The organism is Nocardia sp. NPDC059154 (genome assembly GCF_042755705.1).
GTDB lineage: Bacteria > Actinomycetota > Actinomycetes > Mycobacteriales > Mycobacteriaceae > Nocardia.
In genome coordinates this window covers 35261-81975 of record NZ_JBHZCS010000002.1, presented here as the reverse complement: position 1 = coordinate 81975, position 46715 = coordinate 35261, and the positions used below count along the sequence as shown (strand labels likewise).

45 protein-coding genes are annotated in these 46715 nt (G+C 68.9%); 12 read left to right on the top strand and 33 right to left on the bottom strand.

From position 1 onward, the window contains the following. The 9 genes from ACFXN1_RS02070 to uvrC form a co-directional block, all read right to left on the bottom strand. Positions 1 to 677, bottom strand: a 677-nt coding sequence (locus tag ACFXN1_RS02070; RefSeq protein ID WP_379463477.1) for a TetR/AcrR family transcriptional regulator, incomplete at its 3' end; no start/stop codon positions are given. Positions 678 to 1095: 418 nt separating this feature from the next. Next, positions 1096 to 1524 (bottom strand): nitroreductase/quinone reductase family protein, encoded by a 429-nt coding sequence (locus tag ACFXN1_RS02065; RefSeq protein ID WP_379440105.1) that lies wholly within the window; start codon positions 1522 to 1524, stop codon positions 1096 to 1098. Positions 1525 to 1660: 136 nt separating this feature from the next. Then, positions 1661 to 2446 carry a triose-phosphate isomerase gene (tpiA, locus tag ACFXN1_RS02060; protein ID WP_354837480.1) on the bottom strand — a complete coding sequence of 262 codons (786 nt, stop codon included), beginning with the start codon at positions 2444 to 2446 and terminating at the stop codon, positions 1661 to 1663. A 3-nt stretch (positions 2447 to 2449) separates the two neighbouring features. After that, positions 2450 to 3697: a phosphoglycerate kinase gene (locus ACFXN1_RS02055; protein ID WP_379440104.1), complete on the bottom strand. Its 1248-nt coding sequence runs from the start codon at positions 3695 to 3697 to the stop codon at positions 2450 to 2452. Positions 3698 to 3703: 6 nt separating this feature from the next. Continuing rightward, positions 3704 to 4723 carry a type I glyceraldehyde-3-phosphate dehydrogenase gene (gene gap, locus ACFXN1_RS02050; RefSeq protein WP_354837476.1) on the bottom strand — a complete coding sequence of 340 codons (1020 nt, stop codon included), beginning with the start codon at positions 4721 to 4723 and terminating at the stop codon, positions 3704 to 3706. Positions 4724 to 4936: 213 nt separating this feature from the next. After that, positions 4937 to 5920 (bottom strand): DNA-binding protein WhiA, encoded by a 984-nt coding sequence (gene whiA, locus ACFXN1_RS02045; RefSeq protein ID WP_040858457.1) that lies wholly within the window; start codon positions 5918 to 5920, stop codon positions 4937 to 4939. Then, the gene (gene yvcK, locus ACFXN1_RS02040; RefSeq protein ID WP_379440102.1) at positions 5911 to 6969 is read right to left on the bottom strand and encodes a uridine diphosphate-N-acetylglucosamine-binding protein YvcK; all 1059 of its coding nucleotides are present in this window, start codon (positions 6967 to 6969) and stop codon (positions 5911 to 5913) included. Before yvcK ends, whiA begins: the two co-directional genes overlap by 10 nt. Beyond that, positions 6966 to 7970, bottom strand: a complete 1005-nt coding sequence (gene rapZ / locus ACFXN1_RS02035) for an RNase adapter RapZ (RefSeq protein WP_379400435.1) — start codon at positions 7968 to 7970, stop codon at positions 6966 to 6968. Before rapZ ends, yvcK begins: the two co-directional genes overlap by 4 nt. Before the next feature lie 216 nt (positions 7971 to 8186). Next, on the bottom strand, positions 8187 to 10259 hold the full coding sequence (gene uvrC, locus ACFXN1_RS02030; protein ID WP_379400436.1) for an excinuclease ABC subunit UvrC: 2073 nt from the start codon (positions 10257 to 10259) through the stop codon (positions 8187 to 8189). A 130-nt stretch (positions 10260 to 10389) separates the two neighbouring features. On the opposite strand from uvrC, the gene ACFXN1_RS02025 reads away from it, so the two are divergent. After that, positions 10390 to 10746: a hypothetical protein gene (locus ACFXN1_RS02025; RefSeq protein ID WP_379440100.1), complete on the top strand. Its 357-nt coding sequence runs from the start codon at positions 10390 to 10392 to the stop codon at positions 10744 to 10746. Positions 10747 to 10749: 3 nt separating this feature from the next. Continuing rightward, a complete protein-coding gene (locus ACFXN1_RS02020) occupies positions 10750 to 11097 on the top strand; it encodes a hypothetical protein (protein WP_379400439.1) in 348 nt (115 codons plus the stop codon). A 52-nt stretch (positions 11098 to 11149) separates the two neighbouring features. Here ACFXN1_RS02020 and ACFXN1_RS02015 read toward each other — a convergent pair whose 3' ends face one another. Beyond that, a complete protein-coding gene (locus tag ACFXN1_RS02015) occupies positions 11150 to 12385 on the bottom strand; it encodes a winged helix-turn-helix domain-containing protein (protein ID WP_379440099.1) in 1236 nt (411 codons plus the stop codon). Positions 12386 to 12510: 125 nt separating this feature from the next. On the opposite strand from ACFXN1_RS02015, the gene ACFXN1_RS02010 reads away from it, so the two are divergent. Beyond that, complete coding sequence (locus ACFXN1_RS02010; protein WP_379440097.1) at positions 12511 to 14181, top strand: FAD-binding dehydrogenase; 1671 nt, start codon at positions 12511 to 12513, stop codon at positions 14179 to 14181. Between the two features lie 155 nt (positions 14182 to 14336). Here the strand turns inward: ACFXN1_RS02010 and ACFXN1_RS02005 are convergent, their stop codons facing one another. Beyond that, a complete protein-coding gene (locus ACFXN1_RS02005) occupies positions 14337 to 14837 on the bottom strand; it encodes a hypothetical protein (protein WP_379440096.1) in 501 nt (166 codons plus the stop codon). Positions 14838 to 15078: 241 nt separating this feature from the next. Next, entirely contained in the window at positions 15079 to 16548 is a 1470-nt protein-coding gene (locus tag ACFXN1_RS02000; protein ID WP_379440094.1) for an amino acid permease, read from the bottom strand. A 263-nt stretch (positions 16549 to 16811) separates the two neighbouring features. Between ACFXN1_RS02000 and ACFXN1_RS01995 the strand changes: the two genes are divergently transcribed. Continuing rightward, positions 16812 to 18767 (top strand): gamma-glutamyltransferase family protein, encoded by a 1956-nt coding sequence (locus tag ACFXN1_RS01995; RefSeq protein WP_379440093.1) that lies wholly within the window; start codon positions 16812 to 16814, stop codon positions 18765 to 18767. Here ACFXN1_RS01995 and ACFXN1_RS01990 read toward each other — a convergent pair. The 4 genes from ACFXN1_RS01990 to ACFXN1_RS01975 form a co-directional block, all read right to left on the bottom strand. After that, positions 18764 to 19399: a PH domain-containing protein gene (locus tag ACFXN1_RS01990; protein ID WP_379440091.1), complete on the bottom strand. Its 636-nt coding sequence runs from the start codon at positions 19397 to 19399 to the stop codon at positions 18764 to 18766. The genes ACFXN1_RS01995 and ACFXN1_RS01990 overlap by 4 nt on opposite strands. Positions 19400 to 19401: 2 nt before the next feature. Beyond that, positions 19402 to 19881, bottom strand: coding sequence for a 6,7-dimethyl-8-ribityllumazine synthase (ribH, locus tag ACFXN1_RS01985; protein WP_357003218.1), 480 nt, complete (start codon positions 19879 to 19881; stop codon positions 19402 to 19404). Positions 19882 to 19917: 36 nt separating this feature from the next. Further along, on the bottom strand, positions 19918 to 21162 hold the full coding sequence (locus ACFXN1_RS01980) for a bifunctional 3,4-dihydroxy-2-butanone-4-phosphate synthase/GTP cyclohydrolase II (protein ID WP_364612549.1): 1245 nt from the start codon (positions 21160 to 21162) through the stop codon (positions 19918 to 19920). Positions 21163 to 21327: 165 nt separating this feature from the next. After that, the gene (locus tag ACFXN1_RS01975) at positions 21328 to 21954 is read right to left on the bottom strand and encodes a riboflavin synthase (protein WP_379440089.1); all 627 of its coding nucleotides are present in this window, start codon (positions 21952 to 21954) and stop codon (positions 21328 to 21330) included. 627 nt (positions 21955 to 22581) lie between these two features. Here ACFXN1_RS01975 and ACFXN1_RS01970 point away from each other — a divergent pair. Then, on the top strand, positions 22582 to 22926 hold the full coding sequence (locus ACFXN1_RS01970) for a hypothetical protein (RefSeq protein ID WP_379400447.1): 345 nt from the start codon (positions 22582 to 22584) through the stop codon (positions 22924 to 22926). 7 nt (positions 22927 to 22933) lie between these two features. Here ACFXN1_RS01970 and rpe read toward each other — a convergent pair whose 3' ends face one another. Continuing rightward, complete coding sequence (rpe, locus tag ACFXN1_RS01965) at positions 22934 to 23599, bottom strand: ribulose-phosphate 3-epimerase (protein WP_379440108.1); 666 nt, start codon at positions 23597 to 23599, stop codon at positions 22934 to 22936. 127 nt (positions 23600 to 23726) lie between these two features. On the opposite strand from rpe, the gene ACFXN1_RS01960 reads away from it, so the two are divergent. The 3 genes from ACFXN1_RS01960 (at position 23727) to ACFXN1_RS01950 (ending at position 27200) form a co-directional block, all read left to right on the top strand. Beyond that, positions 23727 to 24149: an ATP-binding protein gene (locus tag ACFXN1_RS01960; protein WP_379440088.1), complete on the top strand. Its 423-nt coding sequence runs from the start codon at positions 23727 to 23729 to the stop codon at positions 24147 to 24149. Continuing rightward, entirely contained in the window at positions 24149 to 25054 is a 906-nt protein-coding gene (locus tag ACFXN1_RS01955) for an RNA polymerase sigma factor SigF (RefSeq protein WP_379440087.1), read from the top strand. Before ACFXN1_RS01960 ends, ACFXN1_RS01955 begins: the two co-directional genes overlap by 1 nt. Before the next feature lie 91 nt (positions 25055 to 25145). Beyond that, the gene (locus tag ACFXN1_RS01950; protein ID WP_379440085.1) at positions 25146 to 27200 is read left to right on the top strand and encodes an NAD(+) synthase; all 2055 of its coding nucleotides are present in this window, start codon (positions 25146 to 25148) and stop codon (positions 27198 to 27200) included. Positions 27201 to 27468: 268 nt separating this feature from the next. On the opposite strand, the gene ACFXN1_RS01945 is transcribed toward ACFXN1_RS01950, so the two are convergent. The 6 genes from ACFXN1_RS01945 to ACFXN1_RS01920 form a co-directional block, all read right to left on the bottom strand. Beyond that, positions 27469 to 28845, bottom strand: coding sequence for an RsmB/NOP family class I SAM-dependent RNA methyltransferase (locus ACFXN1_RS01945; RefSeq protein ID WP_379440083.1), 1377 nt, complete (start codon positions 28843 to 28845; stop codon positions 27469 to 27471). 707 nt (positions 28846 to 29552) lie between these two features. Beyond that, positions 29553 to 30476 (bottom strand): methionyl-tRNA formyltransferase, encoded by a 924-nt coding sequence (gene fmt, locus ACFXN1_RS01940; protein ID WP_364612524.1) that lies wholly within the window; start codon positions 30474 to 30476, stop codon positions 29553 to 29555. Position 30477: 1 nt separating this feature from the next. Further along, complete coding sequence (gene def, locus ACFXN1_RS01935) at positions 30478 to 31050, bottom strand: peptide deformylase (protein WP_379440082.1); 573 nt, start codon at positions 31048 to 31050, stop codon at positions 30478 to 30480. A gap of 64 nt (positions 31051 to 31114) precedes the next feature. Further along, positions 31115 to 32134 carry an esterase/lipase family protein gene (locus ACFXN1_RS01930; protein ID WP_379440080.1) on the bottom strand — a complete coding sequence of 340 codons (1020 nt, stop codon included), beginning with the start codon at positions 32132 to 32134 and terminating at the stop codon, positions 31115 to 31117. A 93-nt stretch (positions 32135 to 32227) separates the two neighbouring features. Beyond that, the gene (locus ACFXN1_RS01925) at positions 32228 to 32824 is read right to left on the bottom strand and encodes a PadR family transcriptional regulator (RefSeq protein ID WP_379400497.1); all 597 of its coding nucleotides are present in this window, start codon (positions 32822 to 32824) and stop codon (positions 32228 to 32230) included. Positions 32825 to 33018: 194 nt separating this feature from the next. Next, a complete protein-coding gene (locus ACFXN1_RS01920; RefSeq protein WP_379440079.1) occupies positions 33019 to 33708 on the bottom strand; it encodes an HAD family hydrolase in 690 nt (229 codons plus the stop codon). A gap of 237 nt (positions 33709 to 33945) precedes the next feature. Between ACFXN1_RS01920 and ACFXN1_RS01915 the strand changes: the two genes are divergently transcribed. Next, complete coding sequence (locus tag ACFXN1_RS01915; RefSeq protein WP_379440077.1) at positions 33946 to 34743, top strand: ABC transporter ATP-binding protein; 798 nt, start codon at positions 33946 to 33948, stop codon at positions 34741 to 34743. Positions 34744 to 34907: 164 nt separating this feature from the next. Here ACFXN1_RS01915 and ACFXN1_RS01910 read toward each other — a convergent pair whose 3' ends face one another. Continuing rightward, complete coding sequence (locus ACFXN1_RS01910) at positions 34908 to 35501, bottom strand: TetR/AcrR family transcriptional regulator (RefSeq protein ID WP_379440076.1); 594 nt, start codon at positions 35499 to 35501, stop codon at positions 34908 to 34910. A 77-nt stretch (positions 35502 to 35578) separates the two neighbouring features. Between ACFXN1_RS01910 and ACFXN1_RS01905 the strand changes: the two genes are divergently transcribed. Genes ACFXN1_RS01905 through ACFXN1_RS01895 form a run of 3 tightly spaced genes read left to right on the top strand, consistent with a single transcriptional unit; the run spans position 35579 to position 37343 of the window. After that, positions 35579 to 36424 (top strand): SDR family oxidoreductase, encoded by an 846-nt coding sequence (locus tag ACFXN1_RS01905; RefSeq protein WP_379440074.1) that lies wholly within the window; start codon positions 35579 to 35581, stop codon positions 36422 to 36424. 45 nt (positions 36425 to 36469) lie between these two features. Next, positions 36470 to 36895: a hypothetical protein gene (locus tag ACFXN1_RS01900; protein ID WP_379400455.1), complete on the top strand. Its 426-nt coding sequence runs from the start codon at positions 36470 to 36472 to the stop codon at positions 36893 to 36895. A 10-nt stretch (positions 36896 to 36905) separates the two neighbouring features. Further along, positions 36906 to 37343 (top strand): MarR family winged helix-turn-helix transcriptional regulator, encoded by a 438-nt coding sequence (locus ACFXN1_RS01895; RefSeq protein ID WP_357003188.1) that lies wholly within the window; start codon positions 36906 to 36908, stop codon positions 37341 to 37343. A 6-nt stretch (positions 37344 to 37349) separates the two neighbouring features. Here the strand turns inward: ACFXN1_RS01895 and ACFXN1_RS01890 are convergent, their stop codons facing one another. From ACFXN1_RS01890 to ACFXN1_RS01850, 9 genes are all read right to left on the bottom strand, one after another. Beyond that, a complete protein-coding gene (locus ACFXN1_RS01890; RefSeq protein WP_379440073.1) occupies positions 37350 to 39875 on the bottom strand; it encodes a primosomal protein N' in 2526 nt (841 codons plus the stop codon). Positions 39876 to 39959: 84 nt separating this feature from the next. Further along, on the bottom strand, positions 39960 to 41174 hold the full coding sequence (gene metK, locus ACFXN1_RS01885) for a methionine adenosyltransferase (RefSeq protein ID WP_379400457.1): 1215 nt from the start codon (positions 41172 to 41174) through the stop codon (positions 39960 to 39962). A gap of 216 nt (positions 41175 to 41390) precedes the next feature. Beyond that, entirely contained in the window at positions 41391 to 42611 is a 1221-nt protein-coding gene (gene coaBC, locus ACFXN1_RS01880) for a bifunctional phosphopantothenoylcysteine decarboxylase/phosphopantothenate--cysteine ligase CoaBC (protein WP_354837421.1), read from the bottom strand. A gap of 7 nt (positions 42612 to 42618) precedes the next feature. Further along, the gene (gene rpoZ / locus ACFXN1_RS01875) at positions 42619 to 42897 is read right to left on the bottom strand and encodes a DNA-directed RNA polymerase subunit omega (protein ID WP_067713345.1); all 279 of its coding nucleotides are present in this window, start codon (positions 42895 to 42897) and stop codon (positions 42619 to 42621) included. 74 nt (positions 42898 to 42971) lie between these two features. Further along, positions 42972 to 43556 carry a guanylate kinase gene (gene gmk, locus ACFXN1_RS01870; protein ID WP_379440071.1) on the bottom strand — a complete coding sequence of 195 codons (585 nt, stop codon included), beginning with the start codon at positions 43554 to 43556 and terminating at the stop codon, positions 42972 to 42974. 7 nt (positions 43557 to 43563) lie between these two features. After that, a complete protein-coding gene (mihF, locus tag ACFXN1_RS01865) occupies positions 43564 to 43887 on the bottom strand; it encodes an integration host factor, actinobacterial type (RefSeq protein ID WP_033086940.1) in 324 nt (107 codons plus the stop codon). Positions 43888 to 44487: 600 nt separating this feature from the next. Continuing rightward, entirely contained in the window at positions 44488 to 44916 is a 429-nt protein-coding gene (locus tag ACFXN1_RS01860; RefSeq protein ID WP_379400459.1) for a VOC family protein, read from the bottom strand. A gap of 183 nt (positions 44917 to 45099) precedes the next feature. Next, positions 45100 to 45948 (bottom strand): patatin-like phospholipase family protein, encoded by an 849-nt coding sequence (locus ACFXN1_RS01855; protein WP_379400460.1) that lies wholly within the window; start codon positions 45946 to 45948, stop codon positions 45100 to 45102. A gap of 58 nt (positions 45949 to 46006) precedes the next feature. After that, complete coding sequence (locus tag ACFXN1_RS01850; protein ID WP_379440069.1) at positions 46007 to 46555, bottom strand: nuclear transport factor 2 family protein; 549 nt, start codon at positions 46553 to 46555, stop codon at positions 46007 to 46009. Between the last annotated feature and the right edge of the window lie 160 nt (positions 46556 to 46715).

Genomic DNA, 46715 nt, shown 5'->3' with positions numbered 1-46715 from the left:
GAACCCCCCCCCCCCCCCCCCCCCCCCCCCCCCCCTCCCCCCCCCCCCCCCCCCCCCCCCCCCCCCCCCCCCCCCCCCCCCCCCCCCCCCCACCCACGGGCTGTGGGACCCCACCCTTCTCCCCCCTCCCCCCCCCCCCACACCGCCAGCGACATCTCCGGCTGCGCCGAATTACGCAGCCACTGCAGGTAGCCGAACTCCGCCGCCGCCAGCATGAGATGCACCAGCAAACCCGGAGTGCTGTCCCGCTGCGAGTCTCGGCCCATCCGCTGCGCGACCAGCTCGACCAGGCGCGCCCGATGCTCCGGGGTGATCAGAGCCACCCGCTCCAGGAGATGCGGCGCGGTGCGGAACGCGGCCCGCCACTGCTCCAGCTCCGCCGAGGCCAGCGCGGTGGACCGCGCCAGAAGCGACTGCGCCAGCGCCACATCCGCGGGCTCGTGGCCGTCGCGCTCCTCGAGCAGCGCGACGATTCCCGACCCGCCCTCGCGGACCGGATCCAGCAGCAGATCCTCCTTGCTCCGCACATGCCGGAAGTAGGTACTGGCCGACACACCCGCCGCGGCGGCGATCTGCTCGGTCGTCACCTCCCCGAAGCCCTTCTCCGCGAACAACTCGTACGCCGCCCGCTGAATCTCGCCGCGCACCTGCCGGCGCTGCCGCTCCCGCAATGACATCCGTCGCCCTCCTTCGTCAGAGCGAGTATCTGCCGATATGACAGTTACTGTCAAGAAGGGACTTCCTGTCAGCAACGCGGACAGCATTCGACAAGGTTCTGACCAGCAAGATTCGGCGATCCACTCGCCCTCGAAACACCCGCCCCTACACTTGGGCGGCCGTCACCCCCCGCCGACTCCCCTACCGCCGCAAATGAATTCATGGACACGGTGGCCCACCCGCTCCCGGCCTCCCCACCGACGAACGAGGCCGCCACTACCCACGACCCCACCTCGAACCCCGGCCGTCGCCTACGGGGGATCGATCTCCGCGCCCACCATCCCCGCAAACACCCCGACCGCCCACACGTCGAACGCACCCCCGCGCCGACGCCTGCCAGGACGCGGGGCCGAGCACCCGCGCCCTGCGGCCGCGAGCCTAAGCCCGGCGCAGCGCCAGCACCGGAATGGTGCGGATACCGGCGGTCTTCACGGCGTATTCGCCGAAACCCGGGTATCGCCGCGCCTGTTCGTCGTAGATCCGGTCGCGATCCGCGCCGGTCACCTCGGTGACCTCGACCTGGAAGGTCTCGGTCCCGACCTCGACCTCGGCCTTCCCCGCCTTGGTCAGGTTGTAGTACCAGTCCGGATTGGTGGGCCCGCCCGCCTTGGACCCGAAAACGTACACGGTCGCCGGATCCTGCTCATCGGCCAGGTACATCATGGGCGTCACCAGCTCCCGCCCGGTCCTGCGGCCCCGATGGTGCACCAGAATTATCGGCGCCCCCTCGAACGGCCCGCCGACCCGTCCCTCATTGGCCCGAAACTCGTTGATGATGTTCGTATTCCAGTCGCTCATACCGATCATTCTTCTGTACGAGCACTGGGGCCGACGGGAACGCCCCGGGCGCGGCGTCCTCCGCCCGCGATCACCCACTCGCGCCCGGAGACGGCGAAGGGCCGGGCATCCTGCGGATGCCCGGCCCTGTGTGCAGCGGAAACCGTTACGGCAGCGGGCCGCCGGCGGCGATGGCGGAGAGGGTGGCGAACTCGTCACCCTTCAGGGACGCGCCGCCCACGAGAGCGCCGTCGATGTCGGTCTGGCCGACCAGTTCGCCGACGTTCTTGGCGTTGACCGAGCCGCCGTAGAGGACCCGGACACCGGCCGCCACTTCGGGATTCGCCAGTTCGGCGAGTTCCTTGCGGATGGCGCCGCAGACTTCCTGCGCGTCGGCCGGGGTGGCCACCTTGCCGGTGCCGATGGCCCAGACCGGCTCGTAGGCGATGACGATCTTCGAGATCTCCTCGGGCGTCAGGCCCTTGAGGGAGCCGCGGAGCTGCTCGAGGTTGTACTCGACGTGGGTCTTGGTCTCGCGGACGCCCAGGCCCTCACCGATGCAGACGATCGGGGTGATGCCGTACTTGAGCGCCTGCTTGGCCTTGGCCAGCACGGTGGCGTCGTCCTCGTTGTGGTACTGACGCCGCTCCGAGTGACCCACCACGACGAAACTGCAGCCCAGCTTGGCCAGCATGGAGCCGCTGATCTCGCCGGTGTAGGCGCCCTCGTCGTGGGTGGACACGTCCTGGGCACCGTAGGTGATCAGGAGACGGTCACCCTCGACCAGCGTCTGCACGCTGCGCAGGTCCACGAACGGCGGGATCACCGTCACGTCGACCTTGTCGAAGTACTTCTCCGGCAACGCGAATGCGATCTTCTGCACCAGAGCGATGGCCTCGAGGTGATTGAGGTTCATCTTCCAGTTGCCGGCGATCAAAGGCTTACGTGCCATGGTTCAGTCCTCCAGGACAGCGAGGCCGGGAAGTTCCTTGCCCTCCAGGTATTCCAGCGACGCGCCGCCACCGGTGGAGATGTGCGAGAAACCGTCGTCGGGCAGACCCAGGGTGCGCACGGCCGCGGCCGAGTCACCGCCGCCGACCACCGTGAACGCGCCCTTCGAGGTCGCCGTGGCGATCGCCTCGGCGACACCGCGGGTGCCGGCCGAGAACTTCTCGAACTCGAACACACCCATCGGGCCGTTCCAGAACACGGTCTTGGCCTCGGTCAGCAGCGCCGAGAAGCGGGCGACCGAGTCGGGACCGATGTCCAGACCCATCCAGCCGTCGGGAATCTCGTGGGCGGGCACGGTCTTCGAGTCCGCGTCGGCTGCGAACTTGTCGGCCACCACGATGTCCACCGGCAGATGGATGACGTCGCCGTACTTGGCCAGCAGCTCCTGGCAGGTGTCGATCATCTCCTGCTGCAGCAGCGAGGTGCCCACCGGAAGTCCCTGCGCCGCAAGGAAGGTGAAGCACATACCGCCGCCGATGACCAGCGTGTCGACCTTCGGCGCGAGCGCCTCGATGACCGCCAGCTTGTCGGAGACCTTCGAGCCGCCGAGCACGACCGCGTACGGACGCTCCGGGTTCTCGGTGAGCTTCTTCAGCACCTCGGTCTCGGCCGCGACCAGGTTGCCCGCGTAGTGCGGCAGCAGCTCGGCCACGTCGTACACCGACGCCTGCTTACGGTGCACCACACCGAAACCGTCGGACACGAACGCGCCGTCGTCGCCGACCAGCTCGACCAGGGCACGGGCGAGCCTGGTGCGCTCGGCGTCGTCCTTGCTGGTCTCACGCGCGTCGAAGCGAATGTTCTCCAGCAGCAGCACATCACCGTCGGTGAGGCCCTCGGAGCGGGCGAGCGCGTCCTGGCCCACCACGTCGCCGGCGAGCTGGACATTGCGGCCCAGCTCCTCCGACAGCCGCGCCGCGACCGGCGCGAGGGAGAACTTCGGATCCGGCTCGCCCTTGGGGCGGCCGAGGTGCGCGGTCACGACGACCTTGGCGCCGGCCTCGGCCAGCGCCTTGATGGTCGGCGCGGACGCGATGATGCGGCCCGGGTCGGTGATGACGCCGCCGCTAGCGATCGCTTGCGGGTCGCTCGAAACAGGGAAGTCGAGTGGAACATTCAGGTCGGAGCGCACCAGCACGCCCCGGCCCTCGACACCCTCGGTCAGCAGATCCTGCAGAGTCTTGATCGTCATCGGCGCTTAGAGGGACTTGCCGACGAGGCCGACGAGGTCGGCGAGACGGTTGGAGTAGCCCCACTCGTTGTCGTACCACGAGGCGACCTTGACCTGGTTGTCGATGACCTGGGTCAGCGGCGCGTCGTAGATGGAGGAGTGCGGGTCGGTCACGATGTCGGAGGAGACGATCGGGTCGACGTTGTACTTCAGGATGCCCTTCATCGGGCCGTCCGCGGCGGCCTTCATGGCGGCGTTGATCTCGTCGATCGAGGCGGTCTTGGCCAGGTCCACGGTCAGGTCGGTGAGCGAACCGGTCGGGACCGGCACGCGCAGCGCGTAACCGTTCAGCTTGCCGAGCAGTTCGGGCAGCACCAGGCCGATGGCCTTGGCGGCGCCGGTGCCGGTGGGCACGATGTTCAGCGCGGCGGCGCGGGCGCGACGCAGATCCGAGTGCGGGCCGTCCTGCAGGTTCTGGTCCTGGGTGTAGGCGTGCACGGTGGTCATCAGACCACGCTCGATGCCGAAGGAGTCGTTGAGCACCTTGGCAATCGGGCCCAGGCAGTTGGTGGTGCAGGACGCGTTCGAGATGATGTTCTGCGAACCGTCGTACTTGTCGTCGTTGACGCCCATCACGATGGTGATGTCCTCGCCCTTGGCGGGCGCGGAGATGATGACCTTCTTGGCGCCGGCGGCCAGGTGGCCCTTCGCCTTGGTGGCGTCGGTGAAGATACCGGTGGACTCGACGACCACGTCGACACCCAGGTCACCCCACGGCAGCGCGGCCGGGCCCTCCTTGATGGCCAGCGCGGTGATGCGCTGGTCGCCGACGACGATGGTCTCGTCGCCGTCCAGGGAAACGTCCTGCGGCAGGCGGCCGAGGATCGAGTCGTACTTCAGCAGGGTCGCCAGCGACTTGTTGTCGGTGAGATCGTTGACCGCCACGATCTCGATGTCGGTGGTGCCGAGGGCCTTCTGCGCCTCGACGGCTCGGAAGAAGTTTCGCCCGATGCGGCCGAAGCCGTTGATCCCTACCCGGACAGTCACGTTTTCGCTCCTCAGCTTTGCGGATCGTTTCCGTTGCGGTGCTAACCCTAGACCTGTAACAGAAACATCACGGACACACCCCCGCCACGGTGAACAACGAAACGTTCACTTTCGTCACAGACGACCGGAAGCGCCGCGACCCCTTGGGGTTGCGGCGCTTCCGGACGGAATCACCGTGCGGTATTCACCAGTTTATGCGGCGGAGTGGGTGTTTCACGCCTCTTCGAGCAGCTCTGCGGTGACAGCGCTTTCGGTGTCGGGCACGCCGAGTTCCTTGGCGCGCCGGTCCGCCATCGACAGCAGCCGCCGGATCCGGCCCGCCACAGCGTCTTTCGTCATGGGCGGATCGGCCAGCTGGCCCAGCTCCTCCAGAGACGCCTGCCGGTGCAGCACGCGCAGCTTGCCCGCCGCGGCCAGATGGTCCGGCACATCCTCGCTCAGTATTTCGAGCGCACGCTCCACGCGGGCCGCGGCGGCCACAGCCGCGCGGGCCGAACGACGCAGGTTGGCGTCGTCGAAATTGGCCAGCCGGTTGGCGGTCGCCCGGACCTCGCGACGCATGCGCCGCTCCTCCCAGGTGAGCCGGGTGTCCTGCGCACCCATGCGGGTGAGCAGGGCGCCGATAGCCTCACCGTCGCGCACCACGACGCGATCGGTGCCGCGCACCTCGCGCGCCTTGGCCGAGATGCCCATCCGCCGCGCGGCGCCGACCAGGGCGAGCGCCGCCTCCGGCCCGGGGCAGCTCACCTCCAGGGCGGAGGAGCGGCCCGGCTCGGTGAGCGAGCCGTGCGCGAGAAACGCTCCACGCCAAGCGGCTTCGGCATCGCCGATGCTGCCGCCCACCACCTGGGCGGGCAGCCCGCGCACCGGTCGGCCGCGCACATCGAGTAATCCGGTCTGGCGCGCCAGCGCCTCGCCCTCCTTGGAAACCCGCACCACGTACCGGGAGGTTTTCCGGAGCCCGCCGGCGCCGAGGACATGCACGTCCGAGCCGTATCCGTACAGCTCGAAGATCTCTCGGCGCAGCCGACGTGCAATGGAACCCATGTCCACCTCGGCTTCGACGATCACTCGACCGCCGACGATGTGCAATCCACCGGCGAACCGCAGTAGCGCGGACAATTCCGCTTTGCGCGAGCTCACCTGTGATACAGAGAGCCGGCTCAGCTCGTCCTTCACTTCCGCTGTCATCGCCACGAGACGCGCTCCTTTCCACCCAACCCGGACCGCACACGTTGGCCCATATGCCGTCCTTCGACTCGAAGCCCTGCCATTTCCGGCCGAGGTTGCCGGATCACCTGATCCAGTGCGGCGGCAAGCTTTCCGGGGTGGTGCCGGTCCGTCCCCGCCTCGGCGACATCAGCGAAGGTTACTCGCGCACGCAGCTGTTCGGCAGCTCTTGCCAGATGTTCGCGTTCCCTACCCTCGGGTACGGAACCGGAGTCCACCAGAACATGGTCGACTGTGAAATCCGGTGCGTGCTGGGACAATACATGCAGGTGCCGTTCGGCGCTGAATCCGGCCGTTTCGCCCGGTTCGGCAGCGAGGTTGAGCACCAGCACTTTCCGTGCGCGCGTATACAGCAGCGCTTCGTGCAATTCGGGCACCAGCACATGCGGGATGACGCTCGTGAACCAGCTTCCGGGGCCCAGCACCACCACGTCGGCGTGCTCGATCGCCGAGGTCGCCTCGGGGCAGGCGGGCGGATCCGAGGGGATCAGGCGCACTCGGCGCACCTTGCCCGGCGTGGTCGCCACGGCCACCTGACCGCGGATGCAGCGGCTCACGCGCGGATCGCCTTCCAGCCCAGACACATCCGCCTCGATGGTGAGCGCGATGGGCGACATGGGTAGCACGCGGCCGGTCATCCGCAGGATCTTTCCGGCCTCGTCCAGGGCCGCGACCGGATCGCCCAGCTCCTCGGTGAGACCCGCCAGAATCAGATTGCCCACCGAATGCCCGGCCAGCGCGCCGGTGCCGCCGAAGCGGTGTTGCAAAGTTCGCGCCCAGATACCGTCGGCCTCTTCGGCCAAGGCCGCCAAGGCCATTCGCAGATCGCCCGGGGGCAGCATGCCCAGCTCGGACCGCAGCCGTCCCGAGGAGCCGCCGTCGTCGGCGACCGTGACCACCGCGGTGATCTTGCGGGTGAGCCGCCGGATGGCGGTCAGCGTCGAATACAGGCCGTGCCCACCACCGAGGGCGACGATGGCCGGATTGGTGGTGCGGACTGAGTCGTTCTCACTCATTCCCGCCCCAGATCCCGATGAACCACACGCACCACGTCACCCGAGTCGTTGTTGCCGGCCGGGGCCGATTCGTTGCCCGCCAGCGCCTCGCCCAGCGCCTCCGCTATCGCCACACTGCGGTGTTTGCCGCCGGTACAACCCACTGCCACGGTCATGTATCGCTTCCCCTCTTGGCGGTAGCCCTCGGTCGTCAGGTCGACGAGATGCCGCGCGGTGCCCAGATAGTCCTGCGCGCCCGGCTGCGACAACACATACTCGCTGACCGGGGCGTCCTGTCCGGTCTTTTCGCGGAGTTCGGGAATCCAATGTGGATTCGGCAGAAACCGCAAATCGAACACCATGTCGGCGTCGAGCGGGACTCCGTATTTGAAACCGAACGATTGAATGGTCAGCTGCAGCACGGTGGCGGCGTCGCCGCCGTAGACCTCCTCGAGCTTGCGGTGCAGCTGGTGGATGGACAGCGCGGTGGTGTCGATGACCACGTCGGCGGCGGTTTTCACCGGGTCCAGGCGCCGCCGCTCGGCGGCGATGCCGGCGGTCAGGGTGCCGTCGGCGCTCTCGCTCTGCAGCGGATGGCGGCGGCGCGCGAACCCGAAGCGGCGGATCAGCACGTCGTCGGAGGCCTCCAGGAACAGGATGCGGGTGCGCACACCCGCGGCCCGTAGCTGCTCGCCGACCGCGGCGAGGTTCCCGGTGAAGAAGCGGTTGCGCACGTCCATGACGAGCGCCAGTTTGCGGATGGGCGGTTCGGCGCCGCGGCCGAGATCGACCATGCGGCCGATCAATTCGGGCGGGAGGTTGTCGGCCACGTAGTAGCCGAGATCCTCGAGCACCTTGGCGGCGGTGCCGCGCCCGGCACCGGACAGGCCCGTCACGATGACGACCTCGACCGGTGCGGATTCGGGTGCCGACCGCCCGCGGCGAGCGGTCGGCTGGGACTCACCTGTATCGGTTGCCTTGCTGTTTTCGGCCGTATCAGTACTGGCTTCGACGCGCGTCATGTCCTACCGGTTCGTGTCTGGAGTTCCCTCGATCATCCTGCACCGACGCCCGGAAACGCGGCAGGCACACGACGGGAGCGAGACACAGCTGTGATTTCTGCTCCCGACCTGCACACACGGCGTGTCGCAGTTTTTCTATTCGGCGTGTCGCACTCTACCCGGTGCGTCCCGATTCGACGCGCCATCGCGGCAAACCGATGGGTCCGTGCACGATCGCTACGGCTGCTGCAGGGCGGCCAGGACCGCCTTGGCCGTCGCCACGCCGATGCCCGGGACCTCGGTGATCTGCTCCACCGTAGCCTGCTTGAGCTTGGCGACCGATCCGAAGTGCGTGACCAGCGCGGTCTTGCGCGCCGAGCCCAGCCCGGGCACCGAGTCCAGCACCGACTCGGTCATCCGCCGCGAGCGTTTGGAGCGGTGGAAGGTGATGGCGAAGCGGTGCGCCTCGTCGCGGACCCGCTGCAGCAGATACAGCGCCTCGCTGGTGCGCGGCATGATCACCGGGTCGGCCTCGTTCGGCACCCACACCTCCTCCAGGCGCTTGGCCAGCCCGATGACCGCGACATCGGTGATGCCGAGTTCGTCGAGCACCTCGGCGGCGGCATTCACCTGCGGCGCACCGCCGTCCACCACGTACAGGTTGGGCGGGTAGGCGAAGCGGCGCGGCTTACCGGTCTTCGGATCGATGCCGGGCAGGCTGGATTCGACCGGGTCCGAACCGGATTCGAGCTCGGCGGCCTCGGCGGCGTCCAGGTCGCGGCGGAGCTTGCCGAAGCGCCGCCGGGTCACCTCGGCGATGCTGCCGACGTCGTCGGAGCGGCCCTCGCCGGCGGCCTCCTTGATGGCGTAGTGCCGGTACTCGGACTTGCGGGCCAGGCCGTCCTCGAACACGACCAGCGAGGCCACCACATCGGTGCCCTGCACATGCGAGATGTCCACGCATTCGATGCGCAGCGGCGCGCTGTCCAGATCCAGGGCGTCCTGTAGTTCCTGCAACGCGGCCGAGCGGGCGGTCAGGTCGCCGGCGCGCTTGAGCTTGTGCTGGGCCAGGGCCTCCTGGGCATTGCGCTGCACGGTCTCGGCCAGCGCCTTCTTGTCGCCGCGCTGCGGCACCCGCAGCTGCACGGCCGACCCGCGCAGGTCCGAGAGCCACTGCTGAACCTGCTCATGATCATTTGGCAGGGCCGGGACCAGCACCTCGCGCGGGACCACGGCCCCGGGCTGCGCGTCCCCGCTCTGCTGGGCGACCGCGGTCTGCTCGCCGTAGAACTGGGTGAGGAACTGCTCGACCAGGGCCGCCAGCTCCCCACCGGACTCCGCCACGTCGGGCTCGATCGGACCTGGGCCGGGGCCCTCCGTGGTTACGCCGGCTGCCGCCTCCGGGCCTGACCGCCCCAGGTCCAGGGCGTCGCCGGACTTGTCGACCACCCAGCCGCGCTGCCCGCGCACCCGGCCGTCGCGCACGTGGAAGATCTGGACCGCGACCTCGAGCTCGTCCACCGCGAAGTCGATGACATCGGCGTCGGTGCCGGTGCCCAGCACGACGGCCTGCTTCTCCAGGGCGCGCTTGAGCGCCTGCACGTCGTCGCGCAGGCGGGCGGCCAGTTCGAAGTCGAGTTCGTCGGAGGCCTCGTGCATGCGGCGCTCGAGCTGCTTGACCAGGCGATCGGTCTTGCCGGAGAGGAAGTCGCAGAAGTCGTCCACGATCTGCCGGTGCTCGGCCGCGCTCACCCGGCCGATGCACGGCGCGGAGCACTTGTCGATGTAGCCGAGCAGGCACGGCCGCCCGATCTGACTGTGCCGCTTGAAGACCCCGGCCGAGCAGGTGCGCACCGGGAACACCCGCAGCAGCAGATCCAGGGTCTCGCGAATGGCCCAGGCGTGGGCGTACGGGCCGAAGTACCGCACGCCCTTCTTGCGCGCGCCGCGGTAGACGAACACCCGCGGGTACTCCTCGTCGAGGCTGACCGCCAGCACCGGATACGACTTGTCGTCGCGGTAGCGGACATTGAAGCGCGGATCGAATTCCTTGATCCAGTTGTATTCCAGCTGCAGCGCTTCCACCTCGGTGGACACCACGGTCCACTCGACCCCGGCCGCCGTGGTCACCATCTGCCGGGTGCGCGGGTGAAGCCCGGCCACGTCGGCGAAATACGAGTTCAGCCGCTGGCGCAGGCTTTTCGCCTTGCCGACATAGATGACCTGTCCGAACTTGTCCCGGAACTTGTAGACACCTGGTTCGACGGGAATGGTGCCCGGTGCGGGCCGGTAGGTCGCGGGATCTGCCACGACTCCAGGTTAGTCAGTGCCCCCGACAGGCGGCCAAGGCCTCCGACACACCCGCCGGGCCCCCAGGCGACCATCCGCGCCGGTCACGGTGACGAAGTATCCGCAAGATCATTCACCTGGAGGGACCGCCATGATCCGACTGCGTTTGCGCCGCCGCTCGCTCGCCATCGCGGGGGCGGTCTGCCTGGCCGCCGCCGCGCTGGTGGCGGTCTCGGTGCCGGCCGAGGCCGCCGCCGGGCCGATCTTCGTCCACGGCCACCACCGCGAGCACACGACGCCGCTGCCGATCCGCGCTGGGGCCGTGGCGAATTCGGCGCCGGAGCTGCTGGTCGCCCAGCACGGGCGCGGCCCGACAGCACCCGCGCACCCGGGAGGACTCGCCACGCCGGAACTCCGATCTCCGCGAGGTTCGGCCGTCCAGCGGGGTCTCGCGGTCAGTATGGGACGAACTGTTTCGCTTGATCTGTCCGTACACGAGGGAGCTTGATCGATGACGAACCATCACCATCTCCACCCGCGCCGCCGGTCGCTCGCGATCGGTTCCGCACTCGGCATCGGCGCGGCGGGCCTGATCGCGGTATCGGCGCCGGCCGCCGGCGCCGACTCGGTCTGCCGCATCGACCGGACGCTCGACACCGCCACCTTCACCTGCCCCGCGGACACCTGGTACGCCGCGGTAGTGCAGTGCCTGGGCACCCGGCAGGTGGGCAGCGGCTACCAGGCCCCCACCTACATCGTGGGCGATTCGCCGCGGCCGCTCATCCCGATGACGATCGAATGCAACGGCGAGGGCAAGAAGGGCATCGTGCTGAATGCCTGGACCGACGGGCCGTTCTGACCCGACCTTCACCGTTCCCGACCTTCACCGTTCCGATCCGCGTTGCGTGGAGCTAGGCGATCTCACGCCGCAAAGCCGGTGCGAGATCGCCCTTTTCGCCCACCTCGACGGTGTCGAGTTCGAGCCAGCCGGCCATGTCCCGCAGCGCCGCGGCCAGTGCGGCCGCCACCCGCGGATGGTCCCGGCCCGGCTCGGCGAACGCGCCCGGCACCAGCAGCCGCCCGGTCCCGCGCTCGGCGCGCAGGTCCACCCGCGCCACCAGTTCGCCGTCGAGCAGGAACGGGAAGACGTAATACCCGTGCACGCGTTTGTGTTCCGGCGTGTAGATCTCGATGCGGTAGTGGAAGTCGAAGAGCCGCTCGGTGCGGTCGCGGAAGAAGATGAGCGGATCGAAGGGGCACAGCAGGGCCGCGCCCATGACCCGGCGCGGAGTGCGGGCCTCGGCATGCAGGTAGGCGGGCTTGTCCCAGCCCGCGACGGTGACCTGCTCCAGCTCTCCGACGTCGAGGAGGTCGGCGATGGCGGGCTCGGTCTGGCGGCGGTTGAGCCGGTAGTAGTCCCGCAGATCGGCTTCGGTGCCGATGCCGTGCGCCCGCGCCGCACGCCGCACCAGTTCCCGCACCGCGTCGGCTTCGTCCGGTTCGCGCGAGAGGACCTCGGGCGGAAGGACATTCGCGGCCAGGTCGTAATGCCGCTGGAAGCCCACCCGTTTCGGCACCGTCAGCTCCCCCGCTGCGAACAGTGCCTCGCAGACCACCTTGGTGTCGCTGTAGTTCCAGCCCCAATTGTCCTTGGCCCGTGGCCGATCCAGTTCCAGATGCCGCTCGATCTCGCCTGCTGTGCTGGACCCGAACTCCTTGACCACGCCGAGCACATCGTCGGCCAGGGCCGGATTGCGTTCGAGCACCTGCCGCATCCCGTTCCAGCGTCCGTGCCGGTACTGCACCATGCGCCAGCGCAGGAGCGACCAGTCCTCGACCGGAATCAGCGCCGCCTCGTGCGCCCAGTACTCGATGAGCTGCCGGGGCCGCCGGGCGGTGTGCCCCCACGCGGCCTCGTCCAGCAGCGCCCGGTCGTAGGCCCCGATCCGGCTGAACACCGGGGCATAGTGCGCGCGCACCACCGCCGACACCGAGTCCAGCTGCAGCAGCCGGGTGCTGTCGAGCACCTTCAGAACCGTCCGCCGGGTGGGCGTCCCGCTCGGCGGCGCCGAGGCGAAGCCCTGTGCCGCGAGTGCAGTGCGGCGCGCCGCCGCGAGTGACAGGGATCCGGACGAAGAAGTCGGCACACTCGAACCATGCCATGTCCCACCGACAACCTCGTTCGATACAGCGTTGTATCGAGCGTCTGTACAGCAGCGACCTCGTTCGATACATTCGTGTATCGAACTTCGACACCAAGGAAATCATGGGCATGATCGAGAATCCCGATGTCATCGTGGTCGGGGCCGGGCTGGCCGGTCTCGTCGCCACGCACGAGCTGGTCAAGGCGGGACGCCGCGTACTCGTGCTGGATCAGGAGAACCGCGCCAACCTGGGCGGCCAGGCGTTCTGGTCGCTGGGCGGGCTGTTCTTCGTGGACAGTCCCGAACAGCGGCGGCTCGGCGTCAAGGACAGCCTCGCGCTCGCCATGCAGGACTGGTTCGGCTCGGCCGGCTTCGACCGCGAGGACGAGGACCACTGGGCGCGGCAGTGGGCGCGCGCGTACGTGGAGTTCGCCGCCACCGAGAAGCGGCAGTACCTCTACGATCTCGGGCTGCGGGTGACGCCCGTGGTCGGCTGGGCCGAGCGCGGCGGCGTGACCGCCGACGGGCACGGCAACTCGGTACCGCGCTTCCATCTCACCTGGGGCACCGGCCCCGAGGTGGTGCGGGTGTTCCTCGAACCGGCGCTCGAGGCCGAACAGCGGGGACAGGTCGGCTTCGCCTTCCGGCACCGGGTCGACGAACTGATCGTCGAGGACGATGCGGTGACCGGCGTGCGCGGCAGCGTGCTGGAGCCCGCCACCGAGGCCCGCGGGGTCGCGTCCTCACGGAATGTCGTGAGCGAGTTCGAGTTCCGTGCGCCGGCGGTCATCGTGTCCTCCGGCGGCATCGGCCACAATCACGACCTCATCCGCCGCAACTGGCCGACCGACCGGCTCGGCCCCTGCCCGGAGCACCTGATCTCCGGCGTGCCCGCGCACGTGGACGGCCGCATGCTGGGCATCACCGAGGCCGCGGGCGGGCGCATCGTGAACCGGGATCGCATGTGGCACTACACCGAGGGCATCCACAACTGGGATCCGATCTGGCCCGATCACGCCATCCGCATCATTCCCGGCCCGTCCTCGCTGTGGTTCGACGCCAATGGAAAGCGCATGACCGCGCCGGCTTTCCCGGGTTTCGACACCAATGCCACCATGAAGCAGATCCTGGCGACCGGCTACGACTACTCGTGGTTCATCCTCGATCAGTCGATCATCGAGAAGGAGTTCGCGCTCTCGGGCTCGGAGCAGAATCCCGATATCACCGGCAAGGATCTGAAGCTGGCCCTCAAGAGCCGGGTGGCGAAGGGCGCGCCGGGTCCGGTGGAGGCGTTCAAGCAGCACGGGGTGGACTTCGTGGTCGCCGACACCCTCGCCGAGCTGATCGCGGGCATGAACAAGATCTCGCGCGGCCCGCACCTCGACCTCGCCGATATCGAGCGCCAGATCGTGGCCCGCGACCGGGATGTCGAGAACAAGTACAGCAAGGACGCCCAGCTGATGGCCGTCAACAACGCGCGCCGCTTCCTGGGCGACAAGGTCCGGGTGGCGAGCCCGCACAAGATCCTGGATCCCGCGCACGGCCCGCTGATCGGCGTGCGCCTGAACATCCTGACCCGCAAGACGCTGGGCGGCCTGCAGACCAATCTGGACTCGCAGGTCATCCGCGCCGACGGCACCCCGTTCCCGGGCCTGTACGCCGCGGGCGAGGTCGCCGGGTTCGGCGGTGGCGGCGTGCACGGCTACAACGCGCTGGAGGGCACGTTCCTCGGCGGCTGCATCTTCTCCGGTCGCGCCGCCGGCCGAGCGCTGGGCAATACCGCCTCCCCGGAACTTTAGCGGGCAGCTGAGTGCCGTTGGCCGCCACGCACCCGTGCCGGCGGTTGGCTGCCGAACCAATTCAGGACGTACCCGGCGAGTTACCCAGAAGGGCACGAAATCAGTTGTCGCCCACCGCCCGGACATTGGTCCGGGCGGCAGGCCGCTCGATCACTTCAGGGTGCAACCGCGAACCAGTGGTAGAGGTCGCGGCGCAGCAGCAGCGCCAGCACCACGCCGGACACCATCACGCCGAAGAGCACGGTGAACGGTCCCACGCCCGTGGGCATTTCGGCCGACACCAGCGTGAAGATGCCCAGGAACGACTGCAGGCTGGCCAATCCGAGTGCGGTCACCCAGATCCAGCGCGAGCGCAGCCCGAACAGCAGTGCGACACCGCCGGTCACCCAGGCGGCGAAGAAGTGGCCGATACTGCCGACCACGCACGAGACGCCGCCGGTGATGGACAGCAGGCTGTGCAGCACCGCCAGTCCCATCGCGCCGAGCGCGGCGTATTGCGTTTCCCGCACCTGGGCGGGCATGTCGATCTCGGAACCATCACGGCGCAACCCCCGCACCCCGTCGAGCACCCGCTCGAAAAATGTGGCTGGAATGCCGTTTTCCGTGGCGACGGATGTCATATTCGCCCCGTCGGCAACGGCCATTTGCGAACTCACAGCACTCCTCATCGAGTAACCCCTGGTCGCGCGCCCCCTGCGAACGCGCTGAACCTGACGCTAACCAAATGTTCGGATTCCGGACAATCTGGTTGACGAAGTTATGACCATGGCCACAGCCGATAGCTAGCATTCGAAACAGTGATCTCGAACACATAACGGCCGCACGCGATCTCGCGTGCGGCCGTTGAAAAGCGCAGGTCCGGACAGAGTTTCCCAGTGTACCCCCGGAAGCGGAAAACTACTTGTCGTCCATGGGGATCGGCGGAATCACCGGGAACTCGCCGGTGTAGCCCTCGCGCAGCCTGGCGATGGCCAGCACCCGCGGGCTGGCGACCTTCCACCCGATGGCGAGCGCGGGCACGATGATCACCAGGCTGGCCACCGTCCACGTACCGACCGGATGGTCGAAAGCCATCAGCACCACCACCGCGAAGAGGAACACCAGCGTCGCGATGCCGGTGTAAGGCGCACCGAACATCCGGAACGCCGGACGCTCCGCCCGCCCCTTCTTCCACAGATAGAACAGCTTCAACTGGCACAGCACAATGGTCGCCCAGGACGCCAGAATGCCGAGCGACGCGACGTTCAGCACGATTTCGAAAGCCTGCGACGGCACAATGTAATTCAGCCAGATACCGAACAGCGCGATGGTGGCGGTGAGCAGAATGCCGCCGTACGGCACACCGGCACTGGACATCCGTGAGGTGAATTTCGGCGCGCTGCCATTCATTGCCATCGAGCGGAGGATGCGGCCGGTCGAATACAGTCCGGCATTCAAACTCGACAGCGCCGCGGTGAGCACGACGAAATTCATGATCGAACCCATGTGCGCGACACCGAGTTTGCCGAAGAAGGTGACGAACGGGCTCTCGCCGCCCTTGTAGGCGGTGTAGGGCAGCAGCAGCGCCAGCAGAATCACCGAGCCGCAATAGAATACGGCGATACGCATGATCACCGAATTGATGGCGCGCGGCATGATCCTGGCCGGATTCTCGGTCTCGCCGGCCGCGATGCCCACCATTTCTACAGCGGCGTAGGCGAACACGACGCCGGAGGTGACGGTGACCAGCGGCAGCACGCCGGTCGGGAACCAGCCGCCCGCGTCGGAGACCATGCGCAGGCCGGTGCTCTGGCCCTCGACCTCGAAGCGCCCGGCCAGGAAGACGGTACCGACGACCAGGAAGGTCACCAGGGCCACCACCTTGATCATGGCCGCCCAGAATTCCATCTCACCGAACCATTTGACCGAGACCAGGTTGATGCCGAGCACGATGATCAGCGCGCCCAGCGCCAGCAGCCATTGCGCGATCGGCTGGAAGGGTCCCCAGTAGTGCAGATAGGTGGCGATCGCGGTGGTGTCGACGATGCCGGTCATGGACCAGTTCAGGAAGTACATCCAGCCGGCCACGAATGCGGCCTTCTCACCGAAGAATTCGCGCGCATAGGAGACGAACGAGCCCGAGGACGGGCGGTGCAATACCAGTTCGCCGAGCGCGCGCAGGATGAAGAAGACGAAGATGCCGCAGATCAGGTACACCAGGAACAGCGATGGGCCGGCATTGTGCAGCCGGCCGCCCGCGCCCAGGAACAGGCCGGTACCGATGGCGCCGCCGATGGCGATCATCTGCAATTGCCGGGGTTTCAGGGCTTTGTGATAGCCGCTGTCCTCGGCATTGAGGCTGGTGGCAGTAGTCCGGATCTCGGTCATTCGCCGGGTTAACCCTCCGCAATCGTGAAGTGAGGCAGCCTGAGGGTACCTTGCCGTTTGCTGAGTTCCACATTGGTACCCCGAGCGGGGAAACCTTCGAAAAAAGAAGGCCAGTCAAGCGACCAATTGGCATGCTTTTTCGGAGATTGCCGTGAAGCCGCTGAGATCCTCGGGCGACCGGCGGCCCGGAGTTCCCCAGGTAGCCCCCCGATCCGGCCCGTCAAAGCCCTGCCCGCGCGGGCCCACGGCGCTAGAGTCCGATCATGAGGCGCTCGCGACGAATCGGGAGCGGCGCTGCCGCTCTGCTGCTGCTGGTCGGATTGGTCACCGCCTGTTCGTCCTCGACGAACCAGAGTGCGTCGTGCACGGTGTCCCCCAACGGAACTCCGGTCACCTCCGGGGTGCCCGCCGGGCCCAGCAGCACGAATCTGGCCCTGCACCCCGAGGTCGCCACCGGCTACCGCACCGGCATGACACCCGTGCGCACCGGCGATTTCGCGGTCTCCACCGCCAATCCCGTTGCCACCGAGGCGGCTTGCCGGGTACTGCGGGACGGCGGCACCGCCGCGGACGCGCTCATCGTGGCACAGACCGTGCTGAATCTGGTGGAGCCCCAGGCCACCGGCATCGGCGGCGGCGCGTTCCTGATGTACTACGACGCCAATGCCAGGACGGTCGACGCCTACGACGGCCGCGAGACCGCCCCGGCGGCCGCCACCGAGGACTACCTGCGCTACATCAGCGCCGCCGATCACACTGTGCCGCAACCGAATGCGCGGGCCAGCGGGCGCTCCATCGGCACGCCGGGAGTGCTGCGGATGCTGGAGCTGGCCCACAACGAGCACGGCAAGCAGCCGTGGAAGGATCTGTTCGCCCCGGCGATCAACCTGGCGGATCAGGGCTTCAAGATCTCACCGCGGATGGCGAGCCAGATCTCCGACTCCAAGGCCGACCTCGCGCGCGACGACAATGCCAAGGCGTATTTCCTGCAGCCCGACGGCAGCCCGAAGCCGTCCGGCACCACGCTCACCAATCCGGCCTTCGCCAAGACCCTCTCGGCCATCGCGACCGACGGGGCGAACGCCTTCTACACCGGCGCGATCGCCGCGGACATCGTGGACACCACCGCCACCACCGCGGGCGGACGCACCCCGGGGCTGATGTCCCTGGCGGATCTGCAGTCCTACCAGGCCAAGAAGCGCACCGCGGTGTGCTCGCCGTACCGCACCCACGAGGTGTGCGGCATGCCCAACCCGTCCTCGGGCGGCATCACGGTGGAGGCGACCCTGGGCATCCTGTCCAACTTCGATCTGGCGTCGATGAAACCGACGGACCTCGGCGGCGACAGCACTACCGCCCGCAACGGCGGCAAGCCCACCGCGGAGGCCGTGCACCTGATCGCCGAGGCCGAACGCCTGGCCTACGCCGACCGCGACAAGTACATCGCCGACTCGGATTTCGTTCCACTGCCGGGCAATTCGCCGCAGACCCTGCTGGATCCGGGCTATCTGAAGCAGCGTGCGGCGCTCATCGACCCGACCAGGAGCCTGGGCACCGCCAAACCGGGTGACTTCGGCCCGGTGCCGGTCGGCAACGGCCCGCAGCAGCCCGAGCACGGTACCAGCCATATCTCGATCGTCGACAAGTACGGCAATGCGGCCTCCATGACCACCACGGTCGAATCCGCGTTCGGGTCATTCCATTTCGTGGACGGGTTCATCCTCAACAACCAGCTCACCGACTTCTCGGCCGAACCGGTCGACAAGGACGGCACCCCGATCGCCAACCGCCTCGACCCGGGCAAGCGGCCGCGCAGCTCCATGGCCCCGACCCTGGTCTTCGACCGAAATCCGGACGGCTCGCGCGGCGGACTCAGCTACGTCACCGGTTCGCCCGGCGGGGCAGTGATCATCCAGTTCGTGGTGAAAACCCTGGTGGGCATGCTGGATTGGGGCATGAACCCGCAGCAGGCGGTGTCGATGATCGACTTCGGCGCGGCCAACTCCCCCACCACCTATGTGGGTGGCGAGCACCCGGCCGTCGACGCCTCCGACAACGGCGACCACGATCCGCTGGTGCAGAAACTGCGCCAGTACGGCGACCAGGTCTCGGTCGCCCCGCAGTCCAGCGGCCTGTCGGCCCTGGTCCGCGACGGTAATGGCTGGATCGGCGGCGCGGACCCGCGGCGCGAGGGCGCGGTGCTCGGCGCCCCGCGCTAGCGTCGGTCCTGGTTCTCGGCGCTGTACTTGGCGCCGAGTTCCCGGAACCGGTCCATGGCCTCGGCAGCGCGCATCTTGTCGTTGGAGCGGATGGCCATCATGGGCACGTACTCGTCGTGCACCAATTCCAGCCGGGCCCAGGACTTCTTGTCCGGGAAGGAGATCCCGCGGATGTCCTTCCACTGGAACTCGCTGTCGCCCACGATATTGCGCACCATCACCCCGCGCCGGCCGACCCGCACCCGGGGCCGGGTGAGCGTCAGCACGCCGCCGGCCAGCAGCAGGCCGAACACCATCAGGCCGATCTGGTCGGAGACCCGGAAGTTCACGCCGGTGGATCCGTGCCGCAGCACGATGCCGCCGAAGATGAAGATGGCCGCCAGCACCGCCGCTACGATCCGCACGGTGACGATGGCGTGGTGCGGTCGCACCTCGAGATCCCAATCGCCCGCGGCGGTACCGGGCTGCACCGGCGTCTCGGTTTCGGTCGGCTCGGCCATGGCGTCCTCGGACTCCGCTCTCTGCTCGGCCCGCGGATCGGAATGCGCCGCAGGCGTTTCCGGCGTGGCGGCAGGCTTGCGGGGCGGCTCCTCGGAGCCGCCGTCCCGCTTCCAGATCCGCACGACCGGCATGGCTAGACAGTCTGGGTCAGCTCGCGCAGGGTCAGCGCGGCATCGAGGGCGGCGGCCGCGGCCTGTTCGCCCTTGTTCTCGATCGAGCCGGGCAGGCCTGCACGATCCAGCGCCTGCTGCTCGGTGTTCACGGTGAGCACGCCATTGGTGACCGGGGTGCTCTCATCGAGGGACACCCGGGTCAGACCGGCGGTCACCGAATCGCACACGTACTCGAAATGCGGTGTCTCACCACGGATCACGACACCCAGTGCGACCACCGCGTCATGGCTGCGGGCCAGTGCCTGCGCCACCACCGGCAGCTCCATCGCACCGGCGACCCGGACCACGGTGATGTCGGCGACGCCCGCGGCCCGGGCGGTCTGCTCCGCGTTCGCGACCAGCGCGTCGCAGATGGTGGTGTGCCAGCGCGACGCCACGATCCCCAGCTTGAGGTCCTTGGCATCGGCCAGCTCGAAGGTCGGTACGCCCGTACCGCTCATTCTCGTTCCGCCCTCTCGATAGTCGGTTCCGCCGCGTCAGTTCGCGGTTTCGCCCAGGTCCAGGTCTTCCAGGCCGACCAGGTCGTGGCCCATCCGATCCCGCTTGGTGCGCAGATACCGCAGATTGTGCTTGTTGGCGCGCACGGGCATCGCCACCCGCTCGCTGATGCTCAGGCCGTAGCCCTCGATCCCGGCACGCTTGTCGGGATTGTTGGTGAGCAGCCGCATCGAGGTGATGCCCAGGTCGGCGAGGATCTGCGCGCCGATGCCGTAGTCGCGCGCGTCGGCGGGCAGGCCCAGGTCCAGGTTGGCGTCCACGGTGTCGGCGCCGCCGTCCTGCAGCTGGTAGGCCTGCAGCTTGTGCAGCAGCCCGATGCCGCGGCCCTCGTGGCCACGCATGTAGAGCAGCACGCCGCGGCCCTGCTGGGCGATCATCTCCATGGCGGCGTCCAGCTGCGGGCCGCAGTCGCAGCGCAGCGAGCCGAAGGCGTCGCCGGTGAGGCATTCGGAGTGCACGCGGACCAGCACGTCCGTGCCGTCGCCGATATCGCCCATGACCAGGGCCACGTGCTCGGCGTCGTCGTATTCGCTCTCGTAGCCGATCGCCAGGAAGTCACCGAACTCGGTGGGCAGCTTGGCCTCGGCCACCTGCTTGACGTGCTTCTCGTTGCGGCGGCGCCAGGCGATCATGTCGGCGATGGAGATGAGCGCCAGATCGTGCTCGTCGGCGAAGATGCGCAGCTCCTCGGTGCGCGCCATATCGCCCTCGTTCTTCTGGCTGACGATCTCGCAGATGACGCCGGCGGGGCTTAGCCCGGCCATCCGGGCCAGATCCACGGCGGCCTCGGTGTGGCCGGGCCGGCGTAGGACGCCACCGTCCTTGGCGCGCAACGGAACCACGTGGCCCGGGCGGGTCAGATCGTCGGACTTGGCGTTGCGGTCGGCCAGCACGCGCATGGTGGTGGCGCGGTCGGCGGCCGAGATGCCGGTGGTGATGCCCTCGCGGGCGTCGACGGAGACGGTGTAGGCGGTGCCGTGCTTGTCCTGGTTGACCGCGTACATCGGCGGCAGGCCCAGGCGATCGCAGTCGTCCCCGGTGAGCGGCACACAGATGTAACCGGAGGTGTAGCGGATCATGAAGGCCACCAGCTCGGGTGTCGCCTTCTCCGCCGCGAAGATGAGGTCGCCCTCGTTCTCCCGGCCCTCGTCGTCGACGACGACAACCGCCTTACCGGCGGCAATGTCGGCGACTGCGCGCTCGATGGTGTCGAACCTGGTCACGTCTGTTGTGCTCCATCTCGAATTAGGTGCCTCATTACAGTAGGGCACTGTCCAATTTGCGCCGCCTCCGGCGTCGCGGGTTCGCGGCCCTGGAGGTCTCGTTCTTCCCTCCTCCGCTCCCCCGCTCCGTCGGTCCAGAACGAGACGGGCCGCGAACCTTGGACGTCAGCCGCGCTGTACGAGCCGTTCGACGTACTTGGCGATGATGTCGACTTCGAGATTCACGGTGGTGCCGACCGGGGCCGTGCCGAGGGTGGTGAGCTCGCGGGTGGTGGGGATGAGCGACACCTCGAACCAGTCCTTGGCGCCGTCGGCGAAGGCGTCCTCGGCCAGGCCGATGCCGGAGACGGTCAGCGAGATGCCGTCCACGGTGATCGAGCCCTTCTCCACCACGTAGCGAGCGATGCTGTCGGGCAGGGAGATTCGCACGACCTCCCAGTTCTCGTACGGGGTGCGGGAGACGATGGTGCCGGTGCCGTCGACGTGACCCTGCACGATGTGCCCGCCCAGGCGGCTGTTAACGGCCGCCGCGCGCTCGAGGTTGACGCGGGAACCCGCGGTCAGGCCGCCGATGCTGGAGCGGTCCAGGGTCTCGGCCATGACGTCGACGGTGAAGGTGTCGCCCTCGACCTTCCGGTCGACCACGGTGAGGCAGACGCCGTTGACGGCGATCGAATCACCGTGTCCCGCATCGGAGGTCACCAGGGGGCCGCGAATGGTGAGCCGCGCCGAGTCGTCCAGCTGCTCGGTGGCGAGGATCTCGCCCAGCTCCTCGACGATGCCTGTGAACATGCGTACCTCTCCCTGATCGCGTGTGCGTGCTCCGATCGAGCCAACAGCCGGTGCGGTACGCGGTATTCCCCGCGTGGACGGCCGTCCCCTTCAGCCTAACGACGCGGGGTCGTAGGCGACATGCGGCCTCGTTCACTGGAGCGTTGAATACCGGTGGATGGACGAAATCGGGCGTAAGCCAATGTGCGATCGGATAATTGTGTTCATTGGTCGCGATCGCCAATTGAAACGCCGGGATTTACCGTTCCTTTGAATGGCCTGACCTGGCCCAACGCGGAGTGGTACCCAATTCACGACTCGCTCAACCCAGAATCTTGCGCGGCAGCGAGAATGGTCGCAATATTGTTATGCAGCTGATTCCCACAGTTCAACTTCTCCGCGAGCAGTTCAGTGCAGAACGGTCACCGCGTCCACGGCCGATCCGGGCCGTGACGATCATCGCAAGCAGAACCGAAGGAAGGTTGGACCCCGCGCGGGTCGGATTCAGGTGGCAGACAACACAATCGGCACAGTTGGGGGTGCGGCGTGACCATGCTTCTCGATTCGACACTCGAAGTTCGCTGCGTACAGTACCGACGCGAATTTCACCTGCCGGCATCGATCGACCCGACGTCACGGCACATCCTGTTGGAGATAGGCACTCGGTTCGGGGCCATCACCATGCCCGCCGATCTCGGCGAACGCGTCCAGCAACAGCTGGCGCAGGCCGATCTGGCCGGCCCGGTCGTGCACCATCCCCGGGCACGGCGATGGACCTTCATCACCGGCCCCGCCCGGCCGGAGTCCCTCACCAAATCGGTGGCCGCCGCCCTGTTCCGGCTCTACGCCACCGTCGCGTGCCCGGGAGCGCAGGTCGTGCTCCCGTCCGCCGACGACGAGCGGACGGGATACCGCACCTGGGTGCACTCCCCCGATTCCAGCGACACGGTTCCGCCGCTGGAATCGGTGATCGAAGCGCTGCTACAGCACTGAGCCCGCGCTACTGCGCGGACGCCGCCTCGACCGCGATCACCTTCTGCCGCAAGATTTCCACGGTCGCGGCCGGATCCGGGGTGCCGTACACCGCGGAGCCCGCCACGAAGCAGTCGATGCCGGCCTCGGCGGCCTGCTCGATGGTGTCCATATTGATGCCGCCGTCGATCTCCACGACCAGGCGCAGCTCACCGGCGTCGACCAGGCGGCGCACCTGCCGGGCCTTGTCGAGCACGTGCGCGATGAAAGACTGTCCGCCGAAACCGGGTTCGACGCTCATCACCAGCAGGGTGTCGAACTCGCGCAGGATCCCGAGGTAGGGCTCGATCGGGGTGTTCGGCTTGACCGAGAGCCCGGCCTTGGCGCCCGCGGCGCGGATGTCACGCGCCACCGCGATCGGGTTGTCGGTGGCCTCGGCGTGAAAAGTGACGTTGTAGGCACCGGCCTCGGCGTAGCCCGGGGCCCAGCGCTCCGGGTTCTCGATCATGAGGTGGCAGTCCATCGGAATGTCGGTCACCTTCAACAGGCTTTCCACCACCGGCAGACCCAGCGTCAGATTCGGGACGAAGTGGTTGTCCATCACATCGACGTGCACCCAGTCGGCGCCCTCGATCGCTTGCAGTTCGGCCGCGAGATTCGCGAAGTCGGCGGACAGGATGGACGGGGCGATCATCGGAGCGGGCCGCTGGAAGGGGGAGGAAGAGGTGCACACGGGCCGCAGTCTATCGGCAGCCCCCCAAGGCCCCCACGTCAATGGGAATGGCTGATTGCCGCGCACCGGAATGGGTAGCCTCTACAGAGTGATCAACATTTCGGCGGAACAAGGGTTGCGCGGTACACCGGTCGAGATCGGTGTCGCCGCGTCCGTCTCCCAGTTGCCCATCGTGCGCGGACTCGCCGAAACACTGGTGCTGCTCAGCGATTTCACCCTGGACGAGGTGGCCGATATCCGTCTCGCCGTCGACGAGGCGGCCTCCACGCTGATCGCCGTCGCCGCGCCGGGCACCACACTGCAGTGCGTGTTCACCGTCGGCGACTCGGATCTGATCGTGCGGGTGAGCGGCATCGCCGAGGCCGAGGGACTACCGGACCAGCGCAGCTTCGGCTGGCACGTGCTGCGGACGCTCTCCGACGAGGTCACCGCCACCCAGGAACCCTTCGATCCGGCGATCTCCGGATACCCGACGGCGGTGGAGTTCCGGCGGGTCCGGGGGAAGGCGTAGTGACCGACGGAGACAACGTGTTCGCAGCATCCGCCGAGACGCCGGGACCCGAGGAACCGCGCGACGACCGGGAACCGGACGAGACCGAGACCGAGGACACCGCCGAGGAGACGGTCGACGCCGACGAGGCCGAGGAGGTCGCGCGCAGCGTCTCCGGCTACGACGACGTCGCCACGCTGTTCGAGGAACTGGCCGCCGCCGCACCGGAATCCGGGCGGCGCGCCGCACTGCGCACCGAACTGATCAACCGCTGCATTCCCCTGGCCGACCACATCGCCCGCAAATTCAGCGGCCGCGGTGAGCCTTTCGACGACCTCACCCAGGTCGCGCGGGTGGGGCTGGTGCACGCGGTGGACCGCTTCGACATCTCCCGCGGCTCCAACTTCCTGTCCTTCGCGGTGCCCACCATCATGGGCGAGGTCCGCCGCTACTTCCGGGACAACACCTGGGCCATGCGGGTGCCGCGTCGCGTCAAGGAAACCCACCTGCGCATCGGCTCCGCCATCGACGCCCTCTCCCAGCAGCTGGGCCGCTCCCCCACCGCCAAGGAGATCGCGGCCGCCCTCGAGATCGACGCCGACGAGGTCACCCAGGCGGTCATCGCCGGAAACGCCTACCAACCCAGCAGCATCGACGCCGTCTCCGTCGGCCGCGACACCGAGGCCTCGCTCCTCGACACTCTCGGCGAGGAAGAATCCCAGTTCGACCGCGTCGAGGAGTACGTGGCCATCCGGCCCCTGCTGGCGGGGCTCCCCGAACGCGAACGCCGCATCCTCACCATGCGTTTCTTCGAATCCATGACCCAGACCCAGATCGCCCAGCAGATGGGCATCTCGCAGATGCACGTCTCCCGGATCCTCTCGAAAACCCTTGCCCGCCTGCGGGAACAATCCGCCCGCGAGTGACTCCGGCGTGGCCGGGGCCCCGGCGCGCGCCCGGCATGGGTAGATTGCGGTCGGGTCATGATCGCCTCGGCCGGATGCAAAGGGGTCGGTGTTGTCACAGCAACTGCCGTTCGATTCGCTGTATCGGCACGGGTTCGCGCGGGTCGCGGTGGCCGTGCCACCGGTGCGGGTCGCCGATCCGGGCTTCAACGCCGAACAGACCCTGCTGCTGGCCCGGCGCGCCGCGGCCGAGCACGCGGCGCTGACGATCTTCCCCGAACTCGGGCTGTCCAGCTACACCGCCGACGACCTGTTCCATCAGGACGCGCTGGACGCCGCGGTCGGCCTGGCGCTCGAGCGCGTGGTCGAGGAGAGCACCGCCATCGAGACGGTGCTGGTGGTGGGCGCGCCGGTGCGGGCGCAGGGCCGGCTGTTCAACTGCGGCATCGTGATTCACCGGGGCCGGGTGCTGGGCGCCGCGCCCAAGAGCTACCTGCCCAACTATCGGGAGTTCTACGAGAAGCGGCAGTTCGCGGCTGCGCGGGAGGCCCTCGACGACCAGGTGGTGATCGCCGGGCAGCGGGTGCCGTTCGGGGCCGATCTGCTGTTCGCCGCGAGCAACCTGCCGGATTTCGTGTTCCATCTCGAGATCTGCGAGGACGGCTGGGTACCGTTGCCGCCCAGCGGTTTCGCCGCGCTGGCCGGCGCCAGTGTGCTGGTGAATCTGTCGGCCAGCAATATCGTCATCGGCAAGGCCGACTACCGGCGCGAACTGTGCGCCTCACATTCGGCGCGGTATCTCGCGGCCTACCTGTATTCGGCTGCCGGGCACGGCGAGTCGACCACCGACATGGCCTGGGACGGACAGGCACTGGTATGTGAGAACGGCAATGTGCTGGCGGAGGGCGAGCGGTTCGCCGGACACCCGCAGGTGGTCACCGCCGATATCGATCTGCGGCGGCTGGCCGCGGACCGGCTGCGCACCACCAGCTTCGCCGACACCGTGCACGATCATCGAGAGCGGCTGGAACGGTTCCGGCGCATCGACGTCGAGCTGCCCGTGCCCGTCGGGACCGTCGCGCTGCGGCGCGAGATCCCGCGCTTCCCCTATGTTCCCGCCGATCCGGCCCGCCGCAACGAGCGCTGCGCCGAGGTGCATCGCATCCAGGTGGAGGGACTGAGCACACGGCTGATCGCCACCGGATCACAGCGGGTGGTGATCGGGGTGTCCGGCGGCCTGGACTCCACGGTGGCGCTCATCGTGGCCGCCAAGACCATGGACCGGCTGGGACTGCCGCGCTCGAATGTCCTGGCGTACACCATGCCCGGCTTCGCCACCAGCACCCGCACCCTCGAGGACGCGCGGCGGCTCATGCGGGCGGTCGGGGCGACGGCACACGAGATCGACATCCGGCCATCGGCCACGCAGATGCTGCGAGACCTGAAGCACCCTGCCGCCGAAGGGGTTCCGCAGTACGACGTCACCTACGAGAACGTGCAGGCGGGCGAGCGCACCTCACACCTGTTCCGGCTCGCCAATCTGCACGATGCCCTGGTCGTCGGCACCGGCGACCTCAGCGAACTCGCGCTGGGCTGGTGCACCTTCGGCGTCGGCGACCACATGGCCCACTACAGCGTGAACGCCTCGGTCCCCAAGACATTGATCAAATACCTGGTGGCCTGGACGATCGACACCGGCGAGCTGGGGCCCGAGGCGGGTGAGGTCCTGGCCTCCATTCTCGCCACCGAGATCTCCCCCGAACTCATTCCTGCCGACGGCGACGCTCCGCCGCAGAGCTCCGAGGCCACCGTCGGCCCCTACGAACTCCAGGACTTCCACCTCTACCACCTGCTGCGCTTCGGCGACCTGCCGAGCCGCATCGCCTACCTGGCCCACCATGTCTGGTCCGACCGCGCCCGCGGCGGCTGGCCCGACCTCGTCCCCGCCGACCAGCGCCACGAATACGACCTGCCCGCCGTCAAACACTGGCTGGCCGAATTCCTGCGCCGTTTCATCCAGACCAGCCAGTTCAAACGCTCCACCCTCCCGAATGCCCCCAAGGTCGGGTCGGGTGGGTCCCTGTCCCCACGCGGTGATTGGCGCGCGCCGAGTGATGCCTCGGCCGCCGCCTGGCTCGACGAGCTCGACCGCAACGTCCCCGGCTGACAACCGCCGCGAATCCACTACCACCCGGCCCGCACCGAACCACGACCGCGGCGACGTCCACGTTCGCGCAGCCGCCGGTGAGTTTGCGGCACACCGAACTACGCGACCGTCGGTAGGTCCGCGCCACGCACCCACACGACCGCCGGTGGATCTGCGGGTTACAGAATCACGCGACCGCCGATGGGTCTGCGGCGCACAGGTCGGCTCGCCCAGCGTTCGGCCTCGGTGCACGGGTGGACCGAGGCCGAACGGCCGTGCGAGTCGGACCTTATTGCGGCTGAAGCGGTTTGCGCAGCGCGGCCAGGAACATGGCGTCGGTGCCGTGGCGGTGGGGCCACAGCTGGGCGCCGGGGCCGTCGCCGAGTTCCGGGACGCCCGGGAGCAGCTCGCGGGTGTCGAGCTGTTCCGCGCCGGTTCGGCGGACCATATCGGCCACCACGGAGACCGTTTCCGGGAGGTGCGGGGAGCAGGTCGAGTAGATCACGACACCGCCGGGGCGGACGAGATCCCATGCGGCGGTGAGGAGTTCGCGCTGCAGGGTGACCAGGTCGCGGACGTCGGAGGGCCGGCGGCGCCAGCGGGCCTCCGGGCGGCGGCGCAGGGCGCCCAGACCGGTACAGGGGGCGTCGACGAGGATGCGGTCGAAGCCCGGAGTCAGGCCGCTGTCGCGGCCGTCGGCGACATGGACGTCCACGGGCATGCCGCGGGTCGCCTGACGGACCAGGTCGGCGCGGTGCTCCGCGGGTTCGACGGCATCGACGCGGAAGCCGTCGATATCCGCGATCGCGGCCAGCAGCGCGGTTTTTCCGCCCGGCCCGGCACACAGGTCGAGCCAGCGGCCGGTGTCGGGGCCCTCGAGGGGTGCGCGGGTGACGGCCAGGGCGACCAGCTGGCTGCCCTCGTCCTGGACGGCGGCCATGCCCTCGCGGACCGGCTCCAGTTTCGCCGGGTCACCGCCCTCGAGGTACACCGCGTACGGCGACCAGCGGCCTTCCTCGCCGCCGGTGACCAGGGCCAGTTCCTCGGCGGTGATATCGCCGGGGCGCGCCACCAGGTGCACGGCGGGCCGTGCGTCGTCGGCCGCCAGCGCGTCGGCCAGCTCACCGGCCCGCGCGCCCAGGGCGTCCGCGAAGGCCTGCGCGATCCAGACCGGGTGCGCGTACTCGAATGCCAAGTGCCCCAGCGGATCTCGCGGCGCGAGCCGTTCCACCCACTCCTCGGGAGTGCGTTCGGCCACCCGCCGCAGCACCGCGTTCACGAACCCGGCCCGCCCCTGCCCGTACTCCGCTCGCACCAGCGCGACGGAGGTGTCGACCGCCGCGTGCGCGCCGATCCGGGTGCGCAGCAGCTGATAGGTCCCCAGCCGCAACGCATCCAGGAGCGGTCCGTCGATCTCCTCGACACCTCGCCCCGCGCACTCCGCGATCACCGCGTCCAGCAGCCCCTGCGACCGCGAGGCTCCATAGGTCAACTCGGTGGCCAGCGCGGCATCACGCCCACTGATATGCCGCTCCCGCAGCAGTCCGGGCAGCACCAGATTCGCGTAGGCATCCCGCTCCCGAACGGCTCGCAGCACATCCCGCGCCACCACCCGCACCGGATCGGCCCCGGCCCGCTCGGCCCGCCGGGCCGCGGCACTGCTCATGCCGGCCTTCGCGTCCGCCGCGGTCCGCTTCGGTCCCCGGCCCCCCTGCCCCGCGGTGCTTTCGCGATCGAACGAGCCACTCCGGCCGCCCGCCCGGTCACCACCGACGGAACGTCCGCCCGTGGACGCCGTGTGGTCACGTCCCGCACCCCGCCTCTCGCCACCGCGAGACCCGCGATCCGACCGGTTCGACCCGGAATCCCGGTCCCCTTCCGAGAATCCGCCGCGCCGGTCGTCGCTCTGCCGACCGCCGGCCGCCGAATCGCGCCCGCGGCCGGTGCCCGACCCATACCCGTCACGCCCGCGATTTCCGCCACTCGACCGGTTCGACCCCGAATTGCGGTCTCCCGCAGGGCGTTCGCCCTTGCCGAAGCCTGCGCGCCGCTGGTCCCCGCCGTCGGCCCCGCGCGATCCGGAGGATCCTGCCGCACCCGAATCGCCTGCCGTCCCGGCGGAGCGGCGGAAGCCGCGGCGCTGGTCACCCTCACCGGATTGCGTGCCGCCCCTAGAGTTCGCACCGCGTGTGTCGTCGGTTCCGTATCCCGGCGCGCGGCGCTGATCACCCTGGGATCGGTCGCTCGCCCGCGAGGTGCCCGAATCCCCGGCGGATGCGGAGCGGCGGAAGCCGCGGCGCTGGTCGCCGTCGCCGGACTGCGGGCGACCGCCGGTGCGCGAATCGCGGTCGCGGCCTTCGCCGTCCGGGCGGGTCACTCGACCACCGTGCCGGGCTCGAGGCGGGCGCCGCGGGCCCAGTCCAGGGCGGGCATCATGCGTTTGCCCTGGGGCTGGACCTGGGTGAGGCGGACCGCGGTGCTCGCGGTGCCGAGGTAGACGCCGGTCTTGCGAATGTCGATGGTGCCGACCGGGAGCGTCTCCTCCACCATCTCGACGGGGCCGAGTTTGAGGCGTTTGCCGTCGATTTCGGTCCAGGCGCCGGGGGCGGGGGTAACCGCGCGAATCCGGCGGTCGATGGCGAGGGCGGGCTGGCTCCAGCGGATGCGACCGGCCTCGGGATCCACCTTGGGGGCGTAGGAGATACCGTCCAGGGGCTGCGGAATCGCGTGCACGGTGCCGTCTTCCACAGCGTCGAGGGTGGATTCCAGCAGGACCGAACCGCTGTCGGCGAGCCGTTCCAGCAGCGAGCCCGCGGTGTCGGCGACGGCGATGCGCTCGGTCATGGTGCCGAAGACCGGGCCGGTGTCGAGGCCCTTCTCGATGCGGAAGGTCGACGCGCCGGTGTACTCGTCACCGGCGAGGATGGCGGCCTGCACCGGTGCGGCGCCGCGCCAGGCGGGCAGCAGCGAGAAGTGCAGGTTGATCCAGCCGTGCCGGGGAATGTCGAGCACCGGTTCGGGCAGCAGCGCGCCGTAGGCCACCACCGGGCAGCAGTCGGGCGCCAAAGCCGTCAGCTGCTCGATGAATTCGGGCTCCGACGGCCGCTTGGGCGTGAACACGGGAATCCCGTGCTCGTCGGCCAGCCGCCCGATGGGCGAGCGGGTGATCTTGCGGCCGCGTCCGGCCACCGCGTCCGGCCGGGTCACCACCCCGACCACCTCGTGCCTGGAGGATTCGATGAGCCGCCGTAGCGACGGCACCGCCGGTTCGGGGGTTCCCGCGAAGACCAGACGCATATCAGCGACTCCGTTCCCGGTCACCGGCCGCCGCGCGACGCCCGCCACCGATCTCGGACGCCGGCAGCACCGTGACTCCCTGTGTGAACCAACCGGATTCCCGGATGGTACGCATGGCCTCCTTGCGCGAGGCCGACTCCAGCCGCTGCAGGAACAGCACCCCGTCGAGATGGTCGGTCTCGTGCTGCACGCAGCGCGCCAGCAGCCCCTCGGCCCGGAACTCGACCGGCTTGCCGTCCATGTCGACACCGCGGGCCAGCACGGTCAGCGGGCGCGTCACGTCGAAGCGCACGCCCGGAATCGACAGGCAGCCCTCCGGCCCGGTCTGGGTCTCGTCGCCGATCACCTCGAAGACCGGGTTGATCAGATGCCCCTGCGCGTCGCCGGTGTCGTAGACGAATACCCGAAGCCCGACCCCGATCTGCGGGGCCGCCATGCCGACGCCCCCGCTCTCGTACATGGTGTCGATGAGGTCGGTCACCAGCTGGCGCACCTCCCGGTCGAACGTCTCGACCTCCGCCGCGCGGGCGCGCAGGATCGGATCGCCGAACAGGCGGACAGGCTGGATGGTCACGGGCAGCTCCCGATAGCGAACGAATACGGTCGTCTCATTTTACGGACGCCCGTGACCACCCTGATCAGGAATGCGCCGCCAACACGACATCGCTGATGCCGGTGCCCAGTGCGACCGGCACGCAGGCCGGTGTCACGGGGTGCGCGGGATCGAGCAGATTGACCACCAGCCGCTGCACGAACGGGTCGTACACCAGGTGGAAATGCCCGGTCAGGTCCTCCGCGCACTGCTCCTGCAGCACGATATTGGTGGCGCCCGCGCCATGCAGCGCGATGTTGGTGTTGGGCTGGATCATTTCATCGACGCGACTGCCGATCGTCGTGTATTTCACACCGGGCACCGTGTCGCCGCCCGCGTTCAGGTCCCTGATGAACGGCGATCCGGCCGCCTGTTGAATGGCGGCGGTGGAGGACCCCATCTCCACGAGCTTGTAGATGCCCGGCACCGCGTCGGCGATCGGCACCAGCCCGTACATGATCCCGCCGTAGCTGGGCGAGGCCAGGCCGATCCACTGGCCGACCTTCGGCGCGCCGCCGAGCTTGTTGATCCAGTACCGGGTCACGCTGGCGCCCTGCGAGAATCCGACCAGATCCACCTGGGTGGCCCCGGTCGCGGCGAGCACCTGATCGACGAAGGTGCCGATCTGCGCGGAGCTGGCCCACACGTCCTCGGTGCCGTAGGTGTCCTTGCCGGGTTTGCCGCCGTAGTTGAGGGCGAACACGCAGATCCCGGCCTGGGCCAGGAGTGGGCTGATGCCCGACCAGTCGGAGTAGGCCGAGGAGTCGGTGCCGTGTGCGAGCACCACCGGGCGCGGATGCTCCGCGGTCGGTTTGCAGCCGAAGTCGTTGGCGCCCTGGGGCGCCGCGTCCGGATGCTCCTTGAGATAGCGGGCCGCCGCCAGATGTTCGGTCTGCGGCGGCCCCTGTTGCGCCGGTACCTGCAGTACCGGAATCACGGCCGGTTCGGCCTGTGCGTACGTCCCCGTCGGTGTGGCGGCCGTACCGATCACGGCGGCCGCCAGCGCCATCACCCCCACCGGTGCCACGCGGCGCAGTGCGCGGGTCCGGCTCCTCTGTTGTCCCATGTCACAAGATCGCATGGGGCGCTTTTGTCCCATGTCACGATCTTCGCCGGAATCGGCCCGAATGTTCCAGCCAGAAGCGAGGTTTCGAGGCCATTACTTTTCGGGTGTGTCGTCCTCGGCGAGGATCCGGTAGAGCGAGCGGCGCGCCTCGGTGAGCACCTCGGCCGCCTTGGCCGCCTGCTCCTGCGTGCCGACCGCGGCCACCTGGGCGACCGCGCCCATCAGCTGGCCGACCAGTCCGCGCAGGTCCAGGGCCTGATCGCCGACGCCGTCCTTGACGTCCTGCCAGGGATCGCCCAGCTCGGTGCGGTTGGCCTCGACGTACTCGACACCGGATTCGGTGAGCTTGGCCGTCTTTCGACCCGACACCTTCTCGATCAGCACCAGCCCCTCGTCCTCGAGCTGCGCGAGCGCGGGATAGATGGAGCCCGGGCTGGGACGCCAGACATCCTGGCTGCGTTCGCGAATCTGCTGGATCAGCTCGTAGCCGTGCATGGGCCGCTCCTGCAGCAGCAGGAGGATAGCCGCGCGGACATCGCCGCGCCGGCCGCGCCCGCCCCGGCCGCGACCGCGGCCGAAGTGCGGACCGGGTCCGAAGCCGGGACCGAAGTCCGGGCCGAAACCACGACCGTGGCCGTGGCGGTGCGGGCCGAAGTCGCCGCGCGGGCCACGCGGGCCACCGCGACGCATCCGCGGGTGTTCGGGGCCCTGCTGCTCTTCGGCGCGCAGTCGCCGCCAGGGGCCGCGGCCCCGTTCGATGTTGTCCATGTTCTCCATGGTCGTGCCTCCTTCAAGGCTCGTCGTTGTGTTTGTTGCTATCGACGATATATCGACAATCTATCCACGACAAGAGTGGAGCGAGACACAAACCGTCCGGTTTGGACTTAGACGGTCAGGAGACCATGGGTGCGGACGGCCTCCCACAGCCCGGACGGGCGTTCAGCCGTCGGCAGTGGGTCGACCAGGGCGAATGCGCAGCCGATAGCGGCCGCACCACCGTCGGCCTCGGCGCTGTCGCCGACCATGAGGGTGTTCGCCGGGGTCGCGCCGAGGTTGTCGAGCGCCGATTTGAAGATGCGCGCGTCGGGTTTGATCGCACCGATTTCGAAGGACAGCGCGTAATCGCCGATATATCGATCCCAGCCGCGATCGGCGAAGGCCGGGCGGATGTCGAACGCGATATTGCTGACCATGCCCACCCGCACGCCGCTCTCGTGCAGCGCGCGCAGCACCTCACCGGTATCCGGGTAGGGCGTCCAGCCGTCCGGATCGAGCAGCAGCTCGTAGACCTGCAGAGCCTGCGCGTGCGGAACACCGGTCTGCTCGAGCACCTCCAGATAGGCGCGGCGGTGCAGCGCCGGATCGAGATCCCGATTCTCCCAGGCATATTGGCCCTCGGCATCGAACCGCACGATCTGCCCCACGGGCGCGGTGAGCCGGCGCATGATCTCGGCGATCTCGCGGGTATCGAGCAGGCGACCGGCGGCGTCGGTGAGCTGTGCGTCGTGGAAGGCGGACTCCTCGAATCGGAAAACCGTACCGGAGAAGTCGAACAGCACCGCGTCGATCGCCATCCCGCCACCCTACACAGGCGACCCCGCCGAGAACGTCGCCGAATCCCGCACCTGCACAAGCAGACTCGTCGTATCCAGCCCGCGCGCCGCAGCAGATATCGATGTGGTCGCCACGCAACCACGCCGGGTCCCCGCGACACCGCGGTGACCGGTCAGCCCGCTCGCGCATTGCCCCGCCGGTCCGTGAGCCGAACCACTACTCCTCAACTTGTCTGAGGAATTTGCTACGGTGGGCCCATGACGGATCCGGTGCTGAACGTGAGCGACGTGACGGTGGTGCGCGGCGGAAACCCCATCCTGCAAGGGGTTTCGCTCACCGTGCGCGCCGGTGAGCACTGGGCGCTACTGGGTCCCAACGGCGCGGGCAAGACCACCTTGCTGCGCATGCTCGGTGCGTTCGAGCATCCGACCCGGGGCAGCGTGGAGGTGCTCGGGGAGCGGCTGGGCCGGGTGGACATGCGCGCCCTGCGGGCCGGCATCGGCCATGTCGATCCGCGCCACGCCCCGAGCGGCCCGCTCACGGTCCGCGACGTGGTGATCACCGGCGCGACCAACACCGCCGGCCTCATCCCCCGCTGGCACGCGACGCCCGCCCAGCTCGCCGAGGCCGACCGCCTGATCGACCTGCTCGGCCTGTCCCACCGCCGTGACGCCGACTGGCAGATCCTGTCCCAGGGCCAGCGCGGCCGCACCCTCATCGCCCGCGCCCTCATGCCGAACCCGCGCCTGCTCCTGCTCGACGAACCCGCCACCGGCCTGGATCTGGCCGGGCGCGAACAACTCCTGGAACGTCTCGACCTGCTCCAGCGCTCCCACCCCGGCCTCGCCTCGGTCCTGGTCACCCACCATCTGGAAGAACTCCCGCCGGGCACCACCCACGCCATGCTCCTGCGCAACGGCCACACGGTCGCCGCGGGCCCGGTCGGCGAGGTGATCACCACCGCCCACATCAGCGCCTGCTTCGACCACCCGGTCCGCATCCTCCGCGACGAGGGCCGCTGGTCCGTGAGACCCGCTCAGCCTCAACTGAACTGACCCGAACTCGCCGCGCCGCCCGGGCCCGAACCGCACGACCGGCGCCACACTCACGCATCCGCATCCGGCGCGCGCCCCGGCTTCACGAAATTGCGCTCAGCCAGCTGACCCGAGCCGCCCATCTGCCCGAATGGGCCAATGCGCCTCGCGGCCGTATGGGGGGCTCAGGTTGCGGGGACGAGGGAGTCGATCCAGCGTTCCAGCCGTGCGCCTTCCGCTTCCATCATCGCGGGGTCGCGGAAGGTGTTGGTGAGCAGGGAGATTCCCTGGTAGGCGGCCAGCAGGGCGACGGCCAGTTCATGAAAGTCGGTGCGGCCCATGGCGGCGAACTGGGCGTCGATCCAGTCCAGGAGGCCGCGCATGACGGCGGCGAGTTCGCGGTCGAGGCCGTCGGCGCGTTTGTCGAGTTCGGTGGCGAGAGAGCCGGAGGGGCAACCGAATTGGGCGGCGAGGTCGCGCTGGTCGACCCAGCCGCGGACGAGGGCCTTCAGTCGTTCGGCGGGGGCGTCGAAGAGTTCCAGGGCCGCGATGATCTCCTGGGCGGTGCGGGCGTGAGCGCCGATCGCGGCCTGGACCAGCTGATCCTTGGTCTTGAAGTAGTAGTACACGTTGCCCACCGGCACCTCGGCGGCGCGCGCGATATCGGCAATGGTCGTCTTCTCGACGCCCTGTTCGTGGAATACCTTGGCCGCCGCGTCCGCGAGCCGCTCCCGCTTCCCCGCCTTCGCGGCCGTCGCTCGCGGCGCTGAGTTAGTCATACAACTAACTATAGACAATGCCCGGTCACATGCCCTATGGTTCGAGTTAGTCAGCCAACTAACTCAGGAGTGGACAGATGATCGTGGTAACCGGTGCGACCGGAAATGTCGGCAGCGCTCTCGTGCGAGAGCTCGCGGAGGCCGGCGAGAAGGTGGTCGCGGTGTCGCGGGGCGAGAAGCCGGTGGATCTGCCCGAGGGCGCCGAGCACCGCCGCGCCGATATCGGGGAGCTGGACAGCCTCGCCGGGGCGGTGGCGGGTGCGCGGGCGTTGTTCCTGCTCATCACGGGCCCGCAGCTGGTGGCGGGACCGGCGGCCGCCGAGGTGCTGGAAACCGTTGCGGCGGCGGGTGTCCGGCGAGTGGTGTTCCTGTCCTCGCAGGGCGCGGTGACGCGGCCGGGCAGCGACGGCTACGCGCGCACGCTGGAATTCGAGCAGGCGCTGGCCGCTTCGGATCTGGAGTGGACGGTGCTACGGCCGGGCGGGTTCTTCAGCAATACCTTCGCCTGGATCGAGCCGGTGCGGGCCGAGCGGATGATTCCCGCGCCGTTCGGGGATGTCGGTCTGCCGCAGGTGGATCCGGCCGATATCGCGGCCGTGGCCGCGGCGGCGCTGCGGGAGGACGGCCATGATCGGCAGGTCTACACGGTGACCGGTCCCGAGCTCGTCACCCCGCGCCAGCAGGCACAGGCGCTGGCGGCCGCACTGGGCGAGCCGCTGCGGTTCGCGGAGCTCACCCGCGAGCAGGCCCGGGTGAACATGCTGCGGTTCATGCCGGAATCGGTCGCCGACCACACGCTCACCATCCTCGGTGAGCCGACGCCCGAGGAGCAGCTGGTCAGCGGCGATGTCGAGCGGGTGCTGGGCCGCCGGGCAACCGGATACGCCGAATGGGCGGCCCGCGTGGCTCCGGCCTTCCGGTGAATCTCGCCATTGAACATTTAGTACGCTATCGCTTATCGTAAGCATATGCATACTAAATCGTTCTCGGACGGCACCGTGCTGATGCCGTGGAATCCCGGCCCGAATCACCAGTTCTCGGGCCCGGTCTTCGTCAGCGTCACCGATTTCCTCGCGAGCTCGGAGACGGAGTCGCGCGAGATCTATACGACCGGGCTGGAATTGGGGAAAACGTGGCCGGTCATGCAGGGCGCGGTCGGCCTGTGGCTGTGGGGCAGGCCGGCCGAGTTCCGCGGCGGCTCGATCTCGGTGTGGGAGTCGGAGCGGGATATGCGCCGGTTCGTGCGGTGGCCGGTGCACACCGCGATCGTGCGGGCCTGGCGCGGCCGGGTCGGCATCGGCGTCGACTCCTGGCAGGCCGAAAAGTTCGACGCCGACGCGATTCTGACCCGCGCCGGCGACACGATCGAAAGGCCGCACCGGCGCGCCGCCTAATCTTGTCCGCATGACAGACCGTCCGGACCTGGCAGCGATGATCGTCCCCCTGGGCCGCGCCCTCATGGCGGCCGAGCAACCGGTGCTCGCCGCACACGGACTCACCATGTGGGCGTACGTCGTGCTGCTGCATCTGGACGAGGGGCCCGCGCGGGGTCAGGGCGTGCTGGCGCAGGAGATCGGGGCGGACAAGACGCGCATCATCGCGGTGCTCGACGACCTGCAGGAACGCGGCCTCATCGAACGCCACCCCGATCCGGCCGACCGCCGGGCCCGGCTGCTCGCCCTCACCCCCGAGGGCCGTCGCCTCCGCGACGCGGCGCAGGCCGGGATCCAGGCCCAGGAGGATCACCTGCTGGGCAAGCTCCCCGCCGCCGATCGCCGCGGCTTCCTCAATGCCCTCATCACCCTCGCCGCCCTCCCCCGCGACGAAATCACCGGCCCCTGACCGAGTTCAGCCGATGTCGATGGGGTCGATCTGGACGCGCAGGGGCGCGTCGGAGCGATGAGTACTGCGGACGGCCTGAGCGGCGGTGAGGGCACGGGAGAGGGCCGCGCCGGTGGCGCGGTCGGCGCGCAGGATCATGCGTTCGACCTCGGCGGGAGAGTCGCCGGAGGAGAACGGCTTTCGCGCACCCGGCGGCAGCGGCACCGGACCCAGGATCTCGACGCCGTCGGGAAGCTGTGCCTCGCCGAGCAATTCGGCGATGGAGTCCGAGGTGCCGTCGATGGCGGCGAAGCGGACCGCGGGCGGGAAGCGCACCTCCGTGCGCTGCTCGAGCTCGAAACCGGCGTGCCACACCGGATCCCAGCGCACCAGCGCCTGCACGGTCGGGATCCCGGCGTCGGCCATGACGATGACCCGGCCACCGGGGCGCACCAGCGCCGCGGCCGACATCCAGCGGCGCAGGGCATCCTCGGCGGCGCGGAGATCGGCGCGGCCGAGCAGGGCCCAGCCGTCGAGCAGCATGGCGACCGCGTAACCGCCGGGCACCCGGGGTTCCGCGCCGATGGTGGACACCACGACCTGCGGGCCCTCCGGCACGGTGTTCAGGATCGACGACCCGCCCGAACCTCGCACGGGCACACCGGGAAACGCGCGTCCCAGTTCTTCGGCCGTGCGCGACGCACCGATGACGACGGCCCGCAGCGCCCGCGATCCGCAGGCTCCGCAGCGGAAGGCCGCCTCGGTGATCCCGCACCATCGGCAGGCCGGACTCTGCGCCTCGGCCACCCCTTCCCGCCCGCTGCGCAGCGCGGCACGTGACGCGGGCGCGCTGTCCGGCAGCGCCAGTGGACCGTTGCAATGGCGGCAGCGCGCCGGGGTCCGGCACTTGGCGCAGGCCAGCGCCGGGATGTATCCGCGCCGCGGCACCTGAACCAGCACCGGCCCACCGGCTTTGATCGCCTTGCGCGCCTCCGTGAACGCCACGGCCGGAATGCGGATGGCCTGCGCGATCGGGTCCCGCTCCAATGCCGCGTCGGTATCGCCGGGCGCGGTGATGCGCGGCATGGCCTGCCGCACCACGGCCCGATCCGCGAGCAGATCGTGCGCCCAGCCGGATTCGACGATCGCCTGCACCTCGGCCGTCCGCGAGAACCCGCCCGCCACGAACGCCGCCCCGGTCTCGTGCGCCCGCAACATGGCCACTTCCCGCGCATGCGGATACGGCGACCGCGGTTCGGCGAAGGTATCGTCCCCGTCATCCCAGATGGCGATCAGCCCAAGGTCTTTCACCGGCGAGAACACGGCACTGCGCGTCCCCACGACGACCCGCGCCTTCCCACGCAACACCGACAGCCACCGCCGATACCGCGCCGAGGGCCCCAGCCCCGCCGCCAGCCCCACCGCCGACTCCCCCACCAGCACAACACATTCCCCCAGCACCCGATCCAGATCCCGCTGATCCGGCACCATGATCACCGCACTGCGGCCGCCACGCACGGTCACCGCCGCCAGCTCCGCCAGCCGCCGCGCCCAGTCCTCCCCCGGCAATGCCTGCCACCCCGCCCGCGGCCCGCGCCCCGCCGCCAGCGCGCCCAGGAACGAATGCCCGTGGACATACCGCCCCCACGCCGGGAACTCAGCGGCCGACGTCGGCGAAGCAGCAGTCACCGGCTGCTCCCCGGACTCGTCCGCCGGCGCCGCGGCCGCTGACGCCGTCGAGTGGTCGCCGGTGCCGAGCACAACCAGATCAGGCTGCGCAGCAACGGTTCCCGTCGAGCTTTCGGCGGCGACCGCGCCCGAATCGACGGCCACAGCCATCGACACCGAATCCCTGTCGGCGACAAGAGTCACCTCATCGGCGGATACATCGCTGCCCTGGACCGGGGCGGTGTCCGCACCCTCGCCGTGCGCGACGTCCCCGATGTCGCTTCTGCCTTCCGCGATCGCGAGTGCCGACTCCCCCGCCGATTCGGCACCTTGCGGAACGGGGTGTGCGGCAGCGTCTTCAGCGTTTCCGGGCGCGACGGAGATCGTCGCGTCACTCGGATGCGATGCGGTGGTGCGGGCCTGCGTAACGTCGGGGTGGGCCGAATCATCCACTGCCACAACAGGATCAGCGGCCGGTGGGCTCTTCTTCGAAGTGCGCTTGGGCTTTTCGGGCTTTTCCACGCCCTCGGATTCGACCTTGGCGTGGCGGGGCGGGATGGCGAGGCGGAGGACGTCCGCGCGGGTGCCCGCGTATCGGGCGGCCACGGCGGTGACGAGCGCGAGGATCTCCGGGGTGAGGACGCGTTCGCCGGAGACCACGCGTTCGAGGCGGACGAGTTTGCCGGTGTGATCGGACTTTTCGCGGCGTTCGAGGAGGTAGCCGTCGACGAGGCGGCCGGAGAAGCGGACGCGGACGCGAACGCCGGGCTGGGCGAGTTCGTCCATCTCGGGCGGGACCAGGTAGTCGAAATCCCGGTCCAGGTGGGCGGGTTCGAGCAGGGGCAGGACCCGCGCGATCGGGCGGGACTCGCCAACGCGCTCCACCTCCCTGCGCTTGGCGGGAGCGTCGGACTCGGAGGGGGTCTCCGTGCCCGACGCTCCCGTCGAGAGTGGTGGGGTGCCGGTCAATTACAGCCCGGCGGCCGCACGCAGCTTCTCCGCGCGGTCGGTGCGCTCCCACGGCAGATCGACGTCGGTGCGGCCGAAGTGGCCGTAGGCGGCGGTCGGCGCATAGATCGGGCGCAGCAGGTCCAGGTCGCGGATGATCGCGCCGGGACGCAGGTCGAAGACCTGACCGATGGCGTCGGAGATCTTGATCGGGTCGATCAGCTCGCTGCCGAAGGTCTCGACGAACAGGCCGACCGGGGCGGCCTTGCCGATGGCGTAGGCGACCTGGACCTCGACCCGCTCGGCCAGGCCGGCGGCGACGACATTCTTGGCGACCCAGCGCATGGCGTAGGCGGCCGAGCGGTCGACCTTCGACGGATCCTTGCCCGAGAAGGCGCCGCCACCGTGGCGGGCCATGCCGCCGTAGGTGTCGACGATGATCTTGCGGCCGGTCAGGCCCGCGTCACCCATGGGTCCACCGAGCACGAACTTGCCGGTCGGGTTGACCAGCAGGCGGACATCGGAGGTGTCCAGCGGGTTGGGCAGCTGGAGCTCGCCGAGCACCGCGTCGACGACCTTCTCGCGGATGTCCGGGGTGAGCAGGTTGTCCAGGTCGATGTCGGCCGCGTGCTGGGTCGAGATGACCACGGTGTCGAGGCGCTTGGGGATGGCGCCGTCGTACTCGATGGTGACCTGGGTCTTGCCGTCGGGACGCAGGTACGGCAGCACGCCGGACTTGCGGACCTCGGTCAGGCGGCGAGACAGCTTGTGCGCCAGCGAGATCGGCAGCGGCATCAGCTCGGGGGTCTCGATGGTGGCGTAGCCGAACATCAGGCCCTGGTCGCCCGCGCCCTGACGGGCGATCTCGTCGTCCTCGCCGCCCACGCGGGCCTCGTGCGAGGTGTCCACGCCCATGGCGATGTCCGGCGACTGGGCGCCGATGGCGACGTTCACGCCGCAGGAGGCGCCGTCGAAACCCTTTGCGGAGGAGTCGTACCCGATCTCCAGGACCTTCTCGCGGACGATGGTCGGGATATCGGCGTAGGCCGTGGTGGTGACCTCACCGGCCACGTGCACCTGACCGGTGGTCACCAGGGTCTCCACCGCGACCCGGCTGCGCGGATCGGCCGCGAGCAACGCGTCGAGGATGGAATCGCTGATGGCATCACAGATCTTGTCGGGGTGACCCTCGGTCACCGACTCACTGGTGAATAGGCGGCTGCCAGACGTGCGCACAGTTGTTCCCTCTCCCTCAACGGGTTTCTCGTATCGGGTGGCGACAGTAGCGTCTCCGCTGCATCGCACAACCCTTTGTCTCAGGTTATTCCAATATGTTCGTCACAGGGGCGAGCCGCCCTCGTTAAGAACACATCGTGACTCAGACAGTCGCCGTTAATCTGCCGTCCCAGCGGGAGACAGCGGCAAGTGCCCGAACCCTGCGGTGCCGAGGCTTCAGCGGAGCAAGGGGCCGAGTGCATCCAGCACCCGGCTGGCCAGCAGTGCCTTGGACCCGTGGTCCAGGGCGATCTCGGTGCCGTCGGCACCGAGCAACCAGCCGTCGTTGGTGTCGACCTCGAAGGCCTTCCCCTCCCCGACGGCATTCACGACCAGCAGGTCGCAGCCTTTACGGGCCAGTTTGGCCCGGGCGTGGGTGAGCACATCCGCGTGCTCGTCCCCGGTCTCGGCGGCGAAGCCGACGATCGCGGTGCCCGGTAGGTGCCCGTCGCGACGGGACTGCACCAACCCGGCCAGGATATCCGGTGTCTTGGCGAGCGCGATCGAATCCGGTTCTCCCGCACCCTTTTTGATCTTGGCCGCCGCCACGTTCACCGGACGGAAGTCGGCCACCGCCGCGGCCATGACGACCGCGTCCGCACCCAGCGAGTGCTTGTCGACGGCCACCTTCAGCTGTTCGGCGGTGGTCACGTGCACGACCTCGACCGCGGCCGGCGGTTCGAGCCCGATGGTATTGCCCGCGATCAGCGTCACCTGCGCACCGCGCTGGGCGGCCAGGCGGGCGATCGCGTAGCCCTGCTTGCCGGAACTCCGATTGCCCAGGAAGCGCACCGGATCCAGCGGTTCCCGGGTGCCGCCCGCGGACACCACGACGCGGCGGCCCTCGAGGTCGCGCGGCAGGGCGTCGGCGCGTTCGAGCAGCAGCCGGGCCAGACCGAAGATCTCCTCCGGCTCGGGCAGCCGGCCCGGGCCGGTGTCGGTGCCGGTCAGCCGGCCCGAGGCCGGTTCCATGACCACGGCGCCGTGCGCGCGCAGCGTCGCCACGTTCGCCCGGGTGGCCGGGTGCTCCCACATCTCGGTGTGCATGGCCGGGGCGAACAGGATCGGACAGCGCGCGGTCAGCAGCGTCGCGGTCAGCAGATCGTCGGCGCGGCCCTGCGCGGCACGGGCCATGAGGTCCGCGGTGGCGGGGGCGATGACGACCAGGTCGGCCTCCTGGCCGAGGCGCACGTGCGGCACCTCGGGCACATCGGCGAAGACACCGGTGTGCACGGGGTGGCCGGACAGCGCCTCGAAGGTGGCCTTGCCGACGAATTGCAGCGCCGACTCGGTGGGAATGACACGAACCTCGTGCCCGGTTTCGGTGAACCGGCGCACGAGGTTGCAGCTCTTGTAGGCGGCGATACCGCCGCCGACTCCGACGACGATCCGGGTCACCGCGGGACTACTCCCCTTCGGAGTGCTCGAGCAGGTCGGCGTGGATCTCGCGCATCGCCACCGACAGCGGCTTCTCCTGCAGACCCGGCTCGACCAGCGGACCGACGTATTCGAGAATGCCGTCGCCGAGCTGGTTGTAGTAATCGTTGATCTGGCGGGCCCGCTTGGCCGCGTAGATGACCAGCGCGTACTTGGACGAAGTCCGCTCCAGCAGTTCGTCGATCGGCGGGTTGGTGAGGCCGACCGGAGTGTCGTAGGCGGGCGCGGTCTTGATGTCCGTACTCACTAGGAGGACTCCTGCGGGGTTGTTCGGAAGGGTGGCGTCCGGCTCACTTCGAAGACGAGCCGGTGGTTCGGGACCTATGACCCCGAATTTGTGCTAACGAACAACGATACCAACTGCTCACAGGCGCTGGTCACGTGGTCGTTCACGATGACGATGTCGAACTCGTCACATGCAGCCAATTCGGTGCGAGCGGTCTGCAGACGACGCTCGATCACCTCGGGCGATTCCGTCCCGCGCGAGGTCAGGCGGGACACCAGCTCGTCCCAGCTGGGTGGGGCCAGGAAGACCAGTTTGGCTTCCGGCATGGTCTTGCGGATCGAGCGCGCGCCCTCGAGGTCCACCTCGATCAGGACGTGATGTCCGGACGTGAGCGCTTCCCGCACGGGTGCGGCCGGGGTGCCCGACCGCTGCAGTCCACCATGGATGTCGGCCCATTCGAGCAGTTCGCCCGCCTCGATCATGGCGTCGAACTTCTCACGGGTGACGAATCGGTAGTCCCGGCCGTCGACCTCCCCGGGCCGCGGAGCCCGGGTGGTGGCCGACACACTGAATACCAATTCGGGCAGTCGTTCGCGCACGCAGCGCACGACGGTGGACTTACCGACGGCCGAGGGGCCGACCAGGACAACCAGTCGACCCTTCCGAGTGTGTTCGACCACCCTCGGATTATTCGGCGCTGAAGTCGAACCGGGCCAGCAGCGCCTTACGCTGCCGGTCGCCCAGTCCGCGCAGGCGGCGGGTGGGAGCGATCTCGAGCTCGCTCATGATCTCGGCCGCCTTGACCTTGCCAACCTTCGGCAGGGCCTCGAGCAGCGCCGAAACCTTCATCTTGCCGAGGACTTCGTCCTTCTCGGCGTCCGCAAGGACCGTCTTCAGATCGGTGCCACCACGCTTCAAGCGCTCCTTGAGCTCCGCCCGAGCGCGGCGAGCGGCAGCCGCCTTCTCCAAAGCAGCGGCGCGCTGCTCGTCAGTCAGCTGGGGAAGGGCCACGGTTCCTCCGTCTCATCGTTCATTGCTTGATCTACCTCCGGTAACCCGGTGGTCTCAGCGACCGTACCCACGACGCTTGCCGATTGCGAACCCACCCCCCAGGTCAGCGCGTGATTCGGGCCGCGACCGGGCCGGATGGGCAGCGGCGCGGGCAGTGCCGGACCGCCCCCCGCGATCGGCTCGGCACGGTCGCGAATAGCCTTGCAGCCTGGGCTTTTTCACGGACTTGACAGGGCCCGGGAGAGGTCGGACGGGCCTCGCACAAAACCGTGACCGACCTGTAATCACGCGACCTGGATTTTTCTTGGATTTCTCGGCGTGTCGTTCGATTCAGTACCGCGTGTCGCGTATCACCCGAGGCACTGCGAACGGTGCCGAAACACACAATTCCGACACCTTCCCGTGCAGGTCGGGCCGGTTCGGGGCAGCCCCGCCACCGCCGGAACGGCCCGTTTTCCACCCCTCACGCGGCCACTGACGGCTTAAACCTCCCGGCACCGAGAACTACGCCCGCCGCGGTGCGGCGGGCGTGAGAGAGGCGATACGGACAAGCGTTCGATCGCCCGCCGGAAGGGTTCGCCAACAGCGAACAAGATCGCGTCAGTCGTCGTAGTGGCACAGCTCCACGAGCGTGCCCTCCGGAGCCCGCACGTGCGCCACGCGCATGCCCCACGCGGGCTGATCGGCGGGCTCGGCGGCGATCCGGGCGCCGCGCTCGCGCAGGGTCTCGACGGCCGAGTCGACATCGGCGACGCGCAAAACCACGACGACCGTGTCGATCTCGCCGCGCGGGCGGTGCGCGGCGCCGATCGCGGCGTCCATGTAGGCGCGGGTGAACAGCGCGAGATCCTGGCCGCCGAGGGTGAAGCAGGCGTACGGGCCGGCGTCGGATTCGGGGACGTCGCCGGGCACCTCCTGCTTCAGGGGCAGGCCCAGGACGTCGCGATAGAAGCGATAGCTGGACGCGAAATCGTCCACCAGGACGCGGGTTTGGCCGTAGGAGACGAGGCCGAGGCCGGCGTCGGACATGAGAAATCCCACCTTTCTACCGAGCGGTCGGGTTTCAGCCTAGTGCTCCGGGGAAGGCGGCCGATCAGGCCCTCCGAGACGGAATCAGTTGCTCTCCATAGCGATTCGCAGGCCCAGCCCAACCGCGATGCCGCCCTCGCCGGCAACTCCCGCGCGGCGGCCAGGTTCCGGTTCGGATCCGCTTCAGGCTGCGGGCCAGAAGTCCTTCAGGCCCGGGGCTGCCTCCACACCCTGCCGCAGACCCGCTTCATAGGCAGGTTCGAGGGCAGCGGCGTTGAACAGATCGGGACCGTAGGCGGCAATGGCACCTGCGTCCGGGACGATGAAACTCGTTGCCGCGCCGCCCAGGTCACGATCGGATGGGCTGTGCGGGAACAGGTGGGCCAGGGGTTCGATGATCAGGATGCGTTCCGCGCCCGCCGCCAGGTCGGCATTGATAGGTGAGCGCATACCGCCGTCGATGTAGAAGGTGCCGTCGACCAGGATGGGCGGGAAGACGCCGGGGACCGACGTGCTGGAGGCAAGGGCCTCGGGGAGGGTGGCCTTGCCATCGGGGGTCCAGACCTGGAGTTCGCCGGTGGTGACGCTGCAGGCGGTGATCCGGAGGTCGCGTCGCGGCCATTCGGCATTGCCGACGAAGGCGCCTATGCGGGCGACGTGGTCGGCCGGATCGCCGACGTTCATTTCGAGTGCACGGACGCCGGCGCGGCGGCGGGCCTCGTTCGGGTCCAGACCAGGAGTGGCCAGAATGCCCATGATTTCGCCGAAGGCATTCGGGTCGAAGTTGATCGGCGGGGTGTCGGAGTCCGGGGAGGGCCGCCGGAGCAGCATGTTCAGATCGACCTCGGCGGCGAGCGCCGCGCCGACGACGGCACCGGCGGAGGTGCCGACGATTCGCTCGGCAAGTGCGGTGTCGATACCGTTCTCGCGCAGGCCGATGACAACGCCCGCCATCCAGCTCAGGCCGACCGCGCCACCCCCTCCGAGAACGAGCGCGTGACGAATTCCGTTGGGCGGCACTGCGGCAGACATGCCGCCCACTCTATCCCGAGTTCGACCGAACCGGAGGTGGTTCCTCCGAAAATCGGATTCAGGAACCACACCTGGTGAAGGCGTCCGGTAGCGCACCGTCACCGTAGATTCCGGCGGTCCGGCTCTCGAAGCGCGGCCCCTGCGGGGCCAGGGCGATGATGTCGTCGTAGGAACCCAGCGCCGAGAACTGGGCGGCAAATTGCTTGGTGGTGTCCACCTGCACCACGCCGACCGGGGTGAAGGCGTGCACCTTGTTGCCCTCCCGGATCATCAGCGTCCTGCCGGGGTAGTGTGCGAACACCTGGCCGGGCTGATGTGCCTTGGCCGCGAAGGCGGCCAGGGCGGTGCGGCCGTGGATCACCTGCCGGTTGCCGTCGCTGCCGGGGAAGCTGAAAACGCCGTCCTCGGTGAACAATCCGGCCCAGGCGTCGGACTGCCCGTAGTCGAAGTACGGGCCGTAGGCGGCGAAGAGGTTGTCGATCTGGGCGCGGGTCTCCGGGTTCGGGGTGTCGCAGGCGGGCGCGGCGGTGGCGACGCCCGCGCCGATGGGGGTGAGGGCAAGGCAGGCGGCGGCCAGCATGGTGGCGGCGAATGCGGTGGGGCGCATCGGGATTCCTTCCAGGGGGTGGGTGGCTCGATCCTTGGAGCGAGCGGAAGGGCCCGCCAGCGGGTGTCCCGATGACCCGTCCCCGGTGTCCGATGAACGGGAATCGCCCCGGTCGCGCTGGGGCGGCCGGGGCGATTCCGCGTCGGGTAGGGCGTTGCGG

Excerpts from the sequence above, each read along its gene's own strand:
- ACFXN1_RS01895 (WP_357003188.1), top strand. The coding sequence starts at position 36,906 with ATGACAGACCGTCCGGACCTGGCAGCGATGATCGTCCCCCTGGGCCGC.
- tpiA (WP_354837480.1), bottom strand. The coding sequence starts at position 2,446 with ATGGCACGTAAGCCTTTGATCGCCGGCAACTGGAAGATGAACCTCAAT.
- ACFXN1_RS01855 (WP_379400460.1), bottom strand. The coding sequence starts at position 45,948 with ATGTCTGCCGCAGTGCCGCCCAACGGAATTCGTCACGCGCTCGTTCTC.
- ACFXN1_RS01990 (WP_379440091.1), bottom strand. The coding sequence starts at position 19,399 with ATGCCGGTCGTGCGGATCTGGAAGCGGGACGGCGGCTCCGAGGAGCCG.
- ACFXN1_RS01860 (WP_379400459.1), bottom strand. The coding sequence starts at position 44,916 with ATGTCCGACGCCGGCCTCGGCCTCGTCTCCTACGGCCAAACCCGCGTC.
- fmt (WP_364612524.1), bottom strand. The coding sequence starts at position 30,476 with ATGCGTCTGGTCTTCGCGGGAACCCCCGAACCGGCGGTGCCGTCGCTA.
- ACFXN1_RS01995 (WP_379440093.1), top strand. The coding sequence starts at position 16,812 with ATGAGGCGCTCGCGACGAATCGGGAGCGGCGCTGCCGCTCTGCTGCTG.
- ACFXN1_RS01925 (WP_379400497.1), bottom strand. The coding sequence starts at position 32,824 with ATGCGTCGCGGTGGCCCGCGTGGCCCGCGCGGCGACTTCGGCCCGCAC.
- ACFXN1_RS01920 (WP_379440079.1), bottom strand. The coding sequence starts at position 33,708 with ATGGCGATCGACGCGGTGCTGTTCGACTTCTCCGGTACGGTTTTCCGA.
- ACFXN1_RS02025 (WP_379440100.1), top strand. The coding sequence starts at position 10,390 with ATGATCCGACTGCGTTTGCGCCGCCGCTCGCTCGCCATCGCGGGGGCG.
- ACFXN1_RS01975 (WP_379440089.1), bottom strand. The coding sequence starts at position 21,954 with ATGTTCACAGGCATCGTCGAGGAGCTGGGCGAGATCCTCGCCACCGAG.
- ACFXN1_RS01910 (WP_379440076.1), bottom strand. The coding sequence starts at position 35,501 with ATGACTAACTCAGCGCCGCGAGCGACGGCCGCGAAGGCGGGGAAGCGG.
- ACFXN1_RS01915 (WP_379440077.1), top strand. The coding sequence starts at position 33,946 with ATGACGGATCCGGTGCTGAACGTGAGCGACGTGACGGTGGTGCGCGGC.
- ribH (WP_357003218.1), bottom strand. The coding sequence starts at position 19,881 with ATGAGCGGTACGGGCGTACCGACCTTCGAGCTGGCCGATGCCAAGGAC.
- ACFXN1_RS01930 (WP_379440080.1), bottom strand. The coding sequence starts at position 32,134 with ATGGGACAACAGAGGAGCCGGACCCGCGCACTGCGCCGCGTGGCACCG.
- ACFXN1_RS02010 (WP_379440097.1), top strand. The coding sequence starts at position 12,511 with ATGATCGAGAATCCCGATGTCATCGTGGTCGGGGCCGGGCTGGCCGGT.
- ACFXN1_RS02055 (WP_379440104.1), bottom strand. The coding sequence starts at position 3,697 with ATGACGATCAAGACTCTGCAGGATCTGCTGACCGAGGGTGTCGAGGGC.
- ACFXN1_RS01850 (WP_379440069.1), bottom strand. The coding sequence starts at position 46,555 with ATGCGCCCCACCGCATTCGCCGCCACCATGCTGGCCGCCGCCTGCCTT.
- ACFXN1_RS01900 (WP_379400455.1), top strand. The coding sequence starts at position 36,470 with ATGCATACTAAATCGTTCTCGGACGGCACCGTGCTGATGCCGTGGAAT.
- ACFXN1_RS02020 (WP_379400439.1), top strand. The coding sequence starts at position 10,750 with ATGACGAACCATCACCATCTCCACCCGCGCCGCCGGTCGCTCGCGATC.
- rpe (WP_379440108.1), bottom strand. The coding sequence starts at position 23,599 with ATGATCGCCCCGTCCATCCTGTCCGCCGACTTCGCGAATCTCGCGGCC.
- ACFXN1_RS02065 (WP_379440105.1), bottom strand. The coding sequence starts at position 1,524 with ATGATCGGTATGAGCGACTGGAATACGAACATCATCAACGAGTTTCGG.
- ACFXN1_RS01945 (WP_379440083.1), bottom strand. The coding sequence starts at position 28,845 with ATGAGCAGTGCCGCGGCCCGGCGGGCCGAGCGGGCCGGGGCCGATCCG.
- rapZ (WP_379400435.1), bottom strand. The coding sequence starts at position 7,970 with ATGACGCGCGTCGAAGCCAGTACTGATACGGCCGAAAACAGCAAGGCA.
- yvcK (WP_379440102.1), bottom strand. The coding sequence starts at position 6,969 with ATGAGTGAGAACGACTCAGTCCGCACCACCAATCCGGCCATCGTCGCC.
- ACFXN1_RS02000 (WP_379440094.1), bottom strand. The coding sequence starts at position 16,548 with ATGACCGAGATCCGGACTACTGCCACCAGCCTCAATGCCGAGGACAGC.
- ACFXN1_RS01905 (WP_379440074.1), top strand. The coding sequence starts at position 35,579 with ATGATCGTGGTAACCGGTGCGACCGGAAATGTCGGCAGCGCTCTCGTG.